Here is a 48,054-nt window from a genome sequence, read left to right on the forward strand (position 1 = left end):
CCTTCAAAATACGAGACGCCGTTTTTAATAATGTGGACTTCCCACAACCATTTGGTCCAATAATTGTTGTAATTTTCCCTTCCGGAATTTCAACTGTTAATCCATCAATAATTAAACCTTCATTATAGCCAACCGATACCGCATCCACCGCTAAAGTTGCCATACGAAAAGCCTCCCTTTATTTTGTCCTCATAAGTAAATAAATAAAATACGGTGCACCAATTACAGAAATAACAAGACCGACTGGTATTTCTGAAGTTGTTAGTACACTTCTTGAAATTACGTCTGCGAATAAAAGTAAAAACGTTCCTATTAGCGCAGCTGTGGGCAACATAATTTGATGTTTACCACCAACAAGGCGCCTTGCTAAATGCGGGGCCATTAAACCGATAAAGCCAATTCCGCCGGCAACAGCAACAGATGCCCCTGCTAAACAAACTGCAATAAATAATAATTTACGTCTTTCTTTTTCTACGTTTACACCAAGGCCAACTGCTGTAGAATCGCCTAGGTTCATTACATTTAATATGTGTGCTTTACTTATAGCAAGCGGTAAGAAAATAACCATCCATGGAAGTACACTTAATACGAATTTCCAATCTGTACCCCATAGACTTCCCGCCAGCCAAATCGTAGCAAAACGAAAATCGTTAGATGTCATCTTCATAGAGAAAATTAAACTAACAGCTCCAAATCCAGCTGCAACGGCAATACCGACTAGTATTAATCGAGTCGATGAAACGCCGTCTTTCCATGCTAGTAAATAAATAATTACCGCTGCTAATATCGCTCCAACTAGTGCGAAGAATGGGAGAATGAATACAGATAAAAATGTACCAGTCCCTACTTTCCCGAAGAAGAAGTAGACGAATATAACAACTGTTAATCCCGCTCCAGCATTAATACCTATAATACCTGGATCAGCAAGCGGATTTCGTGATAAACCTTGCAAAATCGCGCCTGACATAGCTAAAGCAGATCCGACTAGTATAGCAATTACCATACGCGGCATACGGAATTCAAATAAAATAACAGACTGATCTTCAGCCCCTAGTCCAACCAATGACTTTAATACGTCCATTGGCGGGATTTTAAAAGTTCCTGTATTTAAACTAATAAGAAATATAGAAACGATTAGTCCTACTAAAATCGTTAATATAGAAATGTTCTTTTTTGTTAAGACACTCGTCCTCACATCTTTCCTCTCCCTTCATTACGTGCTAAGTAGAGGAAGAATGGAACCCCAATTAGCGCTGTAATTGCTCCAATTGGCGTTTCAAATGGCGGGTTAATAACGCGAGATAACATATCTGCACATTCAATTAACAGCCCACCTAAGACCGCAGAACATGGAATAACCCATCTATAGTCCGAGCCTACGAGGAAACGAGTCATATGCGGAATTACAAGACCAACAAATCCAACTGATCCTGCCATGGAAACTGCGGAACCCGTTAAAACAAGAACAAGTACTGTTCCGATAAATTTAATCAATGTCGTATTTTGACCAAGTCCAATCGCAATTTCTTCACCGAAGCTCAAAATTGTAATATATCTCGACATCATAATTGCGATAAAAAGACAAATAAGGCCAATTGGCACTAACATATTAATACTTTGCCATTTCACTCCAGCGACTCCGCCTGCATTCCACATACTCACCTCTTGGGCAAGATTGAAATACAATGCGATTCCAGATGAAATTGCCCCTAATAAAGCACTAATAGCTGCACCTGCTAAAGCTAATTTCACAGGTGTTAATCCACCTGGTGAAGAAGATCCAATTCCATATACAATGCTTGCACCAAACGCAGCTCCAATAAAAGATGCGATAACAAACATTAAATAAGGTGAATTAGGGAAAAATGCATACATAATTGCAATTCCAAATACAGCTCCATCTGTAATCCCCATTAACGATGGTGAAGCAAGTGGATTTCGCGTCATACCTTGCATAATTGCTCCTGATACCGCTAAAAAGGCACCTGCAACTACGCCCCCTATTGCTCTAGGCATGCGAAGCTCTTGAATTACGTTATGATGTGTAATAGATCCATCAAACTGAAATACAGCTTGCCATACAGTCTTTAAACTAATATCTGCAGCCCCAAAAGAAATAGAAACTGCCATGCTTAAAGCTAACAAAATTGTACCCGCTACTAAAATAATAGAAGCGATGAGCGGTCTGCTCTTAATCTCTTTAACATTCTCTTCTTGCTGTTCTATACTGCTTGCGCTCGCTTCCATCCCTCAACCATCCTAACCAACAACATATATTTATTGAAATGAAATTTATTCTCAAATAGTAATAAAAAAATTAGGTGAATTGTTATTTCCCTGATAATGATTCTCAGAATCAGACACTTCTATTCTACCTATCGCTTTAAAAGACTGTCAACCATTATTTTGAAATATAAATTTATACAAATTGGTATTTTAATACAAAAGTTATGTTCATCCTTTAGAAAATGTTCGTCCACACAAGAGTACTTTCGCAGAATAAATCATTCCTCTTATGGGCATAAAAAAAGAAGAGTAATCTTTTCACTCTTCTTTTTCTTACTTATTTAACTTTGCTTCAATTTTCACGATTAACTCATCTTCTGTTGGAGCCGCAACTGGACGGTTATTTACAAATGCGAATGATTTTTTACGACCAGGACCACAGTAAGACTGACATCCAACTTCAATCGTTGCACATGAATCTACTTTTTTTAACTTCGGAACTAACGTTTTAATGTTCGTTGCCTGACAGTCATCGCACACGCGAAACTCGTTTCCCATTACATAACACTTCCTCTATTTTAAACTTTTCTCAAGTACATTTAAAAATAAACACTAAATGGTATTTTACCGCTCTTTGAAGCTCGTTGCAAGTTTCCCTACAAAGCCTATTCTCTACATAATGATACATATTTATATGCTCTCCTACAGAAGCGCTCACCATTCATGGGAAAATTTTTACCTTTCATCGAAATCTACCATATTTTTAAAAGCTTTGTATAAAAGTTTATTTTTTTGCCCATTATAAAAATAGGAAGTTCATAAAAAGAAAGGGAGTTGAATCTATGAAAGTAAGACAAGATGCTTGGACAGATGAGGATGATTTATTACTTGCTGAAACGGTACTTCGTCATGTTAGAGAAGGAAGTACGCAATTAAATGCATTTGAGGAAGTAGGGGATCAGTTAAATCGTACATCTGCTGCTTGTGGTTTCCGCTGGAATGCTGTTGTTCGCTATAGCTATGAACAAGCTCTTCAACTAGCAAAAAAACATCGTAAAGATAAAATGCGTGCTGCAAGCGGTGAACAAGCGAAAAAACGTTTACTTTATACACCACCAGCTTCAGATTCGATAACTGATTATGAAGAATTAGTACAAGAAGAATCAATCGTACAATATAAAGAAGCTATTCCATATCAAGAATCTACTGCTCCTGCTGCAAGAAGCTCTATGACAATGCAAGATGTTATTTATTTTTTACAAACAGTCGGATCTTCAAATATAAAAGTGACAGCTCTTGAAAACGAGAATACGAGATTGAAACAAGAAATTAAAGCACAAATCCTTCGGAATGAGGAACTAGAAAAGAAACTAGAAAAATTAGAAAAGCAATCTCATACTGTACAAGAAGATTACGAAACACTTATGAACATTATGAACCGTGCTCGTAAATTGGCAGTCATGGATGACGAAGAACGTTCTCAAACATCTTTCCGAATGGACCGAAACGGTAATTTAGAAAAAATTGCAGAATAAAAAGGATGCATGTAATGCATCCTTTTTATTATTTCACCTTTAAGCTCCCCCTTTATATGTGAGAAAACTCCATTCTTCATTTTTTGCTATAATAGAGATTGTCATTTTAAAGATAAGGGGTTAGTTATATGAGCAATTCCCGTTCCATTTTATCTCAGCCAGAGTGGCGCATTGTAGATCAGTCTAGTTTGGGACCAACATTCCATGCACTTCAGTCATTCGCAATGGATGACACATTATGCACAAGCATTGGAAATGGCAAGTCAGCCGCAACAATGCGTTCTTGGGTTCATCACAATACAATTGTCCTTGGCATTCAAGATTCACGCCTTCCGCATTTAGAAGAAGGTATTTCTTTTTTAAAACAACACAACTTCAATGTTATTGTTCGTAATTCTGGCGGGCTTGCAGTCGTGCTTGATGAAGGTGTTTTAAACGTATCACTTTTATTCCAAGAAACAGAAAAAGGTATCGATATTGATCTTGGATACGATACGATGTGGCATTTAATTAAGGAGATGTTAAAGGATTACAACGTTACTATCGAGGCAAAAGAAATTGTTGGCTCTTACTGTCCTGGTAGTTATGACTTAAGTATTCGCGATCAAAAATTCGCTGGTATTTCACAACGTCGTATTCGCGGCGGTGTCGCTGTCCAAATTTATCTCTGTGCTACCGGAAGTGGCTCTGAGCGTGCCGCACTCGTTCGTGATTTCTACAACCTAGCAATTCAAGGGGAAGAAACACGCTTTACGTACCCTGAAATTGTACCAAGTACGATGGCCTCACTCTCAGAATTACTTGGCGAAACCATTACAGTACAAGATTTAATGATGCGTCTTTTAAAAACATTGCAGCAATTCGCTCCAAAGTTAACACCATCTCAATTAACAATAGATGAGATTCCTTTATATGAGACGAATTTACAACGTATTATTGATCGTAATAATAAAGCACTTGGCTTAGAAAAATAAAGACCGTCGCTATTATAGCGACGGTCTTTATTTCAATTCATTATAGAATTAAAGTGCTTGAGCTGCTGTAATTAAAGCTAACTTGTACACTTCTTCTTCGTTACATCCACGAGACAGATCATTTACAGGCATGTTTAAGCCTTGTAAGATTGGTCCTACTGCTTCGAAGTTACCTAAACGTTGAGCGATTTTGTAGCCAATATTACCAGCTTCTAAGCTTGGGAATACGAATACGTTAGCATCACCTTTAATTGTAGAACCTGGAGCTTTTTTCTCAGCTACAGATGGTACGAATGCAGCATCGAATTGGAATTCTCCATCTAAAGTTAACTCAGGAGCCATTTCTTTTGCAATGCGAGTTGCTTCTACAACTTTTTCTGTTTCTGGAGATTTCGCAGAACCTTTTGTAGAGAAGCTTAACATAGCAACGCGTGGATCAATGCCGAATAACTCAGCAGTTTTCGCACTTTCGATACCGATTTCAGCTAAATCTTGGCTGTTTGGTGCAATGTTAATTGCGCAATCAGCGAATACATATTTCTCCTCTTCACGTACCATGATGAATACGCCAGAAGTTTTTGTAACGCCTGGTTTTGTTTTAATAATTTGAAGTGCTGGACGAACTGTATCAGCTGTAGAGTGAGCTGCACCACTTACTAAACCGTGTGCTTTGCCCATGTATACAAGCATTGTACCGAAGTAGTTTTCGTCTTTAAGGATTTTGCGAGCGTCTTCTTCAGTTGCTTTACCTTTACGGCGTTCAACGAAAGATGCTACCATTGCATCCATTTCTTCGTATGTAGCTGGGTCGTAAATATCAACGCCTGCTAATGTTAAATTCATGCTAGCAGCTTTTGCGCTAATTTCTTCCTTATTACCAACTAAGATTGGTTTTACTAACTCTTCTTTTGCTAAACGCTCTGCAGCGCCTAAAATTCTTTCATCAGTTCCTTCAGGAAGTACGATAGAAATGCCTTTTCCTTGAACTTTTTCTTTTACTGTTGTAAATAAGTTGCTCACGAATAAACCCTCCTACATATGTTAAAAAAACTCTATCTTTAAGAATACTGCTTTTCTTCTATATTTTAAACTTATAGCTCCCAAAAAATAGATAAAATAAAAATGATTATATTTTCATAAAATTCAGCCGTTAAATTCACCTTGCTTAAACACTTAAATGTGACAATTTTATGCGCCAAGGTTTTATATAGATGATTTTAAAACTATATATGCTATAGTTAACGTGTAAAACTATCATTAACTGAGGTGAATAGAATGAGTGAAGCAACAACAACGTTAGATGGCTGGTATTGTTTACATGATTTACGTTCTATTGATTGGGCTGCATGGAAAACATTATCTAGCGACGAACGCGGACAAGCAGTGTCTGAATTTTTAAATGTCGTTGAAAAATGGAACGAAGTAGCTACTGCGAAAAAAGGTAGTCACGCAATGTATACAGTTGTTGGCCAAAAAGCTGATATTATGCTTATGATTTTACGTCCAACAATGGAAGAGTTAAATGAAATTGAGACAGAATTGAATAAAACAACTTTAGCTGAATATATGGTTCCTGCATATTCTTACGTATCTGTTGTTGAATTAAGCAACTACCTTCCAGCTGATGAGGATCCATACCAAAACCCGCAAATTTTAGCTCGTTTATATCCTGAATTACCGAAAGCAAATCATATTTGCTTCTATCCAATGGATAAGCGTCGCCAAGGTGATGACAACTGGTACATGCTTCCTATGGAAGAACGTAAAAAAATGATGTACAGCCATAGTAAAATTGGTCGTCAATACGCAGGTAAAGTACGCCAAGTGATTTCAGGATCTGTTGGATTCGACGATTTCGAATGGGGCGTAACATTATTCGCTGACGATGTTCTTCAATTTAAGAAACTTATATACGAAATGCGCTTCGATGAAGTAAGTGCTCGTTATGGTGAATTTGGAACATTCTTCGTTGGAAACATTTTACCAGACGAAAAAGTAGAGAAATTTTTACACATATAAATGGTGAAAAGGAACGAAATTCGTTCCTTTTTTTATTCTTCTCTATATTTATCCTCAAAAATCTCCTTTTTTCTGCACTTTTGAAGAAAAACCAACATTTTTTCAAATTTCTTGTAAAATTGTAACCTTTTTATATGTAAAGATATGCTAAAATGATACGAGCTATATGCTAAATAACGATGCGAAGGTGATAATCTATATGAAAAAAATCTTGTCTATTTTACTATTGCTTGTATTGTCAATTTCTTTCTTAGGAGTAACAACATCCCATGCGGAAGAAAAAATACATATTGAGGCGGCTGCTGCACTTTTATTTGATGCAGATACAGGAAAAATACTTCACGAGCAAAATCCAGATGAATTGCTAGCTATTGCTAGTATGTCAAAATTAATTGTTGTTTACGCTGTTTTAGAAGCAATTAAAGAAGGAAAAATCACATGGGATACGAAAGTAAATATTTCTGATTACGCTTATGAAGTCTCTCGTAATAATGAATTCTCTAATGTACCGTTCGAAAAAGGACGTCAATATACTGTAAAAGAATTATATCATTCTATTGTTATATTCTCTGCAAATGGATCTAGTATTGCTTTAGCAGAACTTCTTGCAGGAAGTGAGAAAAACTTCTTAAATCTTGCAAATGAACATGCTAAAAAGCTAGGATTAAAGAAATATAAATTTGTAAACGCTACTGGCTTAAATAACGCTGACTTAAAAGGAAAACATCCTGAGGGTACTGATCCAAATGCAGAAAACTCTATGTCAGCTCGTGATATGGGTATGCTTTCAAAAGCAATGATTACAAAGTATCCAGAAATGCTAGAGGATACAAAACAAAGATTTAGAAACTTCCCAGACAATCACCCAAAACCAATTCGTATGGAAAACTGGAATTGGATGTTACCAGGAGCTGCTTTCGCTTATGAAGGTACTGATGGTTTAAAAACCGGAAGTTCTGATACAGCTGGATACGGATTTACCATTACTGCTAAACGTGGTGATGTACGTCTTATCTCGGTTATTATTAAAACAAAATCAATGGATGAACGTTTCACGGAATCTCGTGAATTAATCGAATATGGATTTAATAACTTTGAAAAACAAAAACTAAAAGTTAATAAAAACAATACAATCTCTGTAGTAAAAGGGAAAGAAGACCAAGTAACTGTTGCACCCGAAAAAGAAATAACAGTAATTGCGAAAAAAGGTAGCAAAGAGCCTTATAAAATTGGAACTGAATTAGATAAATCTCTTTCTGAAGATGGACATTTAGTTGCTCCTATTAAGAAAGATACCAAAGTAGGCTCAATTACTTTAGAATCAACTGATAAATATGGTTTCTTAGACGGTAGTAAAAGTATGAAAGTTACTGCAAAAACGACAGAGGAAGTTGAAAAAGCAAATTGGTTTGTGTTAACAATGCGCTCTATTGGTGATTTCTTCTCAAACTTATGGTCTAAAGTTTTTTAATAAAAAAGCTGGCTCACGCTAGCTTTTTTTATTTTCCACTCTCAATGTAAAACTTTGTTTGGTTGTCATATCTGAGTCCTTTTCCTCATACGTATGAACTAGTAATTGTTACACACTTCATCTAGAGATAAAGTAAAACTTTAATCAGTGGGGGAATCCCCCGCTGATTATTAGTTGAACCAATCGGGCGTTTACGGGCAGTTTGATCTCCCATCTAATTTCTTTACTTCAACCAAATTTTAGGGCAGGAGTCTTACTGCCCGTTAATGCGGGATAAACCTCTTTCCAAAAGGTATTACAAAAAGAGAGGTGACACATAATGGGCGTTATTGCTTATAACGAAGAAGATGTAAAGTTGTTGGCTAGACTGATGCGTGCTGAAGCCGAAGGAGAAGGGCAACAAGGAATGTTAATGGTCGGAAACGTTGGGGTAAATCGTGTCCGCGGAAATTGTTTAGACTTTAAAAGCATTCGTAATTTACGTCAAATGGTTTATCAAAACCCCGGCGGTTTTGAAGCAACGCAAAAAGGATATTTTTATCAACGGGCACGCGAACAAGATATTGCCCTAGCGAGACGGACCATTCAAGGGCAACGTTTTTGGCCTGCCAACTTTGCCTTATGGTTCTTTAGACCTGAAGGTCCTTGTCCACCAACTTGGTATAACCAACAAAACTCTGGTCGCTTTAAAAAGCACTGCTTCTTCCAGCCATCTGCTGGAGACTGCCCTAGCGTATATTAAGGAATAAAAATGAGGAGGGATTTTTGAATGGCACAGCAACAAAATCCATACTATGGAACAGGTTTTTATCAACCATCTGGAACTTATGTACAACCGCAACAAATGACTCAACAACAGCAGCAAGCGATGCAACAACAAACAGCTCAAGCTGCGCAAGCTCAATATGCAATTTCTCAAGGCATGTTACCTCTAGAGCAATCCTATATTGAAAATATCCTTCGTTTAAACAAAGGTAAGCAAGCTACGGTTGTAATGACCTATGAACGTGGCAGTTCCCTTGGCACACAATCTTATACAGGTATTATTGAAGCAGCTGGCCGTGACCATATCGTTATTAGTGAACCGCAATCAGGAAAACGCTATTTACTACTAATGATCTACTTAGATTACGTAGAATTTCCAGAAGAAATTACGTATTTACCTAGTCAACAAGCAACTTATACTCCAAGACCATAAAAAAAGCTGGCAAATGCCAGCTTTTGTTTTTTTATAATCCTTTTACAACTGCAGTCCCTACTAGGATCCACGCCACAATAAACGCTACACCACCAAGAGGTGTAATTGGACCAAAGAACTTAATACCTGTCGTACTTAATGCATACAAACTACCTGAGAACATAATAATTCCAGCTACCATTAGCCAACCAGCAGTAGTTAAAAGTGATGATTGAACCTTATCCATCAATAAAGCAACTACGAATAGTCCACCTGCATGAAACATTTGATATGTAACGCCTGTTTTCCACACTTCTAACATTTTTGCAGAAATTTTATTTTCTAAACCGTGTGCTCCAAAGGCCCCTAATGCAACAGATAGCCCCGCTGCAATACAACCTAGTAAAAAGAAAATTTTCATCTTAATTCCCCTTTTTTACCTTTATCATAAGCAATTTTTGCATATAAGCCAAACGATTTATCTTCTAAAAATCAAATAAAGAATTACCGTTTGCATCACTTTCTTTTATATATACCGGCTCCCCAGAAACAGGTGCAATTGGTTGCATAGTTGTTACTGGTTGTGATCCAATTACTTGCGATGGAATTTGCGGTTCTCTATATGTAGATGTTTCAACTTGTTCATCTAATAATAAGTCACATAAAGCACGCACAACTAATAAATGTTCTTTTGACTTTTGTCCTTCACTACTTTTTGCCTTCGCAATTTCATTCGCCATTTTATTTAAAATCTTGTCGCTAGATATTTGCATTCCTTCTCACCTCGTACTTTGTAATTCTTTCTCGAATTGCCCCAATTTCTCTACTGAACCAAATACTATTATCATATCACGTTCTTTCAATTTTTCCTGCCCTGCTGGATTATGTATAATATCCCCATTTCTTGAAATCGCTAATATTGTTACATCAAACTGATTCCTTACATTACTCTCTAGTAACGATTTACCAACTAATATTGAATCTTTTCCAACTAGAATTTCTTCAATGACAAATGACTGTTCTATTCCATACAACACTGTATCAATATAATGAACGGTTAATGGATTTGCAATACCTTTTGCGATATGAATACCTGCCATACTAGATGGATTAATAACCTTATTTGCACCGGCGCGCCTTAATTTCTCTTCAGTTTCTGGCTTTTCAGATCTCGCCACAATTTTAATCGTATCGTTTAACCCTCTTGCTGTTAATGTAATAAATACATTTTCGGCATCATTTGCAACAATAGCAACTAAACCAGCTGCTTTTAAAATTCCGGCATTATGTAATACTTGATCTTCCGTTGCATCTCCATGTACAAATAAAAGCTTTTCCTGCTCCAATATACTTTCATCTTTATCAACAACGACAAATGGAATATTCTTTTCTTGCAATTCATGTACAACTTGAAGCCCCACTCTACCGCAACCACATACTATAATATGATTTTTCAACTGCGCTATTTGTTTATCCATCTTCTTCCTCCGTACTGCATGAAATAAATTCCCTTCAATAATCATAGCTGCCACTACCCCAATTGCATACGTAACAATACCTACGCCAACAGGAATAATAAGAAGCGCAAATACTTTCCCCGCTTGCGTTACAGGAACAGCATCTCCGTATCCAACAGTCAATACAGTAATCATTGTCATCCAAAATGCTTGAAACAAACTAATCTCTTCAATCGTCATAAATCCTATCGTTCCTAGAATTACAACAAAAGTCATACATATAACTGCTATCCATAATTGCTTACGTGCATTCATACCGTGTTTCAACTCTTTTCTCTATCTACAATCTTTGCCAGTGGAAATAAAATACGTATATACTAGATACGGAATCTATGAAAGAGGTTGATATAATGAAGACATTTCTTTCCGCCTTACAATGGGCACTATTTATTTTAGCTGGAAGCCTTATTGTACCAATTAGTGTCGCAACTAGTTATGGTCTTGATGGCGCTGAAGCCATTGCATTCGTACAAAGAACATTATTTGTTCTAGGCTTTGCTGGTCTCTTGCAAGCTATATTTGGGCATAAACTTCCTATTCAAGAAGGTCCTGCTGGCCTTTGGTGGGGAATTTTCTCCCTTTATGCGAGTTTAGGCGTCGTATTATTTGGATCAAGCAATGAGACACTTAAAGTTCTTCAATATGCTTTCTTATTAAGCGGTATTATTTGTATTATTCTTAGCGTTTTTGGACTTATTGATAAACTCGTTCGCTATTTTACACCGACAGTCATTGGAACGTATTTATTTCTTCTTGTCGCGCAGCTTAGTGGCTCCTTCTTAAAGGGAATGTTTGGCCTTGATGGAAAACATACAGAAGTACAACCTAACGTATTTATTCTTTCACTCATTGTTATTTTACTATCCTTTTTCATCATGAAGCTACCTATTATTGGACAATATTCCGTTCTTTTCAGTATCGTATGCGGCTGGATATTATTCGCATGTTTCGGATTATCTAATCCAATAACACCAGTGACAGACATAATCCGTTTTCCATCCTTATTTGTTTTCGGAATGCCTCGTGTTGAATGGAACATGGTAATTACGGTCATTTTCGTTACACTCTTACTTCTAACAAATATGTTAGCAAGTATTCGCGTTGTACAAAAGGTTGTCTCTAAATATGAAGAAAACGCTGCATCAGATCGTTTTAAACAAGCTGGCATTATAACAGGAATCAACCAATTGCTAGGCGGCCTATTTTCAGCTATTGGGCCTGTCGCTATTTCTGGATCAGCAGGTTTTATTGCAACGACTAATATTTATAAACGTCTCCCGTTTATATTAGGGTCAAGCTTTATTATTGTCGTTAGTATATTTCCAAAGATTACTTCATTCTTTGCAGCAATCCCTGTTGCAGTTGGTTATGCCGCTATTTATCCTGTATTCGCAAGCATGATTGGTCTCGCCTTTCGAGAATACGAAACTGTCCAGGATAAAGAACGATTATTTAAAGTAGCCGGTCTTTCAATCTTTACAGGAGTCGGAGTTATGTTTGTTCCAGCAGGAGCATATTCCACACTTCCACCATTTCTAGCATCGTTTTTAAGTAATGGTCTCGTTCTTGGATCTGTAATGGCAATCTTGCTAGAAATACTATTTTCTCGTTCCGCTGCAAAACAAATATCGTAAATTGGAAAACTTCCATTATTGCACTCTACCTTTAGAGTTGTTACGATAAAATCAAACTTTAATCATTGGGGTTTTATTCTTCCCCAATGATTATTAACCAATATTATGAGCAACAACTCATAATAATTTATCTACTTCTTTTCAAAGAGGTTTGATGTCTTACTATTATTCCTCAACATCTTCATGAACATGTATTTTGATTTCAATTAAAGAAAGGAATTTTCTATATGACTTATAAAATGATTGTTTTAGATTTAGATGATACTTTATTACGTGATGACCATACTATTTCACCTCGTACGAAAGAAGCGTTAATGACTGCACAAGAGCAAGGGGTAAAGGTTGTACTTGCTTCTGGACGTCCAACGTTTGGTATGCGCAATGTAGCCAAAGAACTTCGCTTAGAAGAATACGGCAGTTTCATTCTATCTTTTAATGGCGCAAAAATTATTAACTGTAAAACAAACGAAGAAATCTTTAGTAGTACACTATCTCCTGAAATCGTTCACAACCTATTTGAAATTAGTAAAACTGAAGATGTATGGATTCATACTTATATGGGCGATGATATCGTAACGGAAGAAAATAATCCTTATACTGAAATTGAGGGCGATATTACTGGTATGCCAATTGTTGTAGTAGATGACTTTAAAGCCGCAGTTAAAGAGCCTGTAGTAAAAGTATTAATGAATAAAGAAGCTGAACGCCTTGTTGAAGTTGAAAAGAAACTTCAACAACAACTAGAAGGCCAATTAAGCGTGATGCGTTCGAAACCATTCTTCTTAGAATTTACTGAAGCCGGTGTTACAAAAGGAACGAGCTTAAACAAACTGATTCAAAAGCTTGGCATTAAGCGTGAAGAAGTTATCGCAATGGGCGATAGCTATAACGACCAAGCAATGATTGAATTTGCTGGTCTTGGCGTTGCAATGGGCAATGCGCCTGATGATATTAAAGAAATTGCGAACTACGTAACAGATACAAATATGAACGATGGTGTTGCAAAAGTTGTAGAGAAATTCGTTTTAAAAACGGATGTACTTGTTTAATATTTTCATTCACAAAACCTATTTGAAGTCAAATACTTCAAATAGGTTTTTATTTAAATTCTCATGCTTTTGTGACTATATTTTGAACTTTGCACTATTCTCGTAGTGTAAACTTTCTTTTTGTATATAATGAAACAAAATAGACTATTTTATTTTGAAAAAGAATACAAATTTACTATATACAAGCATACGTTAAAGGAGGCTACTTTATGTTATCTACACCAATCGGACGATTAAGAGCAATTGGACTAGTTGAGGGTATTTCTTTCCTATTACTATTATTTGTAGCAATGCCATTGAAATATTTCGCAGGATTTGCAACAGCTGTTAAAATTACAGGCATGGCTCATGGTGTTCTGTTTATTCTATTCATCTTTGCAGTAATTCAAGTAACAATCGTACACCGTAAATCAATTTTATGGGCACTTGGAGCATTCGTTTCATCAGTTATCCCATTTGGTACTTTTGTACTAGATGCAAAATTAAAGAACGAGCAATAATGATAATAAAAAGGTAGTTAACAACTGTTAACTACCTTTTCTATTTATAAATTTGGAATTTCCCAATCAATTTCTCTTTCGCCCATATTAGCTAAAATCGTATTTATTTTAGAATATGGCTTACTACCAAAGAAACCACGTCTTGCCGATAATGGGCTTGGATGTACAGATTCGATAATATGATGATTCGGATTCGTAATTAATTTCTTCTTCGCCTGCGCATGGCGCCCCCACAATATGAAAATAACTGGCTTTTCACGTTCGTTCAACAGTTCAATTACACGATCTGTGAAGTGCTCCCATCCTTTTCCCTTATGAGAATTTGCTTCGCCTTGACGAACTGTTAATACGGTATTTAGTAATAATACTCCTTGTTCCGCCCATTTTACTAAATAACCGTTATTCGGGATTTCATAACCATATTCATCTCGAAGTTCTTTATACATATTTAACAATGACGGTGGTGTTTTAACACCAGGTTGCACAGAAAAGCTTAAACCATGCGCTTGATTCGGTCCATGATATGGATCTTGCCCTAAAATGACAACCTTTGTATTTTCATAACTTGTATACTGAAGAGCGTTAAAAATATCTTCTACCTTCGGATAAACAACATGCGTGCTGTATTCTTCTGTCAAAAAACTGGATAGAGTAAGATAATACTCTTTCTCGAATTCTGGTGCCAATAGTGGCTCCCAATCATTCTTTAAAACATTTTCCATACTGTCACTTCCTGTCTAATTAATTCACCATATCCTGTCTTGTAAATACTACGAACGAAATAACAAGAGAAACAACTGCCCAAACAGTTAAATTCATCAAAGAAAATCCCATCGATAAACCTTGTAATGCAGGTAATTTTCCTGATAAATAATCCGTTAATGATAAATTCACACTAAAAATATATTTGGCGCCTTCCCAAGATGTTGCGAACGAGCTTAAAATACCGCCTGCAATTAATGCAGCTAGCATAACGCCCATACCAGCTGGTGTATTACGAATTAAAACAGAGACCATAAATGATATAGTTCCGACAACGATAGCAACAAACCAGGCTAGTCCATACGCCATTAAGATGTATTGCCACTGCGGAATAAGATGTACAAAGTTCGTATTTAACGTTTCCTTATCAATGACGAATCCTGTTAAAACAGGTAAATTCCATCCCGAGTACCCAAATACAAGCCCTGATAATATGTAAGCAAACAAACCTACAAGAAACAGTATGAGCGAAATGAAAAATAACATCGTCACGTATTTACTAAGGAGTATTTTCCAGCGCCGAATCGGCCGCGTAAGTAACATCTTCATCGTCCCATCACTTCGTTCTCCTGAAACGATATCAATGGCGACAATCATTACGAGAAGCGGAATAAATAATGTAATTCCTTGTTCAATAAATGCTCTGACAAAAGTCGGTGCACCCGGTGCCATCGGATTAATATCATGATCTAAATAATATTGTTGTTGCTCAACTCTTACCTTTAACCAATCACGCCATTCTTCTGGCAACCTAGAATTGTTCAACCGGTTCTGAGAATCAACAATTTGCTGTTGCAATGAAACCTTCCAATCAGTTGTACCGAGTCTTTTTTGTGTCGTTTCTATTTCACGATACTGCGCGTACACAAAAAGCGGGATCAAGATTGCTAAAATAAGCATGACAACAAAAATACGTTTCTTGCGGTAAATCTTTTCTGATTCATTTAAAACTAGATTCGCAAATTCACGCATGCTGCTCACCCCTTGTGAGTTCAATAAATAAATCTTCTAGCGTAAATACAAGCTCCTTAACGCTATGTACATCTATTTCATTTTCTACAAATTTTTTATTCCAACTACTTATAGATGCAATATCCATGCGGCATAGTAATCGCTCGCCTTTTACACTCACTTCTCTTATTTCCTCGGCCGCTTCTAGCATATCTTTCGCCTTAGAAATCGGTGTAACAATCCATTCTACACGATCACTTGCTGTTTTAATTAATTCTTCAACCTTGGCAACTGTTATCATCTTTCCTTTATGAATAATAGCAACGCGATCGCATATCATTTGCACTTCACTTAGCAAGTGACTTGAAATAAACACGCTCATATTTTCTTCTTTCACAAGCTTATGTATAAATTCCCTAAGTTCTCTAATCCCTGCTGGATCTAAACCATTCGTTGGCTCATCTAATATGAGCAATTTCGGATTCCCAAGGAGCGCCTGTGCAATTCCAAGGCGTTGTTTCATACCAAGTGAGTACGTTTTTACCTTGTCATGAATTCTTTCATCTAAATGAACCATTTCAGCAATTTCAATAATACGTTCATCTGATATATCACCTAACATACGAGCAAATTGCTTTAAATTTTCCCATCCTGTTAAATATGTATACAACTCTGGGTTTTCAACGATACTCCCAATTTGACGCATCGCTTCTCTGAAGTTTTCCTTAATCGAATAACCACCGATAGAAATCTTACCTTCTGTCGCCTTAATCAATCCGACTAACATTCGAATGGTAGTCGTCTTCCCAGCACCATTTGGTCCTAGGAACCCGAACACTTCTCCTTGCTTTACATCAAAGGAAATATTCTCTACAAGAGTCTTCTTTCCAATTACCTTCTTCAAGTCTCGTACGGAAAGTATCGTCGTCATTTTACCCCTCCTTGTTCTAGTTTTAATTTACTTACAACATTTTGAACTAAACGTTCTGCCATATACGTATAACCTACTTCGTTCGGATGAAAATGATCAGAGTATAATAAATCTTTCCCGCGGTTTTGGAATAAATCAAATGTCGGTGTAATATACACATTTTTATCGTTTAGCGCTAATTTCTCTAAAGATGCATTCCAGTCCACAACAATGTTTGAAGACCCTTTTAAATCTTCTACATCTTCAAAAGGATTGTATAAACCAAGCCAAAAAATCGGACTATCTGTATTTAATTTACGAATTTCTTCTATAATTTTCTTTGCTTCATTTTGAAACGTCTCTGTGTCAGGACGATACGTCTCTAAATCTATTTTCCCAAGTGATTCCCAGCCTGGGAACAAATCATTTCCACCAATCGTTAACACAATTACATCTGCTTGCTTAATTGAATATTGAGCGCCATTACTTTCAATTTGTTTTAATAAATCGGGCATTTTTGCACCACTAACTGCTAAATTTGTTAATGCAATTTTTTGCTTATAATCTTTTTGTAAATCCTCTTTCATTCGCCCAACATAGCCAATTCCTTCTTTATCACCAACGCCACGCGTTAATGAATCACCTAAACTAACGATTTGTAACGTTCCCGTTTTCTTTTTCTCTTTTGCCACTACATCGGTCTTTTTAATTAAATTTGAAGCTTTCGGATTTAATACATCATTTACACCTGAAACAAAGCCATATGCAAATAAACAGAAAGATGCAATTGTAATGAGTAGAATTACTTTTACTACTTTTGATCTCATATCAAAACCCCTTTTAGCCCTTATAGATTGTCCATAATTATACCAAACGAAATTTTGAAAAGCGATTTTCACACCTTCTCAATTATGTCGTTTCTCTATCTACTAACTCTGGTAATAACTCTATATGCTTCACATCTAATTTCTCTTCATTAATCTTTTCATATAATAATTCAAACGCTTTCACTCCAACGTTTTTACTAGAATGCGAAATCGTCGTTATACCCAATATATCTGCCACCTCTTGATCATCACACCCGATAATCGTAATATCCTCTGGAATACGAACTCCTTGTTTTTTTGCTTCTGTAACCATCCCCGCTGCAATATGGTTACAAGATACAAGGAACGCCGTCGGTTTTACTGACATATGAGCCCATTCTCTAATTACATTGCGTCCATCTTCCACTGTAAAACATCCCTCAAATTTCCAGGTCTCTAACGATGTTACGATACTCTGTTGAAGCGAATCTTCGTACGCCTTCTTTCGTCTTTGGCTATTAACGCTATTACTTCTTCCAATACAATATCCAATACGTGTATGACCGGCATCTATTAAGCTTTTCATCCCACGTGAAAATACTTTGTAGTAATCGATATGGACACTTGAAATATACTTCGAATCTATTTCTTCACACATAACAATCGGGCCGAATTTCGTATATTCTTCAAGCTTCTCCTTACTATTTGTCCGAGAACAAATAATAACCCCATCAAGCTTTTTCATTTTTAACATATTCAAAATTTCTAGTTCTCTTTCTTCACTATAATTCGTCTGGCAAAGCATCATATTATAATTATTCTTTGCTGTCTCTTTTGATATCCCCTCGATAATAGCGCTATAATATTGATCATTTACGTGTGGCAATAAAACGCCAATTACATTCGTTTTTCCTTTCACTAAATGAATTGCATTCACGTTTTGCGTGTAATTTAATTCTTCTATAATCGCTAAAATTTCTTTTCGTTTCTGTTCATTTACGTACGGATGATTATTTAGTACACGTGAAACAGTTGAAACAGATACTCCAGCAAGTTCAGCAATCTTTCTTATATTTGTCATCTCATTTTCCCCTTCTCACAAAAATTCTTCCTTGACCTGGTAAGCTTTCCACAATATATCCTTTCCTAGCAAATACATTTAGAAAGGATATACAACTATGCTTCGATTCAAATTAGAATATATATTTTTCATTGGCGGTTTACTCATTCTTGCCATCGGTATTAATATGATGACGACAATTACTTCCTTTGGACTTAGCCCTTATGATTCCTTCTTTATTGCACTATATCAAAATTTTGGGATAAGTATTGGTTTTTGGATTTTCATGATTAACTTTGCCTTTACACTTATCGTACTCTTTTGGAATAGAAAACAAATTACAATCGGTACAATTGTAACGATGGTTCTTATTTCTCTTTTTGTTGATTGGATTGGTTCCATTACAACTATTATGGACGCTATCCGCTCTCTTCCAAAATATATAACACTTATTTGCGGAAATCTATTCGTTGGAGCTGGAATTGGTCTTTACGTCTCTACAAACCTTTGTGCAGCGCCTCAAGAAGCTTTCGTTTTAACGGTTGCCGAGAAGAAAAAATGGACGTTTAGAAGAACAGAGATTTCATTAGCCTTTTTATTTTTAACGTTAAGCTTTTTATTAGATGGACCTATCTATTTTGGAACAATCATCTTATCCTTTACAACAGGCTGGATTATCCAAGCATTTATTCAAGTTGGTACGCAGATTTTAAATAGAAAAGAGCCTATTAAGCAAGCTGCTTAATAGGCTCTTTCTGTTTTATGGTAAGAGATACTACTTAGCATCCCCTTCAATTCGATAGTTCGCTTTCAAACAATCTATTTCTTCATACCCTTGCAACGTATGTAGAATATAATCATAATCAGCAAGAGACGCACGATGCGTTACAATTACAATTTCAGCCTTTCCTTTCTCTTCAAGCGGCATTTGAATAATTTTCTCAAAGCTAACTCCGCGCTCAGAGAACAATGAAGTAATTTTTGCAAATACACCAATTTCGTCTTTTACATGCAGTCTTAAAAACTTTTTCACGACAATTTCGTCTGGCTCTTTTAATACTTTTTGATATTGTGGGACTACAGCACTATTTCCTGTTACCCCTAATCTAATATTTTGCATTACAGCAACTAAATCCGAAACAACAGCTGTAGCTGTCGGTAAACTTCCTGCGCCTGGTCCATAAAACATCGTTTCCCCAACTGCTTCACCGTACACATACACAGCGTTATATTCATTTTGTACTGCTGCAAGAGGATGTGTATTTGGAAGTAAAGTTGGTTCAACTGTAACCTCCAATTTTTCACCATCTCGTTTTGCAAGACCGATTAATTTAATTGTATAACCTAAGCTCTTACTGTATTCAATATCTTCCTCTGTAATAGAGGTAATCCCTTTTACTTTCACATCTCCAAGCTCTACATTTGTAGAGAAACCGAGGGTAGCTAAAATCGTCATTTTTCTTGCTGCATCTAAACCTTCTACATCTGATGTTGGATCTGCTTCTGCAAATCCAAGTTGTTGGGCTTCTTTTAACACGTCGTTATATGCTCTCCCTTCGTCTGACATTTTCGTCAAAATAAAATTTGTTGTTCCATTTACAATTCCCATTACTTTCGTAATAAGATCTGAAGAAAGTCCTTCTACGATACTGCGTAAAATTGGAATTCCCCCTGCCACACTCGCCTCATAGAATAAATCAGCCTTATTATCTTTTGCTGTCGCTAATAATTCAGCTCCATGTAATGCCATTAAGTCTTTATTTGCAGTTACAACATGCTTTCCGCTTTTTAAAGCTTGTAAAATATATGATTTTGCATCATCAATGCCACCCATCACTTCAATAACAACATCAATATTTGGATTATCTAAAATTTCATTTGCATCTTGTGTTAATAGAGTAGAAGGTACCTCTACCTCTCTCTCTTTCTCAATGTTTTGCACTAATACTTTCGTTACCTTCACTGGGCAACCTACTTGGTGTATGAGTCGTTCTTGATGATCCGTAATAATACGAACCACACCACTGCCAACTGTCCCAAGACCTAATAACCCAACTTGAATTTCTTTCATAGTACTGTCCACCCCTCAAAAATTGTGTTTAGATGAAATTATATGAGTAAAAAATCTGAAAAACAATGTATTTTGAACATTCGGAAAAATAAAGGTTAATCTTTACAAGGAAAACGTTGCCACGTGTTACACAATCTTTCTTTACAATATATAAGGGGTTTCTTGATACACGTAATAATTCAACCAATTAGAAAACAATAAATTACCATGACTCCTCCACCTAACAAGCGGCTTTTCATCTGGATTATTATGTTTAAAATAGTTTTTTGGCACATCAATATTTAATCCCTTGTCACGATCTCGTTCGTATTCTTGTTTTAACGTCTCACAACTATATTCGCTATGTCCAAGGGCAAACACTTGCCTTCCTTCTGGCCCAATAACAAGGTGAACACCTGCTTCTTCAGAGTTTGCTAACAATGTTAATTCTTTCACTCCTCTAATATCATTCTCTCGTACTTCTGTATGACGAGAATGCGGAGCAAAAAACAATTCATCAAATCCTTGTAATAATTTCACATGTTGCTCGCAAACTTCATGTTCAAATACACCGAACACTTTTTCCTTAAGGGGATACTTTGGAACACCATAATGATAGTACAAGCCAGCCTGTGCCCCCCAGCAAATATGGAGCGTAGATGTTACATTCGTTTTTGAATACTCCATAATATGTTTAAGCTCTTCCCAATAATCTACCTCTTCAAAAGCAAGGGTCTCCACTGGCGCTCCTGTAATAATGAGCCCATCAAACTTTTCATTTTCAATATCACGAAACGTTTTATAAAAGCTTGTTAAATGTTCTTGCGTTACATTACGCGATAGATGTGATTCCATATGAAGCAAATGAACATCTAATTGTAACGGCGTGTTTCCAATTAAGCGAAGTAATTGCGCCTCTGTATCTTGTTTCGTTGGCATTAAATTTAATATAGCAATTTTTAAAGCACGTATATCTTGTGTTTCTGCCCGCTCCTTCGTCATTACAAAAATATTTTCTTTTTGCAACACTTTGCGAGCCGGTAAATCTTTATCAATTATGATCGGCATGTGTTTTGCCTCCAACTAGAGCTGCTTCCAAATCTGCAATAATATCAGAAACATCTTCTATACCAACCGATAAACGAATTAAATCAGATGTAACACCCGCTAAACGCTGATCTTCAGCATTTAATTGTCTATGCGTCGTACTAGCAGGATGTATAACGCAAGTTCGTGCATCAGCTACGTGCGTTACAAGAGTTGCTAGTTTTACATTTGCGATAAATTCTTTTGCTGCTTCTAATCCGCCTTTAATACCGAAAGTTAAAACACCACTAGCACCTTTTTTCAAGTACTGTTGTGCTAACGAGTAATTTTCATTACTATCTAACCCCGGATAATTCACCCATTCAATACGTTCATGATTAGCAAGCCACTTAGCAACTGCCAGAGCATTTTCGCTATGACGCTCCATTCGTAAATGCAAAGTCTCTAAGCCAATATTGCTAATATATGCATTGAATGGGCTCATACAATTTCCATAATCTCTTAATAGTTGAACACGTGCTTTCACAATATATGCTGCTGCACCAAAGTTTTGAACGTAACTTACACCGTGATAACTTGGATCTGGTTCAACAAGCTCAGGATATTTTCCATTTGTCCAATCAAAGTTTCCACCGTCAATTACAATACCGCCTAAAGAGCTCGCATGCCCATCGATATATTTAGTCGTAGAATGAACAATAATATTTGCCCCATATTCAAACGCTTGGCATAAATAAGGAGTTGCTAATGTATTATCAACGATAAAAGGTACCTCTAATTCTTTAGCGGCAGCTGAAAATTCTTTGAAATTTAAAACATTCATCGCTGGATTTCCTAATGATTCTGCATAGATAAGTTTCGTCTTATCGTTAGCAAGTGCCGTAATTTCATCTGCCGTTAAATTTGGATTAAAGAACGTAACATCAATGCCAAGCTTACGTAAACTCACCCCAAATAAATTAAACGTTCCCCCGTAAACAGTTGAAGAGCAAAGTAAATGATCCCCACTACTACAAATATTTAAAACTGCGAGCATAATAGCTGCTTGCCCAGAAGCCGTTGCAACAGCTCCTACACCGCCTTCTAAATCTGATAACTTCTGCTCAAATGCTGCTAAAGTAGGGTTTCCAATACGTGTATAAATATATCCTTCTGCCTCTAAGTTAAATAGAGCTGCTAAATCATCCGAAGTATCGTATTTATACGTTGTGCTTTGATAAAGTGGTAAAACACGTGGTTCACCATTCTTTGGCGTATAGCCACCTTGCACACAAATTGTTCCTTTTCCCCATGATTCTCCCATCTCTCATTCTCCTTTCTTTTATACAAAATAAAAAACTGCCCCTTTCCTGAAAACAAGAAAGGAGCAGTTTGAAAACACGCTCTAAAGGCTCTTTCTTATCTCTCAGGATTACTACCTGCAGGATTTGGCACAATTCCGTTATACGGCTGTTGCCAAGGTTTCATCGGGCCTGTCCCTCCACCTTTTCTTGATAAGACTATGCAATTACCGTTGATTTTATAGCAATAATTTCCTAATGTCAAACAGTTTTTCTGAATGTTCTAAAATAAATGTTAACAGTTTCATATAAAGCAACAAAAGAAATATATTCTAGTCTATTTCAAAAAAGACCTTTAAAAACCTCAAATCAGTCTATAAAATTAAATAAGTAATTTAACCTATAAATTCAAATTCCCCAAAAGTTAGCCTATATGTTGAATAGGCCATCTTCTCAAAAAGATACTATATATATTCAATCCATTTTTCACTAGTATATTTCACTTTTTTCCCTACTAAGATTTACATAACGGAGGTATAACATGACAAATAAAAAAGATATGCATTACATACTTGCTCTATATGGCATTCTTCTAGGATCTATAGTAGGAGCTACAGTCTGGTTATTTTTAGTCACAATAAATATTGGAATCCACTTTATTTGGGGATACTTGCCTGAAGTTCTCTCTTTTCCCTCTTATTACACCCTTTGCGTAACAATAATTGGCGGGGTCCTTGTTGGTCTATCACAAAAACATTTCGGTACATACCCACGCCTTATGCCTGAAGTAATGGCTGAATATAAAAAAACTGGTCGAATCGAATATCGCTTTGTCCATCGGGCTACTTTAACAGCGATTATTGTTTTAATTTTCGGTGCTAGTCTTGGTCCAGAAGCCGCACTAGTTGGAATTATAGGCGGACTGTGCACATGGGTAGGGGATCGCTTTAAATTTGCCTTAAAGGGTATGAATGAGCTAACCGAGATCGGAATTGGCGCTACTTTAAGTGTCATTTTTAACGCACCATTATTCGGTTATTTAGCACCAAATGAAAATGAGGGGGAAGAAATTGCTGCTTTTTCTAAAGGAAAAAAAGCGATTGTATACTTAGCTACTACTTTCGCAGGTTTTTCTGTTTATTTACTACTGAGTAAACTTGATAATCGTGGATCCTTTATTGTTGATTTCGGAGAAGGTACACTTTCTTTCAATGAATGGATTGCATTTCTTCCACTTGCTAGTATCGGTGCTATAGTTGGTTTCTTTTATTTCAAGTTAGAATTCACATTAGAAAAGTTAATTCACCCTTTTAGAGAATACAAGCTGACACTCGGAATTATCGGTGGTATTTTATTAGGAATTGCGGGAACCTTTCTTCCGTACACATTATTTTCAGGGGAACATCAATTAAAAGAATTAGTTGTTGAATGGAGCCATTTATCTTTTTGGATACTACTTCTTTCAGGGATTTTAAAGTTGTGCATTACTGCCGTTTGTTTGAACACAGGGTGGCGAGGTGGACATATCTTCCCAATTATATTTTCTGGGTCAAGTATCGGATACGCTGTAGCATCTATTCTTCCTATAGATCCAGTAGCATCTGTTGCCATCGTAACAACAGCAATTTCAAGCTATGCGTTACGAAAGCCAATAGCTATAACATTACTATTACTTATGTTTTTCCCGCTTAATTTACTATTGCCCATGCTTGGTGCAGCTGCTATCGGGAATGCCTTTCCACTCCCAAAACATAACGAAAATAAAAATTAATAAAAATAGGCAGTGGGGACGAAAGCTCCACTGTCTATTTTTTTATTACACATGCTGCTTCAATAACGCTTCTAACTCCTCAAAATTATGCACTTCATATGTCGGTATAATCCCACTATCATTTAATTTCCTTTCTGGATTAAACCAACAAGTATCAATTCCCGCTACATATCCACCTTTAATATCAGCGCTTAATGAATCCCCAATAATCAGCCCTTCTTCAGGTGCAAAGTTAGGAATCCGTTCAAAAACATAATCAAAATACTCTTTCATCGGTTTTTGAAAACCTGTATCTTCCGAAACAAAGACATCTTTAAATAATGAATGTAACCCTGCATTGCGCAAACGTTTATCTTGCGTCTTAGAAACACCATTTGTCACTATATACAATTCATACTCCCCTTGAATTTGATTTATAAATTCAAATGCACCTTGCATGAGTTGATTTCCTTCTTCTAAGTAGTTACGATAATTATTTTCGAATAATATTCCATCTACTTCTTCTCCATACTCTTTAAACAACAGAGAGAATCGTGTATTTACAACTTCATTGCGTGATAGTTCACCTTTTTCAAAAGCATCCCAAAGACCTTTATTTATTTTTTTATAACGAGCCTCTATCTCGTCTGTTAAAGGGATTCCCTTCTCTTCAAAAAGTACCCGTAAAGCCACTTTTTCAGCCTTTTGGAAGTCTAGTAATGTATCATCTACATCAAATAACAATGTTTTATATTTTTTCATAAATTCATCACACTCTCTTTTCTACAAAAACAAATTTACATAAATCGTATCATTCCTTCTTGTAAAGATAATAGGAGATATCTCATACTATACATAGGGGTGAAAATATGAAAATCAGCAAAAATGAGGAAGAAATTTATCAATACATGCGAATCCATCAATTCCATACCCTATTTTCATTTCATGTCTTGCCATATGTAGAGCTGCATTCTTTTCAAACGAAAGAGATGATATGTAGTGAAGGAAATGCTCTCCCTTATCTCTATTACTTAATTTCTGGGAGAGCCAAAATATATATGAGTCATAAAAACGGGAAGGTTTCATTAATTAATTTTATTCAAGCACCATCTTTTATCGGGGAATTAGGATTAATAGGGGTAGAAAATATTACTAAGTCCGTTGAAGTACTAGAAGATTGTGTGTGTTTGGCACTTCCTCTTAAAGATTGTCAGCAACTTTTATTACAAGATGCAACGTTTTTACAGCACTTATGTAAATTTATTGGAGAAAAGACAATTACTCGCACTGAAAATTACGCAAAAAACTATAGTTATCCTTTTGAAAATCGATTAGCTGCTTTTATTTTATTAACAGAGCAAAATAATTGTTATATAGAAAAGCATACCGAGGCCTCGGAATATTTAAATGTCAGCTACCGTCATCTTTTATATGTATTAAATCAGTTTTGCCAACAAAATTATTTAAGAAAAGAAGGCCGAACATATTATATACAAGATCGAAATACATTAGAAAAGCTTGCTGATGAACTAAAAATATAAAAAAACAGCATTAACATATAAACGTTAATGCTGTTTTTTCGAGTGACGAGTATCATTTTAATTAAAATTTACTTGCTACTTTAGCTGCTTCTTCAAGACCTGCAGCGATGATTTCTTCTGCTTTATCTGGGAATTGGTTATGCCCTTCAATAACTACTGTTTCCATGTTTGTTGCGCCGAAGAAGCCCATCATACTTGCTACATATTTAACAGCCATTTCTACCTCAGCTGCTGGCCCTTCTGAATATACGCCGCCTCGTGCATTTAATAATGCAATCTTCTTATCTCCGATTAGGCCAACTGGACCCTCTGGCGTATATTTGAACGTTTTACCAGCACGGTTTAAATAATCAATATATGTGTGCAATACTGCTGGAATCGTTAAGTTCCATAATGGGAAGCCGAAAACAACTTTATCAGCTTCTAGGAATTGATTTAAATACTTATCAGCAACTGCTACTGCTTTTGCTTCTTCTTCTGTTAAATCAAATCCTTTACCTACCTTGAATGTACCATTGATCATGTCTACGCCTACGTATGGTAATTCTTCTTTATATAAATCAAGTTCTACTACTGTATCATTTGGGTGTGCTTCTTTATAGTTTGCTAAAAAAGCCTCATATAATTTTACACTAACTGCTTGTTCCGCTGGACGGTTATTTGCTTTAACGAATAAAACTGTTGCCATTATTTATTCCTCCTAGTACTCACTCTTATGTTGTTATATGCTTTCAAAAAAGGTATCCCTTGTAATTGTTGTTTTGTTGCTTACAAACATATTTTATCTTTATATAAAGACAATTTCGTCCTCACATAGACGTATTTTTCCATAAAAAAAGTCCACCTTCTAAAGGCGAACTTGGTCTTACGACTTTCGTCTTATACAATTCCATTTTTAACTGCATATAATGCCGCTTGCGTACGATCAGATAAATTCAACTTACTCAAAATACTACTTACATGCGCCTTAACCGTCTTTTCTGTAATAACTAAAACAGATGCAATTTCCTTATTGCTCATCCCTTTCGCTAATAGCTGCAATACTTCATTTTCTCTCGCTGTTAGCACATCCACTTGAATAGAAGATTCTTCTTCCTTTTCTTCTACAGGTAATGTTTGAGAGAGAAGAGCATTTGCTATATCTGGATGTAATTGAATATTACCTTTATATGCGCTTCGAATAGCCTCAACAAGCTGATCTGGTTCTACATCTTTTAAAATATACCCACTTGCTCCAGCCCTTAATGCAGGTAACACATGCGCCTGATCAGAAAAGCTAGTTAATACAATTACTTTCACATTTGGATACTCTTTTTTTATATATGCCGTCGCCTCAACACCATCCATTTCAGGCATATATAAATCCATTAATATAACATCGGGATTTGTTTCTCCTACTTTCACTAACGCTTCTTTCCCATTATTCGCTTCTCCAACTAACTCTAAATCTTCCTGTGTACTTAAGAAAAATGCTAATCCTTTTAAAACGACTGTATGATCATCAACTAACAATACTTTTATTTTCACAAACTTCCCTCATTTTCACATCATAATGGTACATTTACTTTTACGCTCGTTCGTTTATTACTACTTACAATTTTAATTGTTCCACCAACTAATTCTACTCTTTCACGCATCGTAGTCATACCTAGTGATTTCTTTTCTTTTATATTCTTTTCCACAAAGCCCTTTCCTTGATCAACTATTTCTAATGATACATTTTTCTCATTCACTGTAAAATAAATCGTCGCTTCTTTTACACCTGCATGCTTACTTACATTGTTCAGTGCTTCTTGGCCTATGCGCCACAAAGCTTCTTCTACTACACGAGGTAAATCACGAACACCCGTAACTTGCTCCCTAATTTTCAGTCCCAAATTTTCACCGTACTGCTTTAGAGCTGGCAATAATCCTTTTTCTAATCCTGCCGGACGAAGCTGCCAAATTAATGTCCTCATTTCTTTCAAAGCTCCTTGCGCAAGTTCACGCATCTCATGCAAAGATTGATCTACCTTTTCATTTTTACCTTTTAAAACTGCCTCGGCGCCTTTTGTCATGAAGGTTAATGAAAATAATTTTTGCGAAACAGAATCATGTAAATCTCTTGCTAACCGATTTCTTTCTTCCATTCGTACAAGTTCACGGCGCTGCTCGTTTAACCTCAAATTCTCTATTATTAACGAAACATGGTTCGATAATGCTTGAATTACGTCTATTGTATTAGCATCAAACTCTCCATTATTCAAACTAACACATAAAACACCAAATATATGGTTTTGAATATGTATTGGTGTAGCAATAACAGCTCGATTTAGATGTACATTATGTCCTATTTGATGTTTTATTAGAACTGGTTCATCTTGTTCTAACGCCTTCTTGGCCGCCTCTTTTACATCCTCTTGTAACTCTTCCTGAACGTAAGACGCTCGCAGAGATAATTCTTTTTCCTCCCTAATAAAAAGCGCTACTTGATTCCATTGAAATACTTCACCTACGTGATTTACCACCTTTTCAGGTAGTACATTAAACTTATGAATCATTTTTAAATCTTGAATGAAACGCTCTAATTTCACATAATAATGTGCTCTTCTCTTTTCATTTTCATATAATTTTGTTCGCTTTAAAGCCGTACCAATTTGGAAGGCAACCGATTGGAGTAATACTAATTCTTCTTCTGAAAAATGTGTTTTACCCGGACTTGCAACATTTAACACCCCAAATTTTTCTCCCCCAGCTTTTAAAGGAACCGTAGCATGATGAAGAATGCCCTCCGTATCCCCCCAATTATATTCAATTGCATTATTAATTCTTTTACATTCAATAATATTAACGGCTCTCTCTAATTTTCCATCTACAAAACCTCGTAAACACCAACATTCACCTTCGCACATCGGGCGTTTATTTTCATATGTAAGTGCCTCTGGTAATTGATAATCAATTAACTTCGTATACTTCCCATTTTCATCCGCAAGAAAAATCCATCCTGTCGTTAAACCTGTTACACTTAGCAATTTCTCGAGGACAGCTTGCAATACATGATATGTATCATTTGATGTATTTAATGTTTCTGCAATTTCCTTTAATATAACTAATTCATTCGTACGATTATCTCGAAACATACTCATTCTCCTGCATACAAGATTTTAAATAGCTCTTAAAATAAATCATCTACTTTTCACTTTGTACTTATTCGTAACATTGATATAATGGTGAAAACATAGTTTTCATTATATCACTCGAGGGGGCTTTCATAATGACATTAAATAAAGCACTTACTATCGCTGGTTCTGACACAAGTGGCGGTGCTGGTATACAAGCAGATTTAAAAACATTCCAAGAACTGGGCGTATACGGAATGACATCTCTTACAACAATCGTAACGATGGATCCACATAACGGTTGGGCACATAACGTATTTCCAATCCCAGCTTCTACATTAAAACCACAATTAGAAACAACAATTGAAGGTGTTGGCGTAGACGCTTTAAAAACAGGTATGCTTGGATCAGTAGAAATTATTGAAATGGTTGCAGAAACAATCGAAAAGCACAATTTCAAAAATGTAGTAGTTGACCCTGTTATGGTATGTAAAGGTGCAGATGAAGCATTACACCCTGAAACGAACGATTGCTTACGTGACGTTCTTGTGCCAAAGGCATTAGTTGTAACGCCAAACTTATTTGAAGCTTACCAATTAAGCGGTGTGAAAATTAATTCTCTTGAGGACATGAAAGAAGCAGCGAAGAAAATCCACGCTTTAGGTGCCAAATACGTACTAATTAAAGGCGGAAGCAAACTTGGTACGGAAACTGCAATCGACGTCCTATATGATGGAGAAACATTCGATCTTTTAGAATCAGAAAAAATTGATACTACAAATACACACGGCGCAGGTTGCACATATTCTGCTGCAATTACAGCAGAACTTGCAAAAGGAAAACCTGTGAAAGAAGCAGTAAAAACTGCTAAAGAATTCATCACAGCTGCTATTCGTTACTCATTCAAAATTAACGAATACGTAGGTCCAACTCACCATGGTGCATATCGTAAATTCGTTGTATCAAAAGAACTTGTCTAATATATAAATAAAAACACTCACAAGGTTCATACATTGTCTCTGTGAGTGTTTTTTATAAGCTTTATGTCTTCCGGTCATCTTATCTTTAAGATGCAGAGCTGACCTTATTTCTACCATTTCGTTTCGAGTAGTATAACGCATCATCCGCCGCTTGAATAAATTGCTCTGATGCCCCTTCATACTCTGAAACCCCTACCGAAACTGTAATTTTTATTTTTGTTCCATCTAACAATTCAAATGAATGTTTTTCAACAGCTATACGAGTTTGTTCCCCAACATGAATTCCATAAACCATTCCTTTCCTTGGTATCAAAAGCGCAAACTCCTCTCCACCCTTTCGAAAAACCAAATCCGGAAATGCTGACATTTCTCGCAAAATATGCCCTACTTGTTTTAACACTTCGTCTCCCGCTGGGTGCCCATACGTATCATTTACATGCTTAAAATGGTCAATATCTATAAGTAGTAAACAAAGTGAATCGTTTTTCAAGTGTTTATTACTAATATGACGATTCATCTCTAAATCAAACTGTCTTACGTTTCCTAGACCTGTCAATGCATCTATCGTTGCGTATTGCTTCATCGTTTGAAATAGCTCATTGGATTGTAAAACATAATTTGCACTTATGAATGTTATGTAACCTGTAATAATACTAGAAATTAAATATAATCCCACTATGTGGATCTCTTTAATTAACCATATATATAACGCTGGGATTAGAATAGATAAAATATATGCGTGTAACCATACCCACTTTTCCCCTAAAGAAAGCTTCATACGCGAAATAAAGATACTCCCTATTCCTATCGCAATGATTGTATAAAAGGCCACTTGAGAAGCTAATGAATAATCCATAAACAACAGTCTAGTTACTAAAATCATAATAATTGTTATGGTACTCGCTATCGGCCCTCCAATAATAACAGCTAGAATAACAGCTAAGTAGCGTAAATCCAATAGGATGGTACCAACACGAACACCGAAATACATTAGTAATATACCTAGTATCCCAGTAAAAATGCCTACTACACATTTCTGCCCAAAAGAGAATCCTTCTTTTAACGGCTTATCTCTTAAAAGCTGACCTCCAACAAAAATAAAGGAAAGAATAATTGTTGTATTTACAAATAAGTCCCTTAACATAAAATGATCTCCTTACTTTTCTATCTATCCCTTTCCTTACTTTATTGTATACGAAATCCCTATAATTCCCAAAGTTTTTATTTATTTTTTGCTGTTCCACGTGAAACAGCAAAAAATAAAAAGGGCGAAAACTCGCCCTTTTTCATTAACAACAGCGTGATATTTTTCCACCCTTTGCGTTAAATCTTGCTTCTTGTGCCTCAGCAAAAAATTGCTTTTGACATAAAACCTCTTCTTCAGGATGATGCTTTTTCATATGCTCCACATATACTTCATAACTTGGTACCCCAACGAGCAAACTAATAAAGCGCTTCCTTTCCCCCCATACTTGCCACAGCTTTTTAAGCATAGTTCCTCGACTCACTTTCATCTCTAGGAATATATGGTGCCTCTTTTAACGGCATTGGCTTATTTCTTAATACTTGTATCCAAATTCGAAGTGCTGAAATTAACACAGCGATTACAACTATCATAAAAATCCCACAAAGCGCTGCATCGATATAATCATTAAAAATAATTTGCTTCATTTGAGTAACATTTTTAGCTGGTGCTAACACTTTCCCTTCATCTAACGCTCCCTGAAACACCTTCGCGTGAGATAGAAATCCGATTTTAGGATTTTCATGAAATAGCTTTTGATAACCAGCTGTCATTGTTACAATAAGCAATCCCACAGTTGGAATAAGTGTTACCCAAACGTACGCCTTTTTCCCCATTTTGAACAAAATTGTCGTTCCAAGTAATAATGCAATACCTGCTAGCATTTGATTTGCAATACCGAAAAGTGGCCATAATGTATTAATTCCACCGAGCGGATCTATTACCCCTTGGTATAAGAAATATCCCCATCCTAATACACATAATGTTGTAGCGATTACATTCGCTAATGTAGAATCCGTTTTCCCAAATGGCTTATATACATGCCCTAAAATATCTTGAATCATAAATCGGCCGACACGCGTTCCGGCATCAATCGTTGTTAAAATAAATAGGGCTTCAAAGAGAATCGCAAAATGATACCAAAATGCCATCATGGCCGTTCCACCTATTACTTGTGAGAAAATATATGCCATACCTATCGCTAATGTTGGCGCACCACCTGTACGTGATAAAATCGTTTGCTCTCCAACATTTACAGCAAGATCTTTTAATTCATTTGGTGTAATAGCAAATCCCCATGAGGAAATAACTTGAGCTGCCTGCGAGACATCTGTACCGATAAGTGCTGCGGGACTATTAATTGCAAAATACGTTCCCGGTGTTAATACACAAGCTGCAATCATCGCCATCGCTGCTACAAACGACTCCATTAACATTGCTCCATAACCGATTGGCTGTGCGTGTCCCTCTTGCTCAATCATCTTCGGCGTCGTACCTGATGAAACAAGAGCATGGAATCCAGACACTGCACCACAAGCAATAGTAATAAATAAGAATGGGAATAAGTTTCCAGAGAACACAGGACCAGTTCCATCAATAAATTTCGAAACTGCTGGCATTTGTAAATCTGGTGCTACAATTAAGATACCGATTGCTAACCCTACAATTGTTCCAACTTTTAAAAATGTACTTAAATAATCACGTGGTGCTAAAAGCATCCAAACTGGTAATGCAGATGCAATAAATCCATATACAATAAGCATAATAGCAATTGTTTCACCACTAAATGTGAACATACTTGCAAGTGTTGGATTTTCTGCTACATACTGTCCTCCAACAAGAGATAAAATAAGTAGGATAATACCGATTACTGATCCTTCTCCAACACGACCAGGCCTAATATAGCGCATATAAACTCCCATTAAAATAGCGATAGGAATCGTTGCTGCTATCGTAAACATTCCCCAAGGACTTCCGATTAGTGCCTTTACTACGACCAACGCTAATACTGCTAATAAAATAATCATAATTCCTAAAATACCTATCATTGCAATTAGTCCTGTAACAGGTCCAATCTCATCTTTAATCATTTCTCCTAACGATTTACCATTACGTCTCATTGAAGCAAATAAAATAACAAAATCTTGGACAGCCCCCGCAACAACTACCCCAACAATAATCCAAATGGTCCCTGGTAAATACCCCATTTGTGCCGCTAAAATCGGTCCTACTAAAGGTCCCGCTCCAGCAATCGCTGCAAAGTGATGTCCAAACAATACCCACCTATTTGTTGGAACATAGTCTTTCCCATCATTTAATGTATGGGCTGGTGTTTGCCGATTATCATCTAAATTAAAAACCTTTCTCGCTATAAATCTACTATAAAAGCGATAAGCAACTGCATATACACATACGGCAGCTACTAAGAGCCATACAGCATTAATGGTTTCACCTTGTGATAAAGCTATTACCCCAAAAGCACCTGCTCCTACTGCTGTAATAACGCCCCAAAGTAAGATCGATTTCAATGTCTTCACATACAATTCCCCCAATACTATTTCTTAGTGGAGATTGTACTAAATTTTCTGAATATTTAACTTGAATCCTCCCTATCATGAAGGATTTTCAGTTTATCATGTTAAAATACTCTCATTATCTACTATAATTCAATGTTATTTCGAAGGCGTTTTACATAATTACGACTGACTGGAATCGGTTGCTCATCATACCTATCTAAATACAAATTATACGTGCCATTATAATAAGGTTTCAGTTCTTTTACATATGACATATTAATTAAATAGCTTTTATGTACACGTAAAAAATCATATGCATTTAGCTTATTTTCTAATTCCTGAAGTGTATATGTTGAAATATACTGATTATTCGTTGTGTAAATTGAAACAGTTTTATTTTCTTTATTTTTACTTACATATACGATATCTTCTGGAAGAATATATCGTATGCCCTCTTGACTTTCTATCGGTAGTTTTCGCAAATAACTCTTTGCTTTCTCGCCTTGTTCTTTACCTATTTTATATAAAAGAAATTGTAAATCTTCTTCACGAAATGGTCGCAATAAATAATAAAATGCTTGGAAACGAAAAGCTGTAATAGATTCTTCTATGTTTTCACCTACAAAAATAAATTTTGTATAGCAATTTATTTCTCGTAATAAACTTGCATATTCAAAACCAGTACCATCTAGTAATTTGGAACTTAAAAAAACAAAGTCTGGTATATGTTTTTTCATCATAAATAAAGATTCTGTTCCTGTCTTTGCTTCAAAATATTCTACATTTCTCATATTTTCAGTGAAATTTTCAGCTAACTCTCTTCTCTCTTCTGCCTCTTCCATAATCAGTAAAATTTTCATTTCTTCAACCACCTAATTCTTTGTCCATATGTCCTGTTGTATACATTCGCTTTTATAAGAAATAATCCTTTTTCTTACTATACCATTATTTATCTAAAAAAACAGAAAAAAGGAAACCCCTTCGGTTTCCTCTCCCCCTTTATCCTACATTAACTGCCTAGAAAGAGCCGAGTAGTGTAGGGTAATAAACGATCAGGCATACATTTAAAATTTCACTTTATACTAATTCTCGTTGCTTCGTTTCTTGTCCAAGTATTACTACAGCGAATACACCAATTAAGATTGATCCGCAGAAAATCGTAAATATTAATGATAGTGAAGCTTCTGAGGCAACTAAATACCCCACTAATAATGGTCCAAGAATACCACCAATACGCCCAAACGCTGCTGCCATTCCTGCACCTGTACCACGAATAACGGTTGGATACTGCTCAGGTGTATAGGCGTATAATGCTCCCCAAGCACCTAAGTTAAAGAAGGATAGTAACATACCTGCCACGATTAATACTGTTAATGAATCCGCAACCCCAAACAAATAGGCACTGCAAGCTGTCCCAATTAAATACGTAACCAAAACAAATTTACGACCGAGACGTTCAATAAACCAAGCAGCGGTGAAATATCCTGGAAGTTGAGCTAATGTCATAATAAGTACGTATTGGAAACTTTTTATTAAACTAAATCCTTTTAGCACCATTACACTCGGTAACCAAAGGAACATTCCATAATAGGAAAAGACAACACAAAACCATAGAATCCATAGCATAATTGTTGCTTTACGATATTCCCCAGACCAAACTGATTTTATATTTTCAATAACAGATGGCCTTTTTTCAACTTTTTGGAACCTTGGGGAATCCGGTAAATTCCATCTTAAATATAAAGCATATAGTGCTGGAATTGCACTCAATACCATCGCAACTTCCCAACCATATTTAGGAATAACAAAATACGAGATAAGAGCTGCAATTAGCCATCCACCTGCCCAAAAACTTTCTAATAACACAACAATTTTCCCACGCTCATGCGCTTCAACACTCTCTGATACTAGTGTAGAGGCAACTGGAAGCTCTCCGCCAAGCCCCATACCAATTAAAAAGCGTAAAACGAGAAACATTGCAAGTGTTGTTGTTAATGCAGTTAAACCACTACCGATAGAAAATAACAATAATGTAATAATAAAGACTGATTTTCGCCCTATTTTATCTGATAGTATCCCAAAAATAAGCGCTCCTACTGCCATACCGATTGAGTTAATACTACCTATCCAGCCCATTTCTTGCGTACTTAATCCCCAATCCTTTTGCAAGGCTACCATTACAAATGAAAGCATTCCAACATCCATTGCATCAAATAGCCATCCAAGCCCAGCTATACCAAGTAGTTTGCGCTTCGAAATTTCTTTTACCTTGCCCACTAGAAGTCCTCCTCACACAGGTGTCTTTACACATAATTTTACATGTGTGAATTGTATAAGTAAAATACTTTTGTGTAAAAAATTTCTCCTTCATCATTCCCAAAAAGTAAAACGTCTATCCCGATTGGTGAGGGCTAATAATCAGTAGGGATGCCTCACTGATTAAAGTTTCAATTTATTAAAAATGAACAAATAAAAAAAGCAGCGATATTTCGCTACTTTTTCGAACGCATTACTTCTTTTAAAAATTCCGCTAATACTAACTGACGACGCCAGCGTGTTGGATTACTGCATAATCTATAAAACCACTCTAAATGAATCGCTTGAATCCATTTTGGTGCACGTTTTACCTCTCCAGCCCATACGTCTAAACTTCCACCCACTCCAACAGCCATTTTCGTTTCTAAACGATGCTTATTGTTTTGGATAAAGTTCTCTTGTTTCGGGAAACCAAGTGCAACAAGTAATAAATCTGGTTTTGCTTCTTGAATGCGAGAAATAATATTCTCTTCGTCTTCTTGTTTAAAATAACCATCTTGTATACCGGCGATGGATACAGCTGAATATGTCTTTGTTAAATGATCTGCTGCAGCTTGTACAACATGCGGCTTTGCACCTAATAAGAAAACAGATACCGGCTTACTATCTTCAGATAACTTCGCAAGTAAATTACACATTAAATCAAAACCTGCTACACGTTCTTTTAAAGGTGTACCAAGCATCCCGCTTGCCTTTACAACCCCAATACCATCAGGTGTAATTAAATCTGTATTCAATAATGTTTGATAGAACTTTTCATCCTTTTTTGCGCACATAACAATTTCAGGGTTTGCTGTTACTACCTGAAACGTATGAGTTCGCTCCGCTTCTAGTTGTTCTTTTAAATATTGGACCGTTTCATCCATTGTCATTGTAGAAAAAGGAACGCCTAGAATATCAACTGTTTGTACTGCCATAGTTAACTATCCTCTCTATCATTACAAGTTTTTCGCTATTAATTGCTTATATGTTTCCTTTGTATCTTCATATAGTTTTTGAAGTGAGAAGTTCATAGTAGCATGCTCATAAATATGTTTACCCATTGCTGCTAACTCTCCAGTTTTCCACTTATCATACGCTTCTTCTAAAGCTAATGCTAATGCCTTTCCATCACCTGTTGGCACAATCCATCCGTAAGTTTCATCTACGATTAATGGTTCAATTTCTCCAGCCCTAGTCACAATTGATGGTACGCGTTGATTTGCCGCTTCTAATAAAACTAGTGGGAACCCTTCACTATGGGAAGTTAATAAATTTACATGTGACGACGCAAATAATTGTTTTACATCTTGACGATGTCCTAAAAACTCTACTTTATCGTTAATCCCTTTTTCAGTAGCTAATGACTTTAGATTTTCTTCTAATGGGCCATCGCCAACTAATAATACTTTAATTTTCTCTAATTTTGTTTGTTGTAACGCATCGAATAAAACTTCATGTCCTTTGACAGGATGTAATCGTGCTACTTGGATTGCCGTAAATACATCTTCATCAATATTGAACATTTCTTTTTTATTATAGCCTTCTGCTTTTTCCTTATCGTATTCAATTCCATTATAAATAACATGCATCTTTTCATTTGAAATACCTAATGCTGCCAGGCTTTTTTTCAATCTATTTGTTACAACGAAAAATAAGTCTATATTTTTTAAGGCTTTCAAATTTAATTTCGTAAAAATCCAACCTTTTAAGCCCTGTTTAGTAAAGTCTTGAAATGGATCACTATGAATAGTCGTTACCCATTTTGCCTTTATTCTCTTTTTCATTAAAGAAACATAGAAATTAGCCCTAGGGCCATGTGTATGAACTACATCAAATTTTTCTTTATTAATAAATTCACTTATATTCTTTAAAATGGATAAATCATAGCGCGATTTTTGTGAAAACACATGGACTTTTATCCCTAACTCCCTTGCTTCCTTCGCAACAATTCCATCTTCAAATACTGCTAATTCTACTTCACCAGTTGGAAACTGATCGAGAAGTGAAATAATATGTGTTTTCCCTCCCCCATCTTCTGCTCCTGCATTCATATGCAATATTCTCATATTTTTTCCTCCTTTAAATCCTCGCTACGTTTCCATCTATTTTTATTTTACTGTACTAAAAAATAAAAGCTAACAAAAGTTAGCTTTTATTTTTATCATTCAATTTCTAGGTCTACTATTAGATAAGCTAACACCACTACAAAGTAAATCCCAACTCCTGGTGCTGTTAAAATATGTCCTGCAATATAAGCAATACCTAACGCTAACAATAAGCTTGCTGAAATCATTCCATATTTTATATTGAATATGTCCTTAAATCTCGTAGCAAATGCTAGTAAAATTCTTAGCCCGTAATAAATAAATGGAATCATTAGTAATACAAAGCCAATAATCCCGAAATCATAAAACCAATCATGGAAGTCCATTTCAATTAGTTTTGGATCTGGCTGCTTTTGTTCATTGTATTTAAAGTTACCTGCATAACCCATTCCTAATAACTTTTGTGACATTGGCGCTTCTTTAAAGAACTGCTTATGTCTTTCTTCATATACTTGACGTCCACTGAAAATAAGATTTTCTTGATTTTCTTTCTTTTGCTCTTTCTCAAGCTCTTTCTTAACTTCCTCTTCTATCTTCGCCTTTTCTTCTGGCTTTTCAACTTTATGATGATTTTCTTCTTTTGCTTTAAGTTCTTGCTCTTTTTTCAGCTTCTCTTTAATTTCTTTTTCTTTTTGACCTTGCTGTGCCACATTTTGCTCTGATAAATAATTATTGTGAATACCCATATTTTGTGCTAATGGTGTTTGTTTAAACGTCCCAACTACACCAGCTAATAGGACCATAGCAATTACTGCATTAAGCGCAAGGGATTTTTTGTTCGGATTTTTTCTATCAAATAATAATTGTAGTACAATGATTCCGATTGCTGCCCCTAACGTAGCACCAATTGAGCCCATTCCAACTTTTGTACCGACTTGAATTAGCGAATAAATCATTAAAAGTGATGGAATCCAATATAAAATGTGTTTCCAGCTCTTTGTTTTTTGAATAGAATATAGTACCACAATAGGGAAAATAATAGCTAAGATTGAACCTAGTTCATTCCCTGCATAGAACCAACCTCGAGAACCAACCTTCATCCATTCATAACTACCAAAGTCAGTAGATGTTGAAATAGAAATAACCATAATTGCGTTAATGATTAATGTAGAATATACAATACTATTTCGAACCTTATCACTAATATTAACTGTCTTTTTCAATGATTTTAAAGCTAAAATATATGATCCCAGCATGATATATATATACAATGCTTTCGCAACGAATTTAACCTCTTCACCAAGTACAATAGGATTTTTAACTAGTTTGTTATTAATAAACCCTATCCCTAAAACTCCGGCTAATAATATAAGATAAATTAAAAACTTTCTATTTTCCTTCTCTTTTGCCTGAATTAAAATGTAAATACCACCAACAGCCATAATAAGGAATCTTACTAAAATTCCAACGGTAGCATTTGACTTTAATAAAGTGATGCTAAGAGACGTTAATAAATCTAAAACAGGCTGTAAAATAATAAAAAAGAGCAAAAAATGCTCAAATCTAACCCTAGCTTGATTTGCTAACATTCCAAGACCTCCATACAAAATCTTAACATTATCTTTTAATCATAATTTTTTATCATTCAAACACACCTAGCAATTATAACATAACTCATATTCAAATCGAGAACTATTTTTCCAGCTAAAACTAGCCAGGACAAGTATTAATAAGTAATAAAAATCATCGTCCTTTAGCTATACTCCCCTATTTTTACAAAATCTATCTAACAACCATCCCCTTATTTTTGTCAGTATATACATATTTTTTTATCATTTTATACAAATATAAATATCTCACCTCTAATTGTAATATTTCACCAAATTAACAACATCAAAAAATGTAAAATTAATCTTTTCATATCTTTTTCAGATTACTTTATGGTTATTTTCCAAACATTTTCAAACGCTTTCTTTATGAATTTTATCCGTTTTTCTACATGTAGCGAAAAGTAATTGTTATTTCCAATACTTTAGTGTATATTTTTTCTCTGGAACATCTTTAAGAGGAAGGGATTAAGGCCATGTTATTAATCGATATATTTACGTTTCTTGGCATTATCGCCGCTGCCATTTCTGGTACATTAGTTGGTTTAAAAAAAGATTTAGATTTATTTGGTGTCCTTTGTTTAGCTGTAGCCACTGCGCTCGGCGGCGGTATTATTCGTGATATCATGATTGGTAACCTGCCCCCTGTCGCATTTGTAAAACCCATTTACTTTTTCGTAAGTGTATTATCAGCATTATTTACTTGTATGTTTTTTGAGCGTATCAATAAACTTCAAGTCGTTATTATGCTTTCTGATGCTGTTGGCTTAGGCGTTTTTACAGCTATTGGTGCAAATGCGGCAATGTCACATCATGTTGACGCCTCATTTCTAGTTGTTTCAATGGGAGTCATTACAGGTATTGGAGGCGGTATTTTGCGTGACATTTGTGCTCAAGATATCCCTTACGTATTCCGAAAAGAGATTTACGCAATCGCTTCTATCTTAGGAGCAATTAGCTTCCTAATTACACACGCTATGGGGGCGCACGTATTAGCTTTCTATGTTTGTTTATTAGTAACATTCGTTATTCGTGTCGTCACTGTAATATATAATGTGCATTTCCCTGTTTTCTTTAAAACACATGCTAAAATTAATAAAGGCCATTAAGAGAATTCTAGATAGAATTCTCTTAATTTATATACTATTCAACGAACTAATATAGAGTAATTATATATAAGCATATATAATTACTCTATATTAGTTTTAAAATTGAAAACGTTTTATATACAGGGGGAAGAATGATGCTTGGGGTTTTCAAAAAAAATATTAATAAAACAAATGCCAGTATAATCGAATTAAGTAAGAACCAACAAATAACTTTTAATGTACCTACTAATTCTGAATTAAAAATTCAAATGGATATGCTACATATTTCAAAAGAAGATTTACAAGTTGTAAAAGTGCTACAGCCTTTTATTTATGCAGAAATTGATTGGATTACTGAAAAATTCTATGCCAACATTACAAAACAACCTAATTTAATTACTATTATTGAGCGTTACAGCTCTATTCCAAAACTAAAACAAACTTTAAAAACACATATTAAAGAATTATTCAGCGGCAATATGCATGAAGATTTTATTGAACAGCGTGTTAGGATTGCCAAAAGGCATGTACAAATTGGTTTACATCGAAAATGGTATACTGCTGCTTATCAAGAATTATTCCGCTCTATCATGAAGATTTTGCAAACAAAAATAACGACAATCGATGATTTTTCATATTCTATAAATGTTATAAATAAATTATTCACTCTTGAACAAGAACTTGTTCTTGCAGCTTATGAATCTGAATATGAAAGAATGCAAAAAGAGCATGAGAAAGAAAAAGAATTAACTGCTATGACAATTACGCATATCGCAACAGAACTAGCTGCTGTATCTGAAAAAACAAGCTCTTCTATTCAAAAACTAACCGCCAAATCTGAAACTATTGTAGAGATTGCTAAAACAGGTACATCATTAGCTACAACATCTGAAGAAAAAGCGAATAAAGGGAAAGAACAATTAAACCAGCAAAACAAACGAATGGGATCTATTCAAATGAATATGGAAACGATTATTACAGATACTCATGAACTTCTCAATATTTCTAACAAAATTAATGAAATCATAGATATTGTTAAATCGATTGCGGAGCAAACAAATTTACTCGCACTAAATGCTGCTATTGAGTCGGCACGTGCTGGAGAATTTGGGAAAGGGTTTTCTGTTGTTGCTGGCGAAATCCGAAAATTATCAGAGCAAACGAAAGAATCTATATTTAACGTTACAAAGCTCGTCGAAAAAACAAATGAACAAATTACTCGTGTCTCGTCTTCTGTGAAACAAATTAGCTCTCTCGTATCGGAAGGAACAGATAGTATGTCGGCAACAGATCGATACTTCCAAGAAATCGTAAAAGATATGTCTAACTCAAAAGAACAGAATAAGAAAATTGAACACGAACTACAAGCTATTTCACAAGTAATGAAAGGAATTCAAGATGATTCCTCACAAATGGCTCTAACAGCCGATAATTTGCAACTAGAACTAAATCGATAAGATGAAATTTAGTAGTCAAGCATACTTTTCATCTGTACTAACTACTAAATTTCATCTTCCATCAAAAAAAGAATCCAGAATGGATTCTTTTTATTTTCTGAAAAATATTTTTTGACAATACACATAACTCATATAAACACCAAAGCTCTGCAAAATAAACAATGCTGGCATAATTACATTGTAATATGCCATATCTACTTGGAAGAGCTTTAACAATACGTATCCACTAATTAAAAATAAGAACAACATATATCCCTCATTTTGTTGTTTCTTAATAAGGAAGTGTAATAGAGCTATAGTCATAAACAATGTTACGGCTATATATATCAGTTTTTCATATTTGAAAAGAATAGAATTTATCCCCTCATCTGAAAACTGATTTATCATCGGTTCTAAAAGTTTAAATCTTTCTCCCTCAATCTCTTTTAACTTTTGATCAATATGCTCTGTTACACTTTGATTTTTCGATATTTTTTCTTCATGTTGCGTTTTTCCAATTAAAACAGATTGAACATACGTCTCATTCGCAATCGTATATTGTGACATTCCCATTGTCTTAATTCCATAATTCACACCAAAATGGGCACTATAAAATAGAATAAGTATCCCTATCATCTTTAGTAACACCTTTTGTTTCGTTGCTGATTGAAATACTTCGATTAATAATACATATACCGTGATAAAAATAGGAAGAAATAATCCCATTGGGAAAATCATATTACTAAATGCAAATAAAATCGCTGAAAATACCCACATATAAGGATGATCTAATCCTTTATATAAAAGTATGTAACAAGCAAAATAAAATAAAAATATTGCAAGTGACTCAGGAGTTAATACGGAACTCATGAATATATTTGGAATATACAGAGCATAAAAGATAGAAGCAATACGACCGCATTCTTCTCCAAAAACCATTGCTGCAATACGATAAATAAAAAATGCGGTTCCTGCGCAAAATAACACATTAAATAGTTGTAAAGCGAATAATGTATCACCAAATATACGAATAATTACTGACTCATATATAATAAAAGGCAAATGAGTTACAGTCTCTATATTATTACCAATTGCAATCTGCTTTGCAGACTCATACATCACTTTCAGATCACCAATTATTGGAGCGTCTACAAATAACAGCATACTAAGTCTCACAACTATAGATATACTTATAAGAAAAATAAGAAATTGTTTATCTGTAAAACGATATTGTAGAATTGATGCCACTAACAAAATGAGTATGATAAAAATTGCTAATATGATTGTTACACTTGTTGTACTTCCTCCAAAAAATTGCTTACTTTTCTCAAATGCTGCCCAACAACTATAAACAAAAAATGCGAGCATCGCACCGATTGTAATTTTATTAAAGAAAGATGAAAAATTTGTTTGTATATGATTCATATGTCCATTGCACCTCTATTTCCATTCATAACAAAACGATTCTATCATGAATGAGTACACGGCTGATAGAGAATTTCTATGACAAATACATAGTCATTACTTTTTACTTGCAATGTAAGCGAATCCTCTTTTACACTACATTTTAGATAAAATAAATTTTCTTTCAGTTACATGAATACAAATACAGAAGTTTAAATAATCCTCTTTTGGAATACACTTTACTTCATTAAATATCTAATATGAGTAATCCGCTTACACATATTATTCTGATTGAAAACAGACTATAGGGGCTGAATATATGGAAAAGAAATTCATGCGAGAATCTAAAGCAATTAAGACAACACGTGTTTTTCCTAACGATTTAAATAATCACCAAACACTTTTTGGAGGGAAATTATTAGCAGAAATTGATAGTATTGCTTCGATTGCGGCTGCAAGACATAGTCGTAAACATTGCGTAACAGCATCTATTGATTCAGTTGATTTTTTAACTCCAATTCACCAGGCTGATTCTGTTTGTTATGAAGCATTTGTATGTTATACAGGGAAATCTTCAATGGAAGTTTTCGTAAAAGTAATCGCAGAAAATTTATTAGCAGGCGAGCGTAGAATTGCTGCTACTTGCTTCATTACATTTGTAGCAATAAAAGATGGAAAACCTTCGTCGGTACCACAAGTACTACCTGAAACTGAGGAAGAACATTGGTTATACACAACCGGTTCAGAACGTGCGGAAAATAGAAAAAAAGGACGTTTAAAAAGCAAAGAAATGGCTGAGGTTTTAACTTTAAATAAACCTTGGAATATTTAATACAATACTCTTCCATATACATGCACAGATTTTTTCTTCCTTGCATGTATTTTTTTATACAAAATATCACCTCTTACCATTTTATTCTCAATCTGTTCTCCTAAATCATGCACCAGCTTTTCCTTTATTTTGTTATACTGTTAATGGTATATTAAATAAAGTTCGTTTAAAAATAACCATAATATGATTAAGTATATAAGGGATGGTGCGGTAATGACTATTGAAGTACCAATTTCAATACCAAAAACGTTAATTATTATTCCAGCGTATAACGAGGAAGAAGCAATTGCAGATACATTAACAAGATTATTAAAACTAAAACAGCATTTTACAGGATTAAGCATTTGTGTTATTAATGATGGATCACACGATAAAACAGCTCAAATCGTACAAGATTTTCCTGTTCACCTTGTGAATTTACCATATAACCTAGGTATTGGCTCAGCTGTACAAACTGGATATAAATACGCATATGAGAACGGATATGATATTGCGATTCAGTTCGATGCTGATGGACAACATAATCCAGATGATTTATATAAAATTATAAAGCCAATCGCTGAAGATGAATGCGATATGGTGCTAGGGTCACGTTTTACAGAAAAAACAGCATATAAAGGTAGTATTTCCAGAAGGATCGGTATTTTTTATTTTACTGCCCTATTGAAAGTACTAACAAAACAAACATTTATGGATCCAACTTCTGGATATCGTGCTATCAATCGAGAAGTAATTAAAATTTTTGCACACAACTATCCAAAAGATTATCCAGAACCAGAAGTTCTTATTCATTTAAAAAAGAAAAAACTTCGCATTAATGAAATATCTGTAAATATGCAAGAGCGACAAGGTGGACAATCTTCTATCACACCTTTTAAATCTGCATATTACATGATTAAAGTAAGTCTTGCTATATTGATGCAAAAAATCGTGAAAGGTTGATAATAAATGCCTATAATTACCTTTTCATTCATCTTTATTTTATTATTATTATTATTAATTATTAATTCCATTCGCCGTGGAACTTTAGAAACGAAATATGCTGTTTTATGGATTTTTGTTTGTATTGCAATGGCTATTTTAAGTTCTACCGATAAAATTATAAACTGGATTGGAAAACTATTAAAAGTAGAATATCCCCCTTCCATTTTATTCTTATTTGGACTATTATTCTGTTTCATCTTAATTTTTGACCTAACAAGAAAAATTTCTAAACAACATCATCAACTTGTAACATTAACGCAAGATTATGCGTTACTAAAGCAAAAATTAAATGCAACTGAGCCAGACAAAGACTAACCTAATATTTCATAGCTAATATAAAAAACCTCTTAATTTATTGCAAAAATTAAGAGGTTTTTTATTCTTAATAATAATTTATTCGCCTTCACAATCGTTAAGATAGATACATCCTACTTAACTAATAAGTTAAAATGACATGAATAAGAAGTTATATGCAAGAGACATGATAAAGCTGTTTGAAATACGAGAATTAACCATAAGAATCTAACTTCCCGCCACCTTTTTAATAGAAAGTTGATTTACAAAGTTTATATGCGTTAAACTTATACAGATGTTCTTGTAATCTTCTTCCTTTCAAAAGGCTTGTATATATGATGCAAGACATAAAAAACTTGAGGAGATAAAAATTCTATGATGGAACAAAAGCAACTTGTTTCTGTTGTCATACCCCTGTATAACACGGAAAAATATATTGAAGAAACGATGCAGTCAATACTAGATCAAACATATAAAAATATCGAAATTGTAATTGTAGATGATGGAAGTAAAGATCAATCACCTTCTATTGTGAAAAACCTTGCTGAAAAATATCCAGGGCAAGTAAAATACGTTCATCAAAAAAACCAAGGTGTTTCAGTAGCTCGTAATACGGGTATTGAAAATGCTAGTGGAGAATATGTCGCTTTTCTTGATAGCGATGACTTATGGCATCCAACTAAAATTGAGAAGCAAGTCGAAAGTATGCATAAAAACAACATGGACGCTTGCTATTGTGGTTATATGAATTTCTACGAAGAAACAGGTGAGAAGGTTGAACATACAACAAACTTTATTAAAGGTGATATGGCAAAAGCATTCCTAACGCATCAAGTTGTTGCTCAAACAAGTACTTGGATTTTCAAACGATCCATCGTAATGGATCATAACATTCGTTTTACACCAGAATGTAGTTGGGGCGAAGATTTAGAGTTTTTATTTAAACTTATGAGTGTGACAAATGTATGTTATGTCCATGAATACTTAACTTATTATAGAATCTTATCAGAAGGAAATCTTTCTTCTAAGTATAAAGATTATGAATTAAAAACGACAAAAGAGCTGGAAGTATTCAATCGTATGAAGGAATGGGTACATAATAAATCTCAAGATTTCATTACAAAAGATTCTCAGTTACTTATTGAAATTCTTGAGACTTATTTATTCCCTTATACAGTCATCAATAACGCTTGTATATATATTAAAGAAAACTCTCAATTAGATAAATCACAAGTTCAATTAATCAAAAAAGATATAAAGAAATATTGCCGTAAAATCTATTCAAAGAATGGAAAACGTAGTAAAAAACTATATGCAATGCTTTGGTTTGTACGAATTAAATTTCTGTTTTCTTAAACTGAAAATATAACGATACTCTCTCTTTCTGTGAACAAATCAAATTTACAAATAGGACAAGCTAACCGGGTCCTAAAGAATAGAAAGGTCTTTTCTCATGAAAACAAATAAAATTCTAAAAAACGCATCCTACCTGTTTGTAGGAAACATTACTGTCCGTTTTGTACTGGCTATTGCAACAATTTTCTTTGCAAGGTATGTTTCTCCAAGTGATTACGGTATGTTTACAACTGCGTTAGCAGTTTCAGCTGTTATTTGTTACTTTACAGATGCAGGTTTAACACATACGTTTATGCGTGAAGGAACGAGAAGCGATGCTAATATTAGCGTGCTAATAAGTAGTTACTTACGTATTCGTTTAATATTAGCTATCGTAATTTCTGTACTTTTCGCTATTTTTGCCCAGTTCTTCTATCCCGATGCTTACTTACGCGCGATGGTATATTGGGTTGTTCTACCAACAATGTTCGGAGCAACCTTACAAGGTGTTGGAATGGCTTACTTCCAAGTAACAGAACGCATGCAATTTACAGCTATTATTTCTGTACTACAAGGTGTAACTGCTGCTGCTGCCCTATTACTAGGGATGTCTTTCCAATGGTCACTTATGATGGTTGCTGCCATGTACGGGGTATCTAGTCTTGTAACAGGTGTTATCGCCTTTATAATGACAATACGTTATACGAAGGTCCATAAGGGTTGGGATAAAGGCATTTTAGATCAACTACTTATTTTTACAATCAATGGCATCATCATTATGCTCTTACCACAATTGGGCCCTATTATATTAGAAAAGGTTTCAACGTATAATCAAGTTGGATTCTTTGGTGCTG

The 48,054-nt window shown here is 35.1% G+C and carries 49 protein-coding genes, 1 pseudogene and 1 riboswitch; of the genes and pseudogenes, 21 read left to right on the forward strand and 29 right to left on the reverse strand.

The genetic code is table 11. The features are described from left to right. From MR107_RS17525 to MR107_RS17540, 4 genes are all read right to left on the reverse strand, one after another. The coding region (locus tag MR107_RS17525; RefSeq protein ID WP_242292567.1) for an ATP-binding cassette domain-containing protein at positions 1 to 163 on the reverse strand (163 nt) is incomplete at its 3' end. A gap of 15 nt (positions 164 to 178) precedes the next feature. Continuing rightward, the gene (locus tag MR107_RS17530; RefSeq protein ID WP_001260757.1) at positions 179 to 1,195 is read right to left on the reverse strand and encodes a FecCD family ABC transporter permease; all 1,017 of its coding nucleotides are present in this window, start codon (positions 1,193 to 1,195) and stop codon (positions 179 to 181) included. Next, positions 1,192 to 2,247, reverse strand: a complete 1,056-nt coding sequence (locus MR107_RS17535; RefSeq protein ID WP_000388293.1) for a FecCD family ABC transporter permease — start codon at positions 2,245 to 2,247, stop codon at positions 1,192 to 1,194. Before MR107_RS17535 ends, MR107_RS17530 begins: the two co-directional genes overlap by 4 nt. Positions 2,248 to 2,559: 312 nt before the next feature. Beyond that, the gene (locus MR107_RS17540; RefSeq protein WP_000526071.1) at positions 2,560 to 2,784 is read right to left on the reverse strand and encodes a YuzB family protein; all 225 of its coding nucleotides are present in this window, start codon (positions 2,782 to 2,784) and stop codon (positions 2,560 to 2,562) included. A 284-nt stretch (positions 2,785 to 3,068) separates the two neighbouring features. On the opposite strand from MR107_RS17540, the gene MR107_RS17545 reads away from it, so the two are divergent. Together MR107_RS17545 and lipL are read left to right on the forward strand one after the other, a co-directional pair. Next, on the forward strand, positions 3,069 to 3,761 hold the full coding sequence (locus MR107_RS17545; RefSeq protein WP_000868358.1) for an RsfA family transcriptional regulator: 693 nt from the start codon (positions 3,069 to 3,071) through the stop codon (positions 3,759 to 3,761). A 128-nt stretch (positions 3,762 to 3,889) separates the two neighbouring features. Next, a complete protein-coding gene (gene lipL / locus MR107_RS17550) occupies positions 3,890 to 4,735 on the forward strand; it encodes an octanoyl-[GcvH]:protein N-octanoyltransferase (RefSeq protein WP_000071944.1) in 846 nt (281 codons plus the stop codon). 48 nt (positions 4,736 to 4,783) lie between these two features. Here the strand turns inward: lipL and pta are convergent, their stop codons facing one another. Beyond that, positions 4,784 to 5,755, reverse strand: a complete 972-nt coding sequence (gene pta, locus MR107_RS17555; protein WP_000067215.1) for a phosphate acetyltransferase — start codon at positions 5,753 to 5,755, stop codon at positions 4,784 to 4,786. Positions 5,756 to 6,010: 255 nt separating this feature from the next. Here pta and hemQ point away from each other — a divergent pair, with 255 nt between their 5' ends. The 4 genes from hemQ to gerQ all read left to right on the forward strand — a co-directional run bounded on the left by hemQ (position 6,011) and on the right by gerQ (position 9,423). Continuing rightward, entirely contained in the window at positions 6,011 to 6,754 is a 744-nt protein-coding gene (hemQ, locus tag MR107_RS17560) for a hydrogen peroxide-dependent heme synthase (RefSeq protein WP_001287595.1), read from the forward strand. Positions 6,755 to 6,953: 199 nt separating this feature from the next. Beyond that, positions 6,954 to 8,225 carry a serine hydrolase gene (locus MR107_RS17565; RefSeq protein ID WP_242292565.1) on the forward strand — a complete coding sequence of 424 codons (1,272 nt, stop codon included), beginning with the start codon at positions 6,954 to 6,956 and terminating at the stop codon, positions 8,223 to 8,225. Between the two features lie 319 nt (positions 8,226 to 8,544). After that, positions 8,545 to 8,967, forward strand: a complete 423-nt coding sequence (gene cwlJ / locus MR107_RS17570; RefSeq protein ID WP_000538168.1) for a cell wall hydrolase CwlJ — start codon at positions 8,545 to 8,547, stop codon at positions 8,965 to 8,967. A gap of 27 nt (positions 8,968 to 8,994) precedes the next feature. Next, the gene (gene gerQ, locus MR107_RS17575) at positions 8,995 to 9,423 is read left to right on the forward strand and encodes a spore coat protein GerQ (protein ID WP_000068652.1); all 429 of its coding nucleotides are present in this window, start codon (positions 8,995 to 8,997) and stop codon (positions 9,421 to 9,423) included. A gap of 31 nt (positions 9,424 to 9,454) precedes the next feature. Here gerQ and MR107_RS17580 read toward each other — a convergent pair whose 3' ends face one another. From MR107_RS17580 to MR107_RS17590, 3 genes are all read right to left on the reverse strand, one after another. Then, a complete protein-coding gene (locus MR107_RS17580) occupies positions 9,455 to 9,823 on the reverse strand; it encodes a DUF423 domain-containing protein (protein ID WP_000688315.1) in 369 nt (122 codons plus the stop codon). 64 nt (positions 9,824 to 9,887) lie between these two features. Then, positions 9,888 to 10,175: a YwdI family protein gene (locus tag MR107_RS17585; protein WP_001167352.1), complete on the reverse strand. Its 288-nt coding sequence runs from the start codon at positions 10,173 to 10,175 to the stop codon at positions 9,888 to 9,890. A gap of 6 nt (positions 10,176 to 10,181) precedes the next feature. After that, positions 10,182 to 11,174, reverse strand: a complete 993-nt coding sequence (locus MR107_RS17590) for a potassium channel family protein (RefSeq protein WP_000993980.1) — start codon at positions 11,172 to 11,174, stop codon at positions 10,182 to 10,184. A gap of 95 nt (positions 11,175 to 11,269) precedes the next feature. On the opposite strand from MR107_RS17590, the gene MR107_RS17595 reads away from it, so the two are divergent. From MR107_RS17595 to MR107_RS17605, 3 genes are all read left to right on the forward strand, one after another. Continuing rightward, positions 11,270 to 12,553, forward strand: coding sequence for a purine/pyrimidine permease (locus tag MR107_RS17595; RefSeq protein WP_000847034.1), 1,284 nt, complete (start codon positions 11,270 to 11,272; stop codon positions 12,551 to 12,553). A 227-nt stretch (positions 12,554 to 12,780) separates the two neighbouring features. After that, positions 12,781 to 13,602 (forward strand): Cof-type HAD-IIB family hydrolase, encoded by an 822-nt coding sequence (locus MR107_RS17600; protein WP_000221387.1) that lies wholly within the window; start codon positions 12,781 to 12,783, stop codon positions 13,600 to 13,602. Between the two features lie 209 nt (positions 13,603 to 13,811). Beyond that, a complete protein-coding gene (locus tag MR107_RS17605) occupies positions 13,812 to 14,102 on the forward strand; it encodes a DUF3817 domain-containing protein (RefSeq protein ID WP_000953395.1) in 291 nt (96 codons plus the stop codon). 44 nt (positions 14,103 to 14,146) lie between these two features. Here the strand turns inward: MR107_RS17605 and MR107_RS17610 are convergent, their stop codons facing one another. The 5 genes from MR107_RS17610 to MR107_RS17630 are packed head-to-tail and all read right to left on the reverse strand — an operon-like array spanning position 14,147 to position 18,612. Continuing rightward, positions 14,147 to 14,824: a uracil-DNA glycosylase gene (locus MR107_RS17610; protein ID WP_000432519.1), complete on the reverse strand. Its 678-nt coding sequence runs from the start codon at positions 14,822 to 14,824 to the stop codon at positions 14,147 to 14,149. A 19-nt stretch (positions 14,825 to 14,843) separates the two neighbouring features. Next, positions 14,844 to 15,836 carry an ABC transporter permease subunit gene (locus tag MR107_RS17615; protein ID WP_001206477.1) on the reverse strand — a complete coding sequence of 331 codons (993 nt, stop codon included), beginning with the start codon at positions 15,834 to 15,836 and terminating at the stop codon, positions 14,844 to 14,846. Further along, positions 15,829 to 16,746: an ABC transporter ATP-binding protein gene (locus MR107_RS17620; protein WP_000207708.1), complete on the reverse strand. Its 918-nt coding sequence runs from the start codon at positions 16,744 to 16,746 to the stop codon at positions 15,829 to 15,831. The genes MR107_RS17615 and MR107_RS17620 overlap by 8 nt, the downstream gene beginning before the upstream one ends. Beyond that, positions 16,743 to 17,624 (reverse strand): SGNH/GDSL hydrolase family protein, encoded by an 882-nt coding sequence (locus MR107_RS17625; RefSeq protein WP_002183020.1) that lies wholly within the window; start codon positions 17,622 to 17,624, stop codon positions 16,743 to 16,745. Before MR107_RS17625 ends, MR107_RS17620 begins: the two co-directional genes overlap by 4 nt. A 10-nt stretch (positions 17,625 to 17,634) precedes the next feature. After that, a complete protein-coding gene (locus MR107_RS17630; protein ID WP_000181979.1) occupies positions 17,635 to 18,612 on the reverse strand; it encodes a LacI family DNA-binding transcriptional regulator in 978 nt (325 codons plus the stop codon). 97 nt (positions 18,613 to 18,709) lie between these two features. Here MR107_RS17630 and MR107_RS17635 point away from each other — a divergent pair, with 97 nt between their 5' ends. Then, complete coding sequence (locus MR107_RS17635; RefSeq protein ID WP_000943416.1) at positions 18,710 to 19,336, forward strand: YczE/YyaS/YitT family protein; 627 nt, start codon at positions 18,710 to 18,712, stop codon at positions 19,334 to 19,336. Positions 19,337 to 19,366: 30 nt separating this feature from the next. Here MR107_RS17635 and MR107_RS17640 read toward each other — a convergent pair whose 3' ends face one another. From MR107_RS17640 to MR107_RS17650, 3 genes are all read right to left on the reverse strand, one after another. Next, positions 19,367 to 20,662, reverse strand: coding sequence for a homoserine dehydrogenase (locus MR107_RS17640; RefSeq protein WP_000659109.1), 1,296 nt, complete (start codon positions 20,660 to 20,662; stop codon positions 19,367 to 19,369). 141 nt (positions 20,663 to 20,803) lie between these two features. Further along, positions 20,804 to 21,709 (reverse strand): homoserine O-acetyltransferase MetA, encoded by a 906-nt coding sequence (gene metA, locus MR107_RS17645; protein WP_001121540.1) that lies wholly within the window; start codon positions 21,707 to 21,709, stop codon positions 20,804 to 20,806. Next, positions 21,693 to 22,991, reverse strand: coding sequence for a bifunctional O-acetylhomoserine aminocarboxypropyltransferase/cysteine synthase (locus tag MR107_RS17650; protein WP_000504787.1), 1,299 nt, complete (start codon positions 22,989 to 22,991; stop codon positions 21,693 to 21,695). Before MR107_RS17650 ends, metA begins: the two co-directional genes overlap by 17 nt. 92 nt (positions 22,992 to 23,083) lie before the next feature. Beyond that, positions 23,084 to 23,188: riboswitch (SAM riboswitch) on the reverse strand. 321 nt (positions 23,189 to 23,509) lie between these two features. Between MR107_RS17650 and MR107_RS17655 the strand changes: the two genes are divergently transcribed. Beyond that, entirely contained in the window at positions 23,510 to 24,739 is a 1,230-nt protein-coding gene (locus MR107_RS17655; RefSeq protein WP_000182456.1) for a chloride channel protein, read from the forward strand. A gap of 45 nt (positions 24,740 to 24,784) precedes the next feature. Here the strand turns inward: MR107_RS17655 and MR107_RS17660 are convergent, their stop codons facing one another. Further along, positions 24,785 to 25,480, reverse strand: a complete 696-nt coding sequence (locus MR107_RS17660; RefSeq protein WP_000760188.1) for a YjjG family noncanonical pyrimidine nucleotidase — start codon at positions 25,478 to 25,480, stop codon at positions 24,785 to 24,787. 107 nt (positions 25,481 to 25,587) lie between these two features. Here MR107_RS17660 and MR107_RS17665 point away from each other — a divergent pair, with 107 nt between their 5' ends. After that, a complete protein-coding gene (locus MR107_RS17665) occupies positions 25,588 to 26,259 on the forward strand; it encodes a transcriptional regulator YeiL (RefSeq protein ID WP_000703327.1) in 672 nt (223 codons plus the stop codon). 61 nt (positions 26,260 to 26,320) lie between these two features. On the opposite strand, the gene MR107_RS17670 is transcribed toward MR107_RS17665, so the two are convergent. From MR107_RS17670 to MR107_RS17680, 3 genes are all read right to left on the reverse strand, one after another. Further along, complete coding sequence (locus MR107_RS17670) at positions 26,321 to 26,947, reverse strand: FMN-dependent NADH-azoreductase (RefSeq protein ID WP_000246735.1); 627 nt, start codon at positions 26,945 to 26,947, stop codon at positions 26,321 to 26,323. A gap of 191 nt (positions 26,948 to 27,138) precedes the next feature. Beyond that, a complete protein-coding gene (locus MR107_RS17675; RefSeq protein ID WP_000695801.1) occupies positions 27,139 to 27,786 on the reverse strand; it encodes a response regulator in 648 nt (215 codons plus the stop codon). A gap of 20 nt (positions 27,787 to 27,806) precedes the next feature. Beyond that, the gene (locus MR107_RS17680) at positions 27,807 to 29,378 is read right to left on the reverse strand and encodes a GAF domain-containing sensor histidine kinase (RefSeq protein WP_000488138.1); all 1,572 of its coding nucleotides are present in this window, start codon (positions 29,376 to 29,378) and stop codon (positions 27,807 to 27,809) included. A gap of 134 nt (positions 29,379 to 29,512) precedes the next feature. On the opposite strand from MR107_RS17680, the gene pdxK reads away from it, so the two are divergent. Then, entirely contained in the window at positions 29,513 to 30,337 is an 825-nt protein-coding gene (gene pdxK, locus MR107_RS17685; protein ID WP_000174252.1) for a pyridoxine/pyridoxal/pyridoxamine kinase, read from the forward strand. A gap of 85 nt (positions 30,338 to 30,422) precedes the next feature. Here pdxK and MR107_RS17690 read toward each other — a convergent pair whose 3' ends face one another. The 8 genes from MR107_RS17690 to MR107_RS17725 all read right to left on the reverse strand — a co-directional run bounded on the left by MR107_RS17690 (position 30,423) and on the right by MR107_RS17725 (position 39,809). Continuing rightward, on the reverse strand, positions 30,423 to 31,481 hold the full coding sequence (locus tag MR107_RS17690) for a GGDEF domain-containing protein (protein ID WP_017657620.1): 1,059 nt from the start codon (positions 31,479 to 31,481) through the stop codon (positions 30,423 to 30,425). Positions 31,482 to 31,626: 145 nt separating this feature from the next. Beyond that, positions 31,627 to 31,830 carry a YbdD/YjiX family protein gene (locus MR107_RS17695; protein WP_000914503.1) on the reverse strand — a complete coding sequence of 68 codons (204 nt, stop codon included), beginning with the start codon at positions 31,828 to 31,830 and terminating at the stop codon, positions 31,627 to 31,629. Next, complete coding sequence (gene cstA, locus MR107_RS17700) at positions 31,823 to 33,898, reverse strand: carbon starvation protein CstA (protein WP_017657619.1); 2,076 nt, start codon at positions 33,896 to 33,898, stop codon at positions 31,823 to 31,825. Before cstA ends, MR107_RS17695 begins: the two co-directional genes overlap by 8 nt. A 122-nt stretch (positions 33,899 to 34,020) precedes the next feature. Beyond that, the gene (locus MR107_RS17705; RefSeq protein ID WP_017657618.1) at positions 34,021 to 34,737 is read right to left on the reverse strand and encodes a LytR/AlgR family response regulator transcription factor; all 717 of its coding nucleotides are present in this window, start codon (positions 34,735 to 34,737) and stop codon (positions 34,021 to 34,023) included. A 217-nt stretch (positions 34,738 to 34,954) separates the two neighbouring features. Then, entirely contained in the window at positions 34,955 to 36,154 is a 1,200-nt protein-coding gene (locus MR107_RS17710) for an MFS transporter (RefSeq protein WP_017657617.1), read from the reverse strand. A gap of 215 nt (positions 36,155 to 36,369) precedes the next feature. Beyond that, complete coding sequence (locus MR107_RS17715; RefSeq protein ID WP_000290747.1) at positions 36,370 to 37,110, reverse strand: WecB/TagA/CpsF family glycosyltransferase; 741 nt, start codon at positions 37,108 to 37,110, stop codon at positions 36,370 to 36,372. A 21-nt stretch (positions 37,111 to 37,131) separates the two neighbouring features. Continuing rightward, positions 37,132 to 38,241, reverse strand: coding sequence for a glycosyltransferase family 4 protein (locus tag MR107_RS17720; RefSeq protein WP_001221227.1), 1,110 nt, complete (start codon positions 38,239 to 38,241; stop codon positions 37,132 to 37,134). A 95-nt stretch (positions 38,242 to 38,336) separates the two neighbouring features. Beyond that, on the reverse strand, positions 38,337 to 39,809 hold the full coding sequence (locus MR107_RS17725) for an O-antigen ligase family protein (RefSeq protein WP_000880755.1): 1,473 nt from the start codon (positions 39,807 to 39,809) through the stop codon (positions 38,337 to 38,339). A 494-nt stretch (positions 39,810 to 40,303) separates the two neighbouring features. On the opposite strand from MR107_RS17725, the gene MR107_RS17730 reads away from it, so the two are divergent. The 3 genes and pseudogenes from MR107_RS17730 to MR107_RS32010 all read left to right on the forward strand — a co-directional run bounded on the left by MR107_RS17730 (position 40,304) and on the right by MR107_RS32010 (position 42,372). Continuing rightward, on the forward strand, positions 40,304 to 40,936 hold the full coding sequence (locus MR107_RS17730) for a trimeric intracellular cation channel family protein (RefSeq protein ID WP_000924371.1): 633 nt from the start codon (positions 40,304 to 40,306) through the stop codon (positions 40,934 to 40,936). 134 nt (positions 40,937 to 41,070) lie between these two features. Next, a pseudogene (locus MR107_RS32005) lies at positions 41,071 to 41,616 on the forward strand (protoglobin family protein); the annotation flags it as partial. 54 nt (positions 41,617 to 41,670) lie between these two features. Next, a complete protein-coding gene (locus MR107_RS32010) occupies positions 41,671 to 42,372 on the forward strand; it encodes a methyl-accepting chemotaxis protein (RefSeq protein ID WP_370658441.1) in 702 nt (233 codons plus the stop codon). Positions 42,373 to 42,462: 90 nt separating this feature from the next. On the opposite strand, the gene MR107_RS17740 is transcribed toward MR107_RS32010, so the two are convergent. Next, positions 42,463 to 43,776: an ArnT family glycosyltransferase gene (locus tag MR107_RS17740; protein WP_001015630.1), complete on the reverse strand. Its 1,314-nt coding sequence runs from the start codon at positions 43,774 to 43,776 to the stop codon at positions 42,463 to 42,465. A 298-nt stretch (positions 43,777 to 44,074) separates the two neighbouring features. On the opposite strand from MR107_RS17740, the gene MR107_RS17745 reads away from it, so the two are divergent. From MR107_RS17745 to MR107_RS17765, 5 genes are all read left to right on the forward strand, one after another. Continuing rightward, on the forward strand, positions 44,075 to 44,587 hold the full coding sequence (locus MR107_RS17745) for an acyl-CoA thioesterase (protein WP_000412123.1): 513 nt from the start codon (positions 44,075 to 44,077) through the stop codon (positions 44,585 to 44,587). Positions 44,588 to 44,800: 213 nt separating this feature from the next. Continuing rightward, the gene (locus MR107_RS17750) at positions 44,801 to 45,529 is read left to right on the forward strand and encodes a glycosyltransferase family 2 protein (RefSeq protein WP_000151539.1); all 729 of its coding nucleotides are present in this window, start codon (positions 44,801 to 44,803) and stop codon (positions 45,527 to 45,529) included. A 6-nt stretch (positions 45,530 to 45,535) separates the two neighbouring features. Next, positions 45,536 to 45,886, forward strand: a complete 351-nt coding sequence (locus MR107_RS17755; RefSeq protein ID WP_001121774.1) for a DUF2304 domain-containing protein — start codon at positions 45,536 to 45,538, stop codon at positions 45,884 to 45,886. A gap of 354 nt (positions 45,887 to 46,240) precedes the next feature. Further along, positions 46,241 to 47,221: a glycosyltransferase family 2 protein gene (locus MR107_RS17760; protein ID WP_000970530.1), complete on the forward strand. Its 981-nt coding sequence runs from the start codon at positions 46,241 to 46,243 to the stop codon at positions 47,219 to 47,221. A gap of 97 nt (positions 47,222 to 47,318) precedes the next feature. Continuing rightward, on the forward strand, positions 47,319 to 48,054 hold a 736-nt coding region (locus MR107_RS17765; protein WP_242292566.1), incomplete at its 3' end, for an oligosaccharide flippase family protein.

The sequence above is a fragment of the Bacillus cereus group sp. BfR-BA-01441 genome (assembly GCF_022663075.1).
Classification (GTDB): Bacteria; Bacillota; Bacilli; order Bacillales; family Bacillaceae_G; genus Bacillus_A; species Bacillus_A cereus.

Coding starts and splice junctions, on each gene's coding strand:
- MR107_RS17725 (WP_000880755.1), bottom strand. CDS start 39,809: ATGTTAGCAAATCAAGCTAGGGTTAGATTTGAGCATTTTTTGCTCTTT.
- MR107_RS17610 (WP_000432519.1), bottom strand. CDS start 14,824: ATGGAAAATGTTTTAAAGAATGATTGGGAGCCACTATTGGCACCAGAA.
- MR107_RS17655 (WP_000182456.1), top strand. CDS start 23,510: ATGACAAATAAAAAAGATATGCATTACATACTTGCTCTATATGGCATT.
- MR107_RS17730 (WP_000924371.1), top strand. CDS start 40,304: ATGTTATTAATCGATATATTTACGTTTCTTGGCATTATCGCCGCTGCC.
- MR107_RS17605 (WP_000953395.1), top strand. CDS start 13,812: ATGTTATCTACACCAATCGGACGATTAAGAGCAATTGGACTAGTTGAG.
- MR107_RS17585 (WP_001167352.1), bottom strand. CDS start 10,175: ATGCAAATATCTAGCGACAAGATTTTAAATAAAATGGCGAATGAAATT.
- MR107_RS17720 (WP_001221227.1), bottom strand. CDS start 38,241: ATGAGAATATTGCATATGAATGCAGGAGCAGAAGATGGGGGAGGGAAA.
- MR107_RS17630 (WP_000181979.1), bottom strand. CDS start 18,612: ATGACAAATATAAGAAAGATTGCTGAACTTGCTGGAGTATCTGTTTCA.
- MR107_RS17545 (WP_000868358.1), top strand. CDS start 3,069: ATGAAAGTAAGACAAGATGCTTGGACAGATGAGGATGATTTATTACTT.
- gerQ (WP_000068652.1), top strand. CDS start 8,995: ATGGCACAGCAACAAAATCCATACTATGGAACAGGTTTTTATCAACCA.
- MR107_RS17665 (WP_000703327.1), top strand. CDS start 25,588: ATGAAAATCAGCAAAAATGAGGAAGAAATTTATCAATACATGCGAATC.
- MR107_RS17540 (WP_000526071.1), bottom strand. CDS start 2,784: ATGGGAAACGAGTTTCGCGTGTGCGATGACTGTCAGGCAACGAACATT.
- MR107_RS17695 (WP_000914503.1), bottom strand. CDS start 31,830: ATGCTTAAAAAGCTGTGGCAAGTATGGGGGGAAAGGAAGCGCTTTATT.
- MR107_RS17750 (WP_000151539.1), top strand. CDS start 44,801: ATGACTATTGAAGTACCAATTTCAATACCAAAAACGTTAATTATTATT.
- metA (WP_001121540.1), bottom strand. CDS start 21,709: ATGCCGATCATAATTGATAAAGATTTACCGGCTCGCAAAGTGTTGCAA.
- MR107_RS17745 (WP_000412123.1), top strand. CDS start 44,075: ATGGAAAAGAAATTCATGCGAGAATCTAAAGCAATTAAGACAACACGT.
- MR107_RS17635 (WP_000943416.1), top strand. CDS start 18,710: ATGCTTCGATTCAAATTAGAATATATATTTTTCATTGGCGGTTTACTC.
- MR107_RS17680 (WP_000488138.1), bottom strand. CDS start 29,378: ATGTTTCGAGATAATCGTACGAATGAATTAGTTATATTAAAGGAAATT.
- cwlJ (WP_000538168.1), top strand. CDS start 8,545: ATGGGCGTTATTGCTTATAACGAAGAAGATGTAAAGTTGTTGGCTAGA.
- MR107_RS17690 (WP_017657620.1), bottom strand. CDS start 31,481: ATGTTAAGGGACTTATTTGTAAATACAACAATTATTCTTTCCTTTATT.
- MR107_RS17705 (WP_017657618.1), bottom strand. CDS start 34,737: ATGAAAATTTTACTGATTATGGAAGAGGCAGAAGAGAGAAGAGAGTTA.
- MR107_RS32010 (WP_370658441.1), top strand. CDS start 41,671: ATGACAATTACGCATATCGCAACAGAACTAGCTGCTGTATCTGAAAAA.
- MR107_RS17760 (WP_000970530.1), top strand. CDS start 46,241: ATGATGGAACAAAAGCAACTTGTTTCTGTTGTCATACCCCTGTATAAC.
- MR107_RS17565 (WP_242292565.1), top strand. CDS start 6,954: ATGAAAAAAATCTTGTCTATTTTACTATTGCTTGTATTGTCAATTTCT.
- MR107_RS17650 (WP_000504787.1), bottom strand. CDS start 22,991: ATGGGAGAATCATGGGGAAAAGGAACAATTTGTGTGCAAGGTGGCTAT.
- lipL (WP_000071944.1), top strand. CDS start 3,890: ATGAGCAATTCCCGTTCCATTTTATCTCAGCCAGAGTGGCGCATTGTA.
- MR107_RS17670 (WP_000246735.1), bottom strand. CDS start 26,947: ATGGCAACAGTTTTATTCGTTAAAGCAAATAACCGTCCAGCGGAACAA.
- MR107_RS17620 (WP_000207708.1), bottom strand. CDS start 16,746: ATGACGACGATACTTTCCGTACGAGACTTGAAGAAGGTAATTGGAAAG.
- MR107_RS17600 (WP_000221387.1), top strand. CDS start 12,781: ATGACTTATAAAATGATTGTTTTAGATTTAGATGATACTTTATTACGT.
- MR107_RS17740 (WP_001015630.1), bottom strand. CDS start 43,776: ATGAATCATATACAAACAAATTTTTCATCTTTCTTTAATAAAATTACA.
- MR107_RS17755 (WP_001121774.1), top strand. CDS start 45,536: ATGCCTATAATTACCTTTTCATTCATCTTTATTTTATTATTATTATTA.
- MR107_RS17715 (WP_000290747.1), bottom strand. CDS start 37,110: ATGGCAGTACAAACAGTTGATATTCTAGGCGTTCCTTTTTCTACAATG.
- hemQ (WP_001287595.1), top strand. CDS start 6,011: ATGAGTGAAGCAACAACAACGTTAGATGGCTGGTATTGTTTACATGAT.
- MR107_RS17590 (WP_000993980.1), bottom strand. CDS start 11,174: ATGAATGCACGTAAGCAATTATGGATAGCAGTTATATGTATGACTTTT.
- MR107_RS17580 (WP_000688315.1), bottom strand. CDS start 9,823: ATGAAAATTTTCTTTTTACTAGGTTGTATTGCAGCGGGGCTATCTGTT.
- MR107_RS17595 (WP_000847034.1), top strand. CDS start 11,270: ATGAAGACATTTCTTTCCGCCTTACAATGGGCACTATTTATTTTAGCT.
- MR107_RS17615 (WP_001206477.1), bottom strand. CDS start 15,836: ATGCGTGAATTTGCGAATCTAGTTTTAAATGAATCAGAAAAGATTTAC.
- MR107_RS17535 (WP_000388293.1), bottom strand. CDS start 2,247: ATGGAAGCGAGCGCAAGCAGTATAGAACAGCAAGAAGAGAATGTTAAA.
- pdxK (WP_000174252.1), top strand. CDS start 29,513: ATGACATTAAATAAAGCACTTACTATCGCTGGTTCTGACACAAGTGGC.
- MR107_RS17640 (WP_000659109.1), bottom strand. CDS start 20,662: ATGAAAGAAATTCAAGTTGGGTTATTAGGTCTTGGGACAGTTGGCAGT.
- MR107_RS17660 (WP_000760188.1), bottom strand. CDS start 25,480: ATGAAAAAATATAAAACATTGTTATTTGATGTAGATGATACATTACTA.